The 55,034-nt window shown below is 61.9% G+C and carries 52 protein-coding genes and 1 other RNA gene (1 of these 53 cut by a window edge); 34 read left to right on the forward strand and 19 right to left on the reverse strand.

Going from position 1 to position 55,034, the window contains the following annotated elements:
- The 4 genes in view from FS767_RS01335 to FS767_RS01350 are tightly spaced (at most 13 nt apart) and all read right to left on the reverse strand, a layout consistent with a single transcriptional unit that may run on beyond the window.
- A protein-coding gene (locus FS767_RS01335) for a DUF484 family protein (RefSeq protein ID WP_058638862.1) crosses the window boundary here: on the reverse strand, window positions 1-273 show its start. It extends 438 nt beyond the left edge of the window; only the first 273 of its 711 coding nucleotides appear in the window; its start codon is at window positions 271-273; the stop codon falls past the left edge of the window.
- A 13-nt stretch (window positions 274-286) separates the two neighbouring features.
- Window positions 287-1,117: a diaminopimelate epimerase gene (gene dapF, locus FS767_RS01340; protein WP_078479335.1), complete on the reverse strand. Its 831-nt coding sequence runs from the start codon at window positions 1,115-1,117 to the stop codon at window positions 287-289.
- Window positions 1,118-1,121: 4 nt separating this feature from the next.
- Window positions 1,122-2,369, reverse strand: a complete 1,248-nt coding sequence (gene lysA / locus FS767_RS01345; RefSeq protein WP_144963938.1) for a diaminopimelate decarboxylase — start codon at window positions 2,367-2,369, stop codon at window positions 1,122-1,124.
- 9 nt (window positions 2,370-2,378) lie between these two features.
- The gene (locus FS767_RS01350) at window positions 2,379-2,594 is read right to left on the reverse strand and encodes a lipoprotein (RefSeq protein WP_058638864.1); all 216 of its coding nucleotides are present in this window, start codon (window positions 2,592-2,594) and stop codon (window positions 2,379-2,381) included.
- Window positions 2,595-2,838: 244 nt separating this feature from the next.
- Between FS767_RS01350 and cyaY the strand changes: the two genes are divergently transcribed.
- The 3 genes from cyaY (at window position 2,839) to rnk (ending at window position 4,119) form a co-directional block, all read left to right on the forward strand.
- The gene (gene cyaY / locus FS767_RS01355) at window positions 2,839-3,171 is read left to right on the forward strand and encodes an iron donor protein CyaY (RefSeq protein ID WP_023532439.1); all 333 of its coding nucleotides are present in this window, start codon (window positions 2,839-2,841) and stop codon (window positions 3,169-3,171) included.
- A 1-nt stretch (window position 3,172) separates the two neighbouring features.
- A complete protein-coding gene (locus FS767_RS01360; RefSeq protein WP_058602813.1) occupies window positions 3,173-3,394 on the forward strand; it encodes a DUF1289 domain-containing protein in 222 nt (73 codons plus the stop codon).
- Between the two features lie 314 nt (window positions 3,395-3,708).
- Window positions 3,709-4,119, forward strand: a complete 411-nt coding sequence (gene rnk / locus FS767_RS01365; RefSeq protein ID WP_058638197.1) for a nucleoside diphosphate kinase regulator — start codon at window positions 3,709-3,711, stop codon at window positions 4,117-4,119.
- Window positions 4,120-4,151: 32 nt separating this feature from the next.
- Here rnk and FS767_RS01370 read toward each other — a convergent pair whose 3' ends face one another.
- Window positions 4,152-7,007 carry a class I adenylate cyclase gene (locus FS767_RS01370; protein WP_144963939.1) on the reverse strand — a complete coding sequence of 952 codons (2,856 nt, stop codon included), beginning with the start codon at window positions 7,005-7,007 and terminating at the stop codon, window positions 4,152-4,154.
- 152 nt (window positions 7,008-7,159) lie between these two features.
- On the opposite strand from FS767_RS01370, the gene FS767_RS01375 reads away from it, so the two are divergent.
- A complete protein-coding gene (locus FS767_RS01375; RefSeq protein WP_058602816.1) occupies window positions 7,160-7,612 on the forward strand; it encodes a YaiI/YqxD family protein in 453 nt (150 codons plus the stop codon).
- Between the two features lie 54 nt (window positions 7,613-7,666).
- Here FS767_RS01375 and elbB read toward each other — a convergent pair whose 3' ends face one another.
- Both elbB and FS767_RS01385 read right to left on the reverse strand, forming a co-directional pair.
- The gene (gene elbB / locus FS767_RS01380) at window positions 7,667-8,326 is read right to left on the reverse strand and encodes an isoprenoid biosynthesis glyoxalase ElbB (RefSeq protein WP_144963940.1); all 660 of its coding nucleotides are present in this window, start codon (window positions 8,324-8,326) and stop codon (window positions 7,667-7,669) included.
- A 101-nt stretch (window positions 8,327-8,427) separates the two neighbouring features.
- The gene (locus FS767_RS01385; RefSeq protein ID WP_144963941.1) at window positions 8,428-9,012 is read right to left on the reverse strand and encodes a DedA family protein; all 585 of its coding nucleotides are present in this window, start codon (window positions 9,010-9,012) and stop codon (window positions 8,428-8,430) included.
- Between the two features lie 213 nt (window positions 9,013-9,225).
- Here FS767_RS01385 and ppk1 point away from each other — a divergent pair, with 213 nt between their 5' ends.
- Window positions 9,226-11,469, forward strand: a complete 2,244-nt coding sequence (ppk1, locus tag FS767_RS01390) for a polyphosphate kinase 1 (protein ID WP_144963942.1) — start codon at window positions 9,226-9,228, stop codon at window positions 11,467-11,469.
- On the opposite strand, the gene ppx is transcribed toward ppk1, so the two are convergent.
- Window positions 11,456-12,958: an exopolyphosphatase gene (ppx, locus tag FS767_RS01395; protein ID WP_144963970.1), complete on the reverse strand. Its 1,503-nt coding sequence runs from the start codon at window positions 12,956-12,958 to the stop codon at window positions 11,456-11,458. The two genes, ppk1 and ppx, sit on opposite strands and share 14 nt — an antisense overlap.
- A gap of 256 nt (window positions 12,959-13,214) precedes the next feature.
- Between ppx and trxA the strand changes: the two genes are divergently transcribed.
- The 5 genes from trxA (at window position 13,215) to FS767_RS01420 (ending at window position 18,549) form a co-directional block, all read left to right on the forward strand.
- Window positions 13,215-13,541, forward strand: coding sequence for a thioredoxin TrxA (trxA, locus tag FS767_RS01400; RefSeq protein WP_058602819.1), 327 nt, complete (start codon window positions 13,215-13,217; stop codon window positions 13,539-13,541).
- A 225-nt stretch (window positions 13,542-13,766) separates the two neighbouring features.
- Entirely contained in the window at window positions 13,767-15,026 is a 1,260-nt protein-coding gene (rho, locus tag FS767_RS01405; RefSeq protein ID WP_023532437.1) for a transcription termination factor Rho, read from the forward strand.
- A 172-nt stretch (window positions 15,027-15,198) separates the two neighbouring features.
- Window positions 15,199-16,665, forward strand: a complete 1,467-nt coding sequence (gene ubiD / locus FS767_RS01410) for a 4-hydroxy-3-polyprenylbenzoate decarboxylase (protein ID WP_023532812.1) — start codon at window positions 15,199-15,201, stop codon at window positions 16,663-16,665.
- A complete protein-coding gene (locus FS767_RS01415) occupies window positions 16,665-17,633 on the forward strand; it encodes a CDP-6-deoxy-delta-3,4-glucoseen reductase (protein WP_144963943.1) in 969 nt (322 codons plus the stop codon). Before ubiD ends, FS767_RS01415 begins: the two co-directional genes overlap by 1 nt.
- A gap of 265 nt (window positions 17,634-17,898) precedes the next feature.
- Window positions 17,899-18,549 (forward strand): gamma-glutamylcyclotransferase, encoded by a 651-nt coding sequence (locus FS767_RS01420; RefSeq protein WP_058602821.1) that lies wholly within the window; start codon window positions 17,899-17,901, stop codon window positions 18,547-18,549.
- Here the strand turns inward: FS767_RS01420 and FS767_RS01425 are convergent, their stop codons facing one another.
- Window positions 18,550-19,533 (reverse strand): NADPH:quinone oxidoreductase family protein, encoded by a 984-nt coding sequence (locus tag FS767_RS01425; RefSeq protein WP_144963944.1) that lies wholly within the window; start codon window positions 19,531-19,533, stop codon window positions 18,550-18,552.
- Window positions 19,534-19,691: 158 nt separating this feature from the next.
- Here FS767_RS01425 and FS767_RS01430 point away from each other — a divergent pair, with 158 nt between their 5' ends.
- Window positions 19,692-20,096, forward strand: a complete 405-nt coding sequence (locus FS767_RS01430) for a flagellar basal body-associated protein FliL (protein WP_058638192.1) — start codon at window positions 19,692-19,694, stop codon at window positions 20,094-20,096.
- Window positions 20,097-20,167: 71 nt separating this feature from the next.
- Here FS767_RS01430 and FS767_RS01435 read toward each other — a convergent pair whose 3' ends face one another.
- Window positions 20,168-20,617 (reverse strand): EVE domain-containing protein, encoded by a 450-nt coding sequence (locus FS767_RS01435; RefSeq protein ID WP_144963945.1) that lies wholly within the window; start codon window positions 20,615-20,617, stop codon window positions 20,168-20,170.
- Window positions 20,618-20,795: 178 nt separating this feature from the next.
- Here FS767_RS01435 and FS767_RS22775 point away from each other — a divergent pair, with 178 nt between their 5' ends.
- The gene (locus tag FS767_RS22775; protein WP_023532702.1) at window positions 20,796-20,948 is read left to right on the forward strand and encodes a hypothetical protein; all 153 of its coding nucleotides are present in this window, start codon (window positions 20,796-20,798) and stop codon (window positions 20,946-20,948) included.
- 16 nt (window positions 20,949-20,964) lie between these two features.
- On the opposite strand, the gene FS767_RS01440 is transcribed toward FS767_RS22775, so the two are convergent.
- From FS767_RS01440 to FS767_RS01455, 4 genes are all read right to left on the reverse strand, one after another.
- Window positions 20,965-21,573 carry a 5-formyltetrahydrofolate cyclo-ligase gene (locus tag FS767_RS01440; RefSeq protein WP_058602825.1) on the reverse strand — a complete coding sequence of 203 codons (609 nt, stop codon included), beginning with the start codon at window positions 21,571-21,573 and terminating at the stop codon, window positions 20,965-20,967.
- Window positions 21,574-21,652: 79 nt separating this feature from the next.
- Window positions 21,653-21,832, reverse strand: a non-coding RNA gene (gene ssrS / locus FS767_RS01445) — 6S RNA.
- 17 nt (window positions 21,833-21,849) lie between these two features.
- A complete protein-coding gene (locus FS767_RS01450; protein ID WP_023532287.1) occupies window positions 21,850-22,170 on the reverse strand; it encodes a cell division protein ZapA in 321 nt (106 codons plus the stop codon).
- Window positions 22,167-22,349 carry a TIGR02449 family protein gene (locus FS767_RS01455; protein WP_033693939.1) on the reverse strand — a complete coding sequence of 61 codons (183 nt, stop codon included), beginning with the start codon at window positions 22,347-22,349 and terminating at the stop codon, window positions 22,167-22,169. Before FS767_RS01455 ends, FS767_RS01450 begins: the two co-directional genes overlap by 4 nt.
- Before the next feature lie 181 nt (window positions 22,350-22,530).
- Between FS767_RS01455 and FS767_RS01460 the strand changes: the two genes are divergently transcribed.
- The 9 genes from FS767_RS01460 (at window position 22,531) to gcvH (ending at window position 31,835) form a co-directional block, all read left to right on the forward strand.
- Window positions 22,531-23,085 carry a YecA family protein gene (locus FS767_RS01460; protein WP_027913422.1) on the forward strand — a complete coding sequence of 185 codons (555 nt, stop codon included), beginning with the start codon at window positions 22,531-22,533 and terminating at the stop codon, window positions 23,083-23,085.
- Between the two features lie 19 nt (window positions 23,086-23,104).
- Complete coding sequence (gene pepP, locus FS767_RS01465; protein ID WP_058602826.1) at window positions 23,105-24,439, forward strand: Xaa-Pro aminopeptidase; 1,335 nt, start codon at window positions 23,105-23,107, stop codon at window positions 24,437-24,439.
- Window positions 24,436-25,635, forward strand: a complete 1,200-nt coding sequence (gene ubiH / locus FS767_RS01470) for a 2-octaprenyl-6-methoxyphenyl hydroxylase (protein WP_144963946.1) — start codon at window positions 24,436-24,438, stop codon at window positions 25,633-25,635. Before pepP ends, ubiH begins: the two co-directional genes overlap by 4 nt.
- Window positions 25,632-26,114 (forward strand): DUF4442 domain-containing protein, encoded by a 483-nt coding sequence (locus FS767_RS01475; protein ID WP_027913425.1) that lies wholly within the window; start codon window positions 25,632-25,634, stop codon window positions 26,112-26,114. The genes ubiH and FS767_RS01475 overlap by 4 nt, the downstream gene beginning before the upstream one ends.
- Before the next feature lie 3 nt (window positions 26,115-26,117).
- Window positions 26,118-27,341: a 2-octaprenyl-3-methyl-6-methoxy-1,4-benzoquinol hydroxylase gene (locus tag FS767_RS01480; protein WP_144963947.1), complete on the forward strand. Its 1,224-nt coding sequence runs from the start codon at window positions 26,118-26,120 to the stop codon at window positions 27,339-27,341.
- Window positions 27,342-27,483: 142 nt separating this feature from the next.
- Window positions 27,484-28,485 (forward strand): extracellular solute-binding protein, encoded by a 1,002-nt coding sequence (locus tag FS767_RS01485; RefSeq protein WP_144963948.1) that lies wholly within the window; start codon window positions 27,484-27,486, stop codon window positions 28,483-28,485.
- A 74-nt stretch (window positions 28,486-28,559) separates the two neighbouring features.
- Entirely contained in the window at window positions 28,560-30,182 is a 1,623-nt protein-coding gene (locus FS767_RS01490) for an iron ABC transporter permease (protein ID WP_144963949.1), read from the forward strand.
- 135 nt (window positions 30,183-30,317) lie between these two features.
- Entirely contained in the window at window positions 30,318-31,400 is a 1,083-nt protein-coding gene (gene gcvT / locus FS767_RS01495; protein WP_144963950.1) for a glycine cleavage system aminomethyltransferase GcvT, read from the forward strand.
- Window positions 31,401-31,451: 51 nt separating this feature from the next.
- Entirely contained in the window at window positions 31,452-31,835 is a 384-nt protein-coding gene (gene gcvH / locus FS767_RS01500; protein WP_144963951.1) for a glycine cleavage system protein GcvH, read from the forward strand.
- 94 nt (window positions 31,836-31,929) lie between these two features.
- On the opposite strand, the gene FS767_RS01505 is transcribed toward gcvH, so the two are convergent.
- The 3 genes from FS767_RS01505 to FS767_RS01515 all read right to left on the reverse strand — a co-directional run bounded on the left by FS767_RS01505 (window position 31,930) and on the right by FS767_RS01515 (window position 34,446).
- Window positions 31,930-32,244 carry a DUF2388 domain-containing protein gene (locus tag FS767_RS01505; RefSeq protein WP_144963952.1) on the reverse strand — a complete coding sequence of 105 codons (315 nt, stop codon included), beginning with the start codon at window positions 32,242-32,244 and terminating at the stop codon, window positions 31,930-31,932.
- A gap of 84 nt (window positions 32,245-32,328) precedes the next feature.
- Window positions 32,329-34,002, reverse strand: coding sequence for a GspE/PulE family protein (locus FS767_RS01510; protein ID WP_144963953.1), 1,674 nt, complete (start codon window positions 34,000-34,002; stop codon window positions 32,329-32,331).
- Window positions 34,003-34,134: 132 nt separating this feature from the next.
- A complete protein-coding gene (locus tag FS767_RS01515; protein ID WP_078479329.1) occupies window positions 34,135-34,446 on the reverse strand; it encodes a hypothetical protein in 312 nt (103 codons plus the stop codon).
- A 125-nt stretch (window positions 34,447-34,571) separates the two neighbouring features.
- Here FS767_RS01515 and FS767_RS01520 point away from each other — a divergent pair, with 125 nt between their 5' ends.
- Window positions 34,572-35,042, forward strand: coding sequence for an Lrp/AsnC family transcriptional regulator (locus tag FS767_RS01520; protein WP_144963954.1), 471 nt, complete (start codon window positions 34,572-34,574; stop codon window positions 35,040-35,042).
- Between the two features lie 5 nt (window positions 35,043-35,047).
- Here the strand turns inward: FS767_RS01520 and FS767_RS01525 are convergent, their stop codons facing one another.
- A complete protein-coding gene (locus tag FS767_RS01525; RefSeq protein ID WP_144963955.1) occupies window positions 35,048-36,415 on the reverse strand; it encodes an inorganic triphosphatase in 1,368 nt (455 codons plus the stop codon).
- A 114-nt stretch (window positions 36,416-36,529) separates the two neighbouring features.
- Between FS767_RS01525 and argE the strand changes: the two genes are divergently transcribed.
- Window positions 36,530-37,672: an acetylornithine deacetylase gene (gene argE / locus FS767_RS01530; RefSeq protein ID WP_144963956.1), complete on the forward strand. Its 1,143-nt coding sequence runs from the start codon at window positions 36,530-36,532 to the stop codon at window positions 37,670-37,672.
- A 123-nt stretch (window positions 37,673-37,795) separates the two neighbouring features.
- Window positions 37,796-39,097 (forward strand): amino-acid N-acetyltransferase, encoded by a 1,302-nt coding sequence (gene argA, locus FS767_RS01535; protein WP_144963957.1) that lies wholly within the window; start codon window positions 37,796-37,798, stop codon window positions 39,095-39,097.
- A 59-nt stretch (window positions 39,098-39,156) separates the two neighbouring features.
- Here the strand turns inward: argA and FS767_RS01540 are convergent, their stop codons facing one another.
- Window positions 39,157-40,533: a glutamine synthetase family protein gene (locus FS767_RS01540; protein WP_023532636.1), complete on the reverse strand. Its 1,377-nt coding sequence runs from the start codon at window positions 40,531-40,533 to the stop codon at window positions 39,157-39,159.
- 573 nt (window positions 40,534-41,106) lie between these two features.
- Between FS767_RS01540 and FS767_RS01550 the strand changes: the two genes are divergently transcribed.
- The 10 genes from FS767_RS01550 (at window position 41,107) to FS767_RS01595 (ending at window position 54,836) form a co-directional block, all read left to right on the forward strand.
- Window positions 41,107-42,465 carry a glutamine synthetase family protein gene (locus FS767_RS01550; RefSeq protein WP_058602841.1) on the forward strand — a complete coding sequence of 453 codons (1,359 nt, stop codon included), beginning with the start codon at window positions 41,107-41,109 and terminating at the stop codon, window positions 42,463-42,465.
- Between the two features lie 48 nt (window positions 42,466-42,513).
- Window positions 42,514-43,875 carry an aspartate aminotransferase family protein gene (locus FS767_RS01555; RefSeq protein ID WP_144963958.1) on the forward strand — a complete coding sequence of 454 codons (1,362 nt, stop codon included), beginning with the start codon at window positions 42,514-42,516 and terminating at the stop codon, window positions 43,873-43,875.
- A 160-nt stretch (window positions 43,876-44,035) separates the two neighbouring features.
- The gene (locus FS767_RS01560; RefSeq protein ID WP_144963959.1) at window positions 44,036-45,133 is read left to right on the forward strand and encodes a polyamine ABC transporter substrate-binding protein; all 1,098 of its coding nucleotides are present in this window, start codon (window positions 44,036-44,038) and stop codon (window positions 45,131-45,133) included.
- A gap of 158 nt (window positions 45,134-45,291) precedes the next feature.
- On the forward strand, window positions 45,292-46,386 hold the full coding sequence (locus FS767_RS01565; protein WP_144963960.1) for a polyamine ABC transporter substrate-binding protein: 1,095 nt from the start codon (window positions 45,292-45,294) through the stop codon (window positions 46,384-46,386).
- A gap of 68 nt (window positions 46,387-46,454) precedes the next feature.
- Window positions 46,455-47,597: a polyamine ABC transporter ATP-binding protein gene (potA, locus tag FS767_RS01570; RefSeq protein WP_058602845.1), complete on the forward strand. Its 1,143-nt coding sequence runs from the start codon at window positions 46,455-46,457 to the stop codon at window positions 47,595-47,597.
- Window positions 47,594-48,514 (forward strand): ABC transporter permease subunit, encoded by a 921-nt coding sequence (locus FS767_RS01575; RefSeq protein ID WP_058638175.1) that lies wholly within the window; start codon window positions 47,594-47,596, stop codon window positions 48,512-48,514. Before potA ends, FS767_RS01575 begins: the two co-directional genes overlap by 4 nt.
- Window positions 48,511-49,401 carry an ABC transporter permease subunit gene (locus tag FS767_RS01580; RefSeq protein WP_023532426.1) on the forward strand — a complete coding sequence of 297 codons (891 nt, stop codon included), beginning with the start codon at window positions 48,511-48,513 and terminating at the stop codon, window positions 49,399-49,401. The genes FS767_RS01575 and FS767_RS01580 overlap by 4 nt, the downstream gene beginning before the upstream one ends.
- A 232-nt stretch (window positions 49,402-49,633) precedes the next feature.
- Window positions 49,634-50,722 (forward strand): efflux RND transporter periplasmic adaptor subunit, encoded by a 1,089-nt coding sequence (locus FS767_RS01585; RefSeq protein WP_144963961.1) that lies wholly within the window; start codon window positions 49,634-49,636, stop codon window positions 50,720-50,722.
- Window positions 50,719-51,786 (forward strand): efflux RND transporter periplasmic adaptor subunit, encoded by a 1,068-nt coding sequence (locus FS767_RS01590; protein ID WP_058638173.1) that lies wholly within the window; start codon window positions 50,719-50,721, stop codon window positions 51,784-51,786. The genes FS767_RS01585 and FS767_RS01590 overlap by 4 nt, the downstream gene beginning before the upstream one ends.
- Entirely contained in the window at window positions 51,783-54,836 is a 3,054-nt protein-coding gene (locus FS767_RS01595; RefSeq protein WP_100852462.1) for an efflux RND transporter permease subunit, read from the forward strand. Before FS767_RS01590 ends, FS767_RS01595 begins: the two co-directional genes overlap by 4 nt.
- Window positions 54,837-55,034: the final 198 nt, after the last annotated feature.

Here is a 55,034-nt window from a genome sequence, read left to right on the forward strand (position 1 = left end):
GCGTCTGGTCTTGTCGAACAACCGATCGTTGTCACGGGCCACGTCCATCAACTGCGAAAGGCGGTGGCGCATCTCGATGTTGCGGTCGCGCAGCAACTTGAGCTGGCGCTCGACCAGGGAAACACTGTCACCGCGCTGGTGTGGAATGTGCTGCTCGACCAGCAGCTCATCATGCTCGGTGAAGAAGGTCGGATGAGCACGCAGGTAGGCGACCACCGCTTCGGCATCGAGCTCAGCGGCCTGCTGGGGTATATCCTTGGGGTGATCGGTCATGACGGTTACTCGCTTAAAATCGAACCTGTCCTTCGTAGACGCGTACGGCTGGGCCGGTCATCACCACCGGCTTACCTGGCCCGGCCCACTCGATATGCAAGCGCCCGCCCGGCAGGTCAAGGGAGACGGGCGAGTCCATCCAGCCCTGGCTGATGGCAGCCACGGCAGCTGCACAGGCCCCGGTACCACACGCCTGGGTTTCCCCAGCACCGCGCTCCCACACGCGCAAGTTGGCGCGGTGGCGGTCAATGACCTGCAGGAAGCCGGCATTGACGCGCTGGGGGAAGCGCGGGTGGTTTTCGATCTTCGGCCCCAGCTGATGCACAGGGGCACTGACCACATCGTCCACGCGCAGTACGGCGTGAGGGTTGCCCATGGACACCGCGGCAATCGAATGCACCTGACCGTCCACCTCCAGCGGGTAGCTCACCGACTGCGCGTCGGCGACGAACGGGATGTCGGCAGGGACGAAGCGTGGCGGGCCCATGTCGACACTGACCTGGCCGTCGTTCTGCACGTCCAGCACGATGATGCCGCCCTTGGTTTCCACACGTATGCGCTTCTTGGCGGTCAGGCGCTTGTCGAGCACGAACCGCGCAAAGCAGCGTGCACCATTGCCACACTGTTCAACTTCGGAACCGTCGGCATTGAAGATACGGTAGCGGAAATCGACTTCCGGGTTGTTTGGCGCCTCGACGATCAGCAACTGGTCGAAGCCGATGCCCGTGTGGCGATCGCCCCACTGCTTGGCGTGCTTGGGCTGGATGTGGGCATGCTGGCTTACCAGGTCCAGGACCATGAAGTCGTTGCCCAGCCCATGCATCTTGGTAAAACGCAGCAGCATGGGCTTACTCCGGCAGCAGGCTTTCGCCAGCGTACAATTCGGCGATGGTTTCGCGGCGGCGTACTTCGAAAGCCTGGTCGCCGTCGACCAGTATTTCCGCGCAACGGCCACGGGTGTTGTAGTTGGAGCTCATCACGAAACCATAGGCGCCCGCTGACTGAACGGCCAGCAGGTCACCTTCGGCAAGGTTCAGGACTCGGTCCTTGCCCAGGAAATCGCCGGTTTCGCAGATCGGCCCGACCAGGTCATACGGACGACCTTCGCCCTCACGCGGCTTGACTGCACAGATGCCCATCCAGGCCTGGTACAGGGCTGGGCGGATCAAGTCGTTCATGGCCGCATCGATGATGGCGAAGTCCTTGTGTTCGGTGTGCTTGAGGTACTCCACACGGGTCAGCAGCACGCCAGCGTTGGCCACGATATAGCGCCCCGGCTCGAACACCAGTGCCAGGTCCCGATTGCCCAGGCGCGCGCGAATGGCCTGGATGTAATCGGCTACCAGCGGTGGTTCTTCGTCGCGGTAGCGCACGCCGACCCCGCCGCCCAGGTCCAGGTGGCGCAGGTGGATGCCGCACTCTGCCAGGCGGTCGACAAGTACCAGCAAGCGGTCCAGCGCATCGAGGAAGGGCTCTACGGTGGTCAGCTGCGAACCGATATGGCAATCGACCCCGACTACGTCCAGGTTGGGCAGCTGAGCGGCCCGCACGTAGATGGCCTCTGCATCGGCGATGGCGATGCCGAACTTGTTTTCCTTGAGCCCGGTGGAAATGTACGGGTGGGTACCTGCATCCACGTCCGGGTTGACCCGCAGCGAGACGGGCGCGACCTTGCCCATTTCGGCGGCCACCTGCTGCAAGCGCTCCAGCTCGTCGGTGGACTCGACGTTGAAGCAATGCACGCCCACTTCAAGCGCACGACGCATGTCTTCGCGGGTTTTGCCCACGCCGGAAAACACCACGCGGTCGGCGCGCCCGCCAGCAGCCAACACGCGCTCGAGTTCGCCGCCTGAAACGATGTCGAAGCCTGCACCCATGCGCGCCAGTACATTGAGCACGCCCAGGTTGGAGTTGGCTTTCACCGCGAAGCAGACCAGGTGTTCACACCCTTGCAAGGCATCGGTGTAGCTGCGGTACTGGGCCTCGATGTGGGCACGCGAATACACGTAGGTGGGGGTACCGTGCCGCTCGGCGATCGCCGACAGGGACACCCCTTCCGCGAACAGTTCACCGTCGCGGTAATTGAAGACGTTCATCCGATTCCCTTATTGCTCAGGCGACTGCTCAGGCTCGGACTGCAGCGTGTCTTGCTGCTCCTCGGTCTGTGCTGACTTGGCTTTGGTCTGGTGCTGGTGCGCCGAGTGGGCGTCTTTGCGGTCCTTGCCGTCATCGGGCAGGTACAGCGGGCCTTTCTGGCCGCATGCAGAAACGAGGCAGGCAACAGCGACCAGCGCCGCGAGGGAGGAAATCAGGCGCTTCATGGATGAAATCCTTAGAAAAATGCAGTATTGAGCCCGAGTATACCGAGCGACCGGCGGCTTGCCTATGCAAGTACCGGCCCGCCGGGCAGGCTATCCTTGGTGCCGACCTGCACCTGTTTGCCGTCAGGGCTGCATTGCGAGCGAAGTGGCTTGCAAGGACCCTGGCTAAACCTTTGCATTCATCGGCCAGCGCCCGTATCGTGCCCGGCTTGCCTGTCACGCCGCCAATTTCGAGGTTCCTGCAATGAGTTTGAGTGAAGCGCGTTTCCATGATCTGGTCGACGCTACCCAGCAGGCGCTGGAAGACCTGTTCGACGAAAGCGGGCTGGACCTGGACATGGAGAACTCCGCTGGGGTGCTTACCGTCAAGTTCGAAGGTGGAGCCCAGCTGATCTTCAGCCGCCAGGAGCCTTTGCGCCAGCTGTGGCTGGCCGATCGGTCAGGCGGCTTCCACTTCGACTATGACGAAGAGAGCGGCAAGTGGGTGTGCGAGAAGAGCGAAGAGCTGCTAGGTGAAATGCTTGAGCGCATCGTGTGGGAGCGAGCCGGCGAAAAGCTGGATTTCGACGACATCTGACATGAGCAATGCACCCGTTCGGCCCCCCAAGCCGCTTTACAGCAACGTCAGCCCAGCGGTGCCATCGCCGTGCATCAGCATCTGCCGCCTTGACGAGCAGCGCGTGTGCACCGGCTGTCATCGGCATGTGGAACATATCCGCGAATGGCGCTCTGCCGATGACGAGCGCCGTCGGCAGATCTGCCGTGAGGCTACTGCGCTTCGCGACCGTAAGGCACACTGATAGCAAGGGCTTGAGTATTTGCCCCGCTGTGGTAGTGTCGGGGCTTGCGTCGATGACGCCAAAGCATTCGAAAACCCCGCCTTTGGGCGTAATGCTGGTCACTTAGGGCTGCTGCGCAGCCCATCGCGGCACGAGGCCGCTCCTACAAAAGTCCCGTGAACCTGTCACGCGCCCACTGTAGGAGCGGCCTTGTGCCGCGATGGGCTGCACAGCAGCCCCAACAATCTCAAGTGAACAGCACTACGCGCTCAGGGCGGGGTTTCGCTTTATCTGTGCATCGAAAAACTGCCTGTTCAAAGGAGTCTGACTGGATCATGAGCACCAAGCCTTCCCTTATCCTCACCCGTTTGGATGTACAACGTCTGGAGCGTCTGCTCGATAGCCTCGACGAAAGTACCCCTGGCGTGCTCGCGCTCAGCGGCGAGCTCGACCGTGCCGAGCAGGTGGTAGGTCATGATGAGGTACCGGCAGGTGTGGTGACCATGAATTCGCGCGTGCATTGCCGCGAGCAAGCCAGTGGCAAGGACTACCACCTGACCTTGGTCTACCCCAAGGATGCCGGGCCAGACGGCAAGGTCTCGGTCCTGGCGCCCATCGGCTGTGCCTTGCTCGGGTTGTCGGTGGGTGAGCAGATCGACTGGCCGGCGCCAGGGGGCAAGACCCTCAAGCTGGAGTTGCTGGAAGTCGAGTACCAGCCGGAAGCGGCGGGCGACTTCGACCTTTAATGCTTGCAACGCACCGCTGGCGCAGCCAGTGCCTAGGCCTGGCTCGCCAGCACCTGCCGTAGCCCCTCATTCAAGGCCTGCTCAAGTGTCCGCTTGTAGTTCAGGTAGACCTGCGTCGTGGCCTGGCGGCCATCGGGCAACCCGGAAACATCCAGGTCGGTGATGTAGCACCGATACTGGCCCGCATTTCGTCGTTGGGCGATGATTTCCCGGGCCACCACGCCATACAGGCTCGGCCCATGGTCGAGCTCGGAGAACTCCTGCTCTTCGCAGAACAAGGTCACGTGCGTGGCACCGTCGGCGTCGGCGTGAAGCATGGCCTGGACGTCGTAGTAGGGCTGCGCGTTCCCCGCATCCGGTGCCGCCCGTTGCTCCAGGCCCCGTGCCCTGCCTGATCCAGACCCGAGCAGCTGCGCGTACACGATGTCCAGGCGTGCTGGTTGCCTTGCACCATAAGGCAACTGCGCCTCGCGTCGTCGCAAGACCGATGCCAGAAAGCGTTGCAGCGGCAGCAGAAGATGAGGTTCGTCCTGCAACGGCACGCGCTCGCGCCACAAGGCGTTGCATTCATCCAGCACGTAGAGCTCGGCCCAGTTGTCGAATAGTCGATAGAAGACCTGAATGCAGTCGCGGCGGGCTTGCTCGAGCACAAGGCCCACATCGGTGTCCGCCAGGGCATTGGCATCCAGATACACAGGGCTGTAGGTGCTGCGCGCCTGGCCCAGGAACGCGAGTAGCGCATCATGATCGTCCAGGCTTGTGAGGACGACCTTGCCCCCAAGCCACTCCAGCACATGAACCTGGTGCGCCACTTGCACCAGGTAACGGCCAGGGGCCTCCTGTGCGTGCAACTGCCGCGCGGTCTGGAAGAGCTCGGCGACACGCTGACTGATGGCCTGCGCCCGGTGCTGGGCAAAGCAGTGCGCCCGCACGTTGGGCCAGCCGCTTGCCTGTTTCGGCAGGTTGATGAAGTCGCGCAGGCATCGCATCAGCGCGTGCTCGCCGTCGTAGCGATGTACCAGCACCTCGTTCCAGGAGTTGACCGTGACCTGGTCCACCGTCAATACCAGGTTTTCCCGCAGGCCACCGTAGCTGAGCGAGTCGGTACGTTCGGTGGTCAGCAGGATATCCAGTTCACGGTGGTGGGGCAGGGGGTCGATGCCCACGTTGATCAGCAGCAGCACATCGTCGGCAGCGCTTGGCTGCAATAGCTTCACCTCGCTGACGGCCAGCAGCGGCAACACGATGAGCTGCTGCAGGCTTGCGAGCAGGCCCTGCAATTCAGGCTCTTTCAGATCGCTGATGCCCGGATGAAGCGCCAGTCGTGTGTGGCTGTCTATCACGCCATTGCAATGGGCCCAGACCAACAGTTCCACAAGGTGCCAGCAGCGCTTGATCGGGTTGGCGAGTTCCATCTCATGGCCATGCAGGTTACCGCTGTAGAGTGCCCAGGGGTGGCTGCCTGGCGCTCTGCGGCTGGGTGATTGGGCCAACGTCACGGTTTGTTCGGCCAGGTCGCAAGCACGGTCGCCCTGGAGGATTTCCACCTTGTCTGCACGGCGTTCGAATGCCGCTTGCAGGCGCCGCCCCAACAAGCTGAGCTCGCGCAGGTCAGCGCGACTGGTCGCGTCGTGAGCGCGTGCGAACTGCACCAGAAACCGGTAGCTGCGGCTAAGCTCGGCCACCCGTTCGCGGCGCTCCAGGGTAACCTGGTGCACCCCCCAGCCAGGGCGACCATCGAGCATGGCCAGCTGCGCGCCTCCCCATCCCCATGCGTCGGTCAGGCTGCGCAGCAGGCGGCGTTGCCAGCCCTCGGCGCGCCCCTGTTCGCTGAGCTTGCCGTTCACTTTCAGGTACAGGCTGCGCCGCACCAGTTCCAACCGAGCCAGCTCACCGCGCTGTATCAGGTAGCGCTCAATCCGTCGGTAGACCATGACGTAAGGATCGAGACGGTCAAGGTCGAGCTGATTGGCGAACACCGCTTGCTTGTAGTCAAGGCTCAGGCACCGCACGGTGGGGTATTCGCTGGCATAGGCTTCGGCCAGCAGCAACTTGAGCAAGGACTTGTGAGGGGCATCGATACCTTTGAACAGCTGCCAAAGCCCGGCGCCAATGAATTCGTGGCCTGGGATCTGCGCCAGGTGGCCCAGATCGAGCGCTTCCCCAGGGCGTACGAAACGCTTTGCCAGCAGGGCCTTGGCGTAGGCCGGGTAAGCGCACTCCTGATCGGGCGGCACCAACCACCACAGCGGCGTCCGTCCTGCCAACCAGAGGGCCGTGCGGTAGAACTCGTCCAGCAGAAGATAATGCTGCGTGGTGCCGCAGTCGTCGGTGCCGAGTTGGCCTGTGCGCTGGCCTTGAGCGAACGCCTGGGTGTCAATCAGGAAGAAATGCGTATCGGCGCCCTGGCTCGCGGCCCAGGTCTCGAGCAACTGGCATTTACGCTGCAGTGACTCCAACGCTTCGTGCTCCAGGTCGCTGGTATGGCATACCCACACATCGATGTCGCTGTCCTCAGCCTGGGCAAGCGTGCCCAGGCTGCCGATTAGAAACAGCCCGTCGATGGAACGTGCAGAGGTCTTGTCGCGGGCTTTGTAGTTGAAGGCGCGTGCCAGGCGCTGGGCTTCGAATACCTGGTCGCCGCTTGGCTCGAAGTCGCAGATCCCTGCCGGCGTCATCGACGAAACATAGCCGGGCAATAATGGATGGTTCACATGGAACAGCACTGGCAGCACGGTCAGCACTTGCTGCTGGCGGGGGGGCAAACCGGCCATTGCCCGCTGCAGGCGGCCTGCGTTGATCTGTAGGTAGCGCCCGCGCAAGGTGGCCAGCAGCTTACGGTCGATCCCGTTGTCCAGGTCCAGTTGGATCTCGTCGGGACAATTCATTTTGCGCTCATCAGTCCGCTGAAGCTGGGGCGAGTGTAGCCTGAACGATACGGCCCACGCAGGCCCATTGAGTACTGAGGCCATTTGCGCGAGTTCCTGCAACCTGTGGGGTAGTGCATCATGGCTGGCTCAATGACAACGTGAGGTAAATCATGCGTGTTTGGATCGATGCCGACGCGTGTCCGAAGGCCGCCAGGGACCTGATCGTCAAGTTCGCCCTCAAGCGCAAGTTCGAAGTGGTCATGGTCGCGGGGCAGGCGGTGGCCAAGCCAGCATTCGGCATCGTGCAACTGATCGTGGTACCCAGTGGCATGGATGCGGCCGACGATTATCTCGTCGAGCATGCCGTGCCGGGTGAGTTGGTCGTCTGCAGCGACGTGCCGCTGGCCGACCGGCTTGTGAAGAAAGGCGTAGCGGCGCTGGACCCGCGCGGGCGCGAGTTCGACGAGCGCAACATGGGCGAGCGCCTGGCTACGCGCAACCTGTTCACCGAACTGCGTGAACAGGGCCAGTCAGGCGGCGGGCAGGGGCCCTATGGGGATCGCGACAAACAGGCGTTTGCCAATGCGCTGGACCGGATTATCACTCGGCTATCGGTGCGTTGATATCCAGTAGAGCGTCAACCGCCCGGTCAGGCGTTCCAGCCGGGCAAGCGGAGCTTACTCGTGGGTCAGCTCCAGCACGCGATCAACCAGCTTGTAGATCCCGCCGGCGGCTTCGCTGATGGTCTTCGCCGACATGTAGGCGGGAGTGGTCACCAGTTTGCGCTGCGGGTCCTCGACGATGTCGTGCACGTCGCATTCTTCGTGGGTGCCGCCCATCTTGACGACGGCCTCAGCGGTATCGGCGTCGTTACCGATGGTGCAGACCACGCCAGGGCCATAGATCTTGGCAGCCAGTGCAGGCGAGATACAGATCAGGCCAACTGGCTTGCAGGCAGCGGCGAACGCCTCGGCCAACGCCAGGACATTCGGATTGACAGTGCAGTCTGCGCCTTTTACGGCAAAGTCCGAGAGGTTCTTGGCTGCGCCAAAGCCGCCCGGAACGATCAAAGCGTCGAAGTCCTCGACGCGCGCCTCACGGATGTCTTTCACATCGCCACGCGCAATACGGGCAGATTCCACCAGCACGTTGCGCGACTCGGGCATCTCGTTGCCGGTCAGGTGGTCGATGACATGCATCTGCGCGATGTTCGGTGCAAAGCACTGCACCTGCGCGCCGCGTTGGTCCAGGCGCAGCAGGGTGATCACGCTTTCGTGAATTTCTGCACCGTCATAAACGCCACAGCCAGAAAGAATCACCGCCACTTTTTTTGTCATGCTCATTACTCCAGGTCGAAGCGCTTGATACCCGTCAGGCTGGCTGCGCGGCGCAGTGCGGGATGGTCCATGTCTGTTGGAGTGTGCCGCGGTGCAGGTGTTCAGTCCTGGGACTCGCGCGCAGCCCGGCGCTCTGCCCGCAGCGTGCGAAAGCGCCGGTGCAGCCACAGGCCTACGCCAAGCACCAGCAAGGCACCGAGTACCCACAGTTCGTAGCGCTTGATATTGCCCAGCAGGCCTTCGAGGATTGCGCCGAAATGATAGGCCGCAGCACCCAGGGCGATGGCCCAGATCGCGGCCCCAATACCGTTGAGCAGCAGGTAGCGCCGCGGCGGGTAGCCCGAGAGGCCGATTGCGACCGGCATTACCGTGCGAAGCCCGTAAACAAAGCGGAAGCTGAGCACCCAGATATCGGGATGGCGACGGATGTGGCCCAGGGCGCGGTCGCCCATTGCCTGCCAGCGGGGCTTGCGCGCCAGAATCTTGCGCCCATGGCGACGACCCATGAAATACCACAGCTGATCACCGGCATAGCTGCCCAAGAATGCCACCAGGCATACCAGCTTGATGTCCATGTAATCGCGGAACGCAAGAAAGCCTGCAAGGACCAGAATGGTCTCGCCTTCGAAGAAGGTGCCTAGAAAAAGGGCAAAGTAGCCGAAATCCTGCAGGAATTGTTGGAGCATTTTCTGAGGTGCTGGCGAAATGAACGCGCAGCCTACCCCTTCGCGTGCGTTCGGGAAAGTGTCCAAATGTGTCTCGACGTGAACAGTGCCCGCCACCACAATGTCTGCAACCGTGTGCCATGGCTTGCCCTGGCGTGTAACACAGGCGTCATAATGGGCGCTTATCTTGCCGCTCAATTGATGATAGGGCGTTAACGTCCTCAGGACCGCCAGATGAATAACGAAGTGCTTCCCCCTGTCTTGATCAAGGATGCCAAGGAGCTTCCAGAGGAGCTGGTGCAGACCCCGCCTGATCTGCCACCCGGGTCCCAGGTCGCTGTAGAGCCTGCAGCGGAGCCAGCGACGCCCCCGCCGGCCCCGGCGCCGCCCATCGCCGTGCCCGGCCTGGACGATACCAGCCTGTACATTCATCGCGAACTGTCCCAACTGCAGTTCAACATCCGGGTACTGGAGCAGGCGCTGGATGAAAGCTACCCGTTGCTCGAACGCCTGAAGTTCTTGCTGATTTTCTCGAGCAACCTGGACGAGTTCTTCGAGATTCGTGTGGCTGGGCTTAAGAAACAGATCAATTTCGCCCGCGAGCAGGCCGGCGCCGACGGCTTGCAGCCGCACCAGGCCCTCACGCGTATCAGCGAACTGGTGCATATCGAGGTCGATCGCCAATACGCGATTCTCAACGATGTACTGCTGCCGGAGCTGGAAAAACACCAGATTCGATTCATTCGTCGTCGTCACTGGACACCCAAGCTCAAGACATGGGTGCGTCGCTACTTCCGCGACGAGATCGCGCCCATCATCACCCCGATCGGCCTGGACCCTACCCACCCATTCCCGTTGCTGGTGAACAAGAGCCTGAACTTCATCGTCGAGCTCGAAGGCGTCGATGCGTTCGGCCGCGATTCAGGCCTGGCCATCATTCCGGCACCGCGGCTGCTGCCACGGGTCATTCGCGTGCCTGAGGAAGTGGGTGGCACTGGTGCCAACTATGTCTTCCTTTCGTCGATGATCCACGCCCACGCAGACGACCTGTTCCAGGGCATGAAGGTCAAGGGGTGCTACCAGTTCCGCCTGACCCGCAACGCCGACCTGGCGTTGGATTCCGAGGAAGTCGACGACCTGGCCCGGGCGCTTCGTGGCGAGCTGTTCTCGCGCCGCTATGGCGATGCCGTGCGCCTGGAAGTCGCCGATACGTGCCCCAAGCACCTGTCGGACTACCTGCTCAAGCAGTTCAGCCTGAGCGAAAGCGAGCTGTACCAGGTCAACGGGCCGGTCAACCTGACGCGGTTGTTCAGCATTACCGGGCTGGACAGCCACCCCGAGCTTCAATACGTGCCGTTCACCCCGGCCATCCCGAAGTTGCTGCAGAACGCCGACAATATTTTCAGCGTGATCAGCAAGCAGGACATCCTGCTCATGCACCCCTTCGAGTCGTTCACGCCGGTCATCGACTTGTTGCGCCAGGCGGCCAAGGACCCGCACGTCCTGGCCGTACGCCAGACGCTGTACCGCTCCGGCGCCAACTCGGAAATCGTCGATGCGCTGGTCGATGCAGCGCGCAACGGCAAGGAAGTCACCGCAGTGATCGAACTGCGCGCACGCTTCGACGAGGAGTCCAACCTGCAGATGGCAAGCCGCCTGCAAGCGGCAGGCGCGGTGGTGATCTATGGCGTGGTCGGTTTCAAGACGCACGCCAAGATGATGTTGATACTGCGCCGCGAGCAGGGCGAGATCGTACGCTATGCGCACCTGGGGACCGGCAACTACCACGCTGGCAACGCCCGTTTGTACACCGACTACAGCCTGCTCACCTCCGACGATGCGCTCACCGAGGACGTCGGCAAGCTGTTCAGCCAGTTGATCGGCATGGGCAAGACCCTGCGCATGAAGAAACTGATGCATGCGCCGTTCACCTTGAAAAAGGGCATGCTGGACATGATCGCCCGCGAAACCCAGTTCGCCTTGGACGGCAAGCCGGCGCACATCATCGCCAAATTCAACTCGCTGACCGATGCGAAGGTCATCAAGGCCTTGTACAAGGCCAGTCAATCGGGGGTGAAGATCGACCTGATCGTGCGTGGCATGTGCTGCCTGCGTCCAGGGATTCCAGGGGTTTCACATAACATCCAGGTACGCTCGATCATCGGCCGCTTCCTGGAACACACCCGCGTGTTCTATTTCCTCAATGGTGGTGAAGAGCAGATCTACCTCTCCAGTGCCGACTGGATGGAGCGCAACCTCGACAAGCGGGTCGAGACCTGCTTCCCGGTCGAGGGCAAGAAGCTGCTGTTGCGGGTGAAGAAGGAACTGGAGGCGTACCTGACCGACAACACCCACGCCTGGACCCTCCAGCCAGACGGGCGCTATGTGCGCAGCAGTCCAACGGGTAACCAGAACCCGCGCAGTGCCCAGGCGACCTTGCTGGAGCGCCTGAGCAACCCGGTCCTCAACGTACGCTGAGGACGAAGCCGACCCGGGCCAACCATTCCGCCTCGTTGGCGAAGTCGGCCTGGGTCAGCTGGTTCTGTTCGAGCCAACCTTCCGGGAATACCACTTCCAGGCGGTTGTCGGCCGCCTTGAGCTCGACTTTGGGCATCTGCTGCGTGCCCCGGATATGGTGGAACAGGATGGCGAAGCGCAGCAGCACGCACAGGCGCAGCAGCTTGACCCCTTCATCCCCCAGTTCGGCATAACGGTCCTTGGGAATGTTGCGGCGGTGGCCGCGCACCAGCAAGGCCATCATCTGCTGATCCTCGCGCGAGAAGCCTGCCAGGTCGGAGTGCTCGATCAGGTACGCGCCGTGCTTGTGGTAATGATAGTGGGCGATGTCCAGGCCGATCTCGTGGACCTTGGCTGCCCAACCCAGCAGGTCGCGCCAGTTGCCGTCCTGCAGGTCCCATGCCTCGGCCACTTGGTCGAAGGCATGCAGTGCCTTGCGCTCGACCCTGGCGGCCTGGCCCTGGTCGACGTGGTAGCGCTCCATCAGCGAGTTGAGGGTACGCTCGCGTACGTCCTCATGATGATGCCGTCCAAGCAGGTCGAACAGCACACCTTCACGCAGCGCACCGTCGCAGTGGTCCATGCGCTGCAGCTCCAGCGCATCGAAGATCGCTTCGAGGATGGCCAGGCCCGCCGGGAAAATGGTGCGCCGATCCGGCTTGACCCCATCGAAGTCGATCTTGTCGACTTCGCCCAGCTTGAACAGCTTGCGCTTGACCCAGGCCAACCCTTCGGCATTCACCTCGCCATTGCCCAGGCCTGCGGACCTAATGGCGGCGCCAATGGCGCGAATGGTGCCAGACGAACCGATGGCTTCATCCCAGGTCAGGCGGTGCAGGGCATGCTCGATGCTCATCAGCTCAAGCCGGGCGGCCGTATACGCCTGTGCATAGCGCGCCGGGGTGATCTTGCCGTCACGGAAATAGCGCTGGGTGAAGCTGACGCAGCCCATCTGCAAGCTCTCGCGCAACAGGGGCTCGAAGCGCTGGCCAATGATGAATTCGGTGCTGCCGCCACCAATGTCCGCCACCAGGCGCTTGCCCGCGGTGTCGGCCAGCGTGTGGGATACGCCCAGGTAGATCAGGCGGGCCTCTTCGCGGCCTGAAATGACTTCCACCGGGTGGCCAAGAATGGCTTCGGCACGCTGGATGAAGATGTTGCGGTTGCGCGCTTCACGCAAGGCGTTTGTGCCGACGATGCGCACCGAGCCTGCGGGCATGCCGTTGATCAGCTGAGCGAAGCGCTTGAGGCATTCAAGACCGCGCTCCATGGCTTCTTCACTGAGCTTGCGCTCCTCATCGATGCCGGCGGCCAGCTGTACCTTCTCGCCCTGCCGCTCGAGAATGCGGATTTCGGTGTGGTGGGCCTTGGCCACGACCATGTGGAAGCTGTTGGAGCCAAGGTCGATGGCGGCTATCAGGGACAGGTTCTTCGCGGTGGTATGCGGCATGATCTGGAAGTTCTCGGTCATTAACCTGGCAATCGTGCCACGATAGCAGGCTGGTCGCCAACGCGTGGCACCTGGCCTGCGCGGTGAGCTTGATATACGGCAATATGCCATTCGATTTAATGAAGGCGATGTGACAGTTTCGATTCGAGTGCTCTTGCACAACTATAGTTACACTCAATCGTCTGCGGCTTCCTGTCGACCGCGGGGGCGGCTATGATGGGCAACGTTTTCCGTGCTTACGACCTTGGAGATTTCCATGAGCGACAAAATCAAACACGTCACCGACGCCACCTTCGATGCCGAAGTGCTTCAGGCTCAAGGCCCGGTGTTGGTCGACTACTGGGCTGAATGGTGCGGCCCGTGCAAGATGATCGCTCCGGTTCTGGACGACATCGCCACTACGTACGAAGGCAAGCTGGTCGTCGCCAAGCTGAACATCGATGAAAACCAGGAAACCCCAGCCAAGCACGGCGTGCGTGGTATCCCGACGCTGATGCTGTTCAAGAACGGCAACGTCGAGGCCACCAAGGTCGGCGCCTTGTCCAAATCGCAGCTGGCAGCGTTCCTCGACGCCCACCTGTGATGAAAAAGCCCCGCAAATGCGGGGCTTTTCTTTTCCAGAGCACTAGACGCACAAAAAAGCAAGTGTTACATTCGGCCTCGCACTGCTTCTTCAGTGCCCTCTACATGCCGTCGCCGAAGCATCCCCAATTCGAATCAGTACGCGATCCTTTCGCCATCTAGCGGCGCGGCTTCATTAAGCCAGAAGCTTAATTCTCCCTTCTTACATGATTACGTCATTCCCCTTATGAACCTGACTGAACTCAAGCAAAAGCCGATTACCGATCTTTTGGAAATGGCCGAACAAATGGGCATCGAGAACATGGCCCGTTCGCGCAAACAGGACGTGATTTTCTCCCTGCTGAAAAAGCATGCGAAAAGCGGCGAAGAGATCTCGGGTGACGGCGTGCTGGAGATTCTCCAGGATGGCTTCGGTTTCCTGCGTTCTGCTGATGCGTCCTACCTGGCCGGCCCTGACGATATCTACGTTTCGCCTAGCCAGATCCGCCGCTTCAACCTGCGTACCGGCGATACCATCGTTGGCAAGATCCGCCCGCCGAAGGAAGGGGAGCGTTACTTCGCCCTGTTGAAGGTCGATACCATCAACTTCGACCGGCCGGAAAACGCCAAGAACAAGATCCTGTTCGAAAACCTGACGCCGCTGTTCCCCAACAAGCGCCTGAAGATGGAAGCTGGCAACGGCTCCACCGAAGACCTGACCGGCCGTGTTATCGACCTGTGCGCCCCGATCGGCAAGGGCCAGCGTGGCCTGATCGTCGCCCCGCCCAAGGCGGGCAAGACCATCATGCTGCAGAACATCGCAGCCAACATCACCCGTAACAACCCTGAGTGCCACCTGATCGTTCTGCTGATCGACGAGCGCCCGGAAGAAGTGACCGAGATGCAGCGTACCGTACGCGGCGAAGTGGTTGCCTCTACCTTCGACGAGCCGCCAACCCGTCACGTGCAAGTGGCCGAAATGGTCATCGAGAAGGCCAAGCGCCTGGTCGAGCACAAGAAGGACGTGGTCATCCTGCTCGACTCCATCACCCGCCTGGCACGTGCCTACAACACGGTCATTCCAAGCTCGGGCAAAGTGCTGACCGGTGGTGTCGACGCCCACGCCCTGGAAAAGCCCAAGCGCTTCTTCGGTGCCGCCCGTAACATCGAGGAAGGTGGCTCGCTGACCATCATCGCCACCGCGCTGGTCGAAACCGGTTCGAAGATGGACGAGGTGATCTACGAGGAATTCAAGGGCACCGGCAACATGGAGCTGCCCCTGGACCGTCGTATCGCTGAAAAGCGTGTGTTCCCCGCCATCAACATCAACCGTTCGGGTACTCGCCGCGAAGAGCTGCTGACCGCCGACGACGAACTGCAACGCATGTGGATCCTGCGCAAGCTGTTGCACCCGATGGACGAGATCGCTGCCATCGAGTTCCTGGTCGACAAGCTCAAGCAGACCAAGACCAACGACGAGTTCTTCCTGTCGATGAAGCGCAAGTAAGCGTTTCAGGTCTGAATCGAACGGGGCCGCTTCGCAGCCCATCGCAGTCGGTCCGGCGCCCCGGACCGGCTGCGATGGGACGCGAAGCGGCCCTGATCAGTTTTGACCATTGCACGCTGAACGGCGCTACACTCTGAACCCCCGACCGATACGGCCAACACGAGGCTCATGCATGCAGTATCGCGACTTGCGCGACTTCATTCGTGGCCTGGAACAGCGCGGCGAGCTCAAGCGCATCCAGGTCCCGATCTCCCCAGTGCTGGAAATGACCGAGGTCTGCGATCGCACCCTGCGTGCCAAAGGCCCTGCGCTGTTGTTCGAAAAGCCGACCGGCTTCGACATTCCCGTGCTGGGCAACCTGTTCGGTACGCCTGAACGAGTGGCCATGGGCATGGGTGCCGAGTCGGTCGATGAGCTGCGCGAGATCGGCAAGCTGCTGGCTTTTCTCAAAGAGCCTGAGCCTCCCAAAGGGCTCAAGGACGCCTGGTCCAAGCTGCCGATCTTCAAGAAAGTGGTGTCGATGGCGCCCAAGGTGGTCAAGGACGCCGTTTGCCAGGAAGTGGTACTGGAAGGAGAGGACGTAGACCTTGGTGCATTGCCGATCCAGCATTGCTGGCCGGGCGATGTGGCACCGCTGATCACCTGGGGCCTGACCGTAACGCGCGGTCCGAACAAGGACCGCCAGAACCTGGGTATCTACCGGCAGCAGGTGATTGGTCGCAACAAAGTGATCATGCGATGGCTCAGCCACCGTGGTGGCGCCCTGGACTACCGTGAGTGGTGTGAAAAAAACCCTGGCCAGCCGTTCCCAGTGGCCGTGGCGTTGGGGGCAGACCCTGCCACTATCCTGGGTGCAGTGACCCCGGTTCCCGATACGCTTTCCGAATACGCCTTCGCGGGCCTGTTGCGGGGTAATCGCACCGAGCTGGTCAAGTGTCGCGGCAGCAATCTGCAGGTGCCGGCCACGGCCGAGATCATCCTCGAAGGGGTCATTCACCCGGGCGAGATGGCGCCTGAAGGCCCGTATGGGGACCATACCGGGTACTACAACGAAGTGGACAGTTTCCCGGTGTTCACCGTCGAGCGCATCACCCATCGGCAAAAGCCGATCTACCACAGCACCTACACCGGCCGGCCGCCGGATGAGCCGGCCATTCTCGGGGTGGCGCTGAACGAAGTGTTCGTGCCGATCCTGCAGAAACAGTTCCCGGAAATCGTCGACTTCTACCTGCCGCCGGAGGGGTGTTCCTACCGCATGGCGGTGGTGACCATGAAGAAGCAGTACCCAGGGCATGCCAAGCGCGTGATGCTGGGTGTGTGGTCGTTCCTGCGACAGTTCATGTACACCAAGTTCGTTATCGTGACCGACGACGACATCAACGCCCGCGACTGGAACGACGTGATCTGGGCCATCACCACACGCATGGACCCCAAGCGTGATACGGTGATGATCGACAACACGCCGATCGACTACCTGGATTTTGCCTCTCCAGTGTCGGGCCTGGGATCGAAAATGGGCCTGGATGCCACGCACAAGTGGCCGGGCGAGACTACACGCGAGTGGGGGCGGGTCATCGTCAAGGACGAAGCCGTCACCCGGCGTATCGATGAGCTGTGGGATCAGTTGGGAATAGATTGATGCAGGTAACGTTGCAGCCGTCCGGAGCAGTGCTGACGCTAGAGCCCGGGGAACGGATCCTGGAAGGTGCGCGTCGGCTGGGTTATGACTGCCCCAACAGCTGCCGTAATGGTAACTGCCATGTCTGCGCTGCATTGCTGGTCGAAGGCAGCGTGCGCCAGAACGGAGAAGTCCGGGACCATGGCGAATTGTTCACCTGCATCGCCGAGCCGCTCGAGGATTGCATCCTGCTGTGGGACGGCGTGCTCGCCCTGGGCGAGCTGCCGGTGCGCAAGCTGACCTGCACGGTCAGTGAATGCCGTGAAGTGGGTGGCGACGTCTGGCGCGTGCGCCTGTTGGCCCCTGCGGGCAAGCCGCCGCGCTACCATGCCGGGCAGTATTTGATGATCGAACGCGAAGCGGGTAAGCCGGCCGCTTTTTCGCTGGCTTCCGCTCCCCATGCAGGGCGCGAGCTTGAATTGCATGTACTGGCGCGCGAGCCCAGTGCCGTGCAGTTGATCGAGCAATTGCAGCGCGATCGCCTGGCTCGCATCGAAATGCCCTTTGGCGATACCCACCTGGCCGAACTGCCGGACGGGCCATTGGTGCTGATCGCCGCCGGTACCGGCATGGGCCAGATGCACAGCCTTGTGGAGCACTGCCGCGCTCAGGGCTTCAAGCACCCTGTTCACTTGTACTGGGGCGTACGACGCCCGGAAGACTTCTACCAGATCGAGCATTGGGATCAGTGGCTGAGTTTGCCTAACCTGTACCTGCACCAGGTGGTTAGCGACCTGTGCGGCTGGGAAGGCCGTTGCGGGATGCTGCACGAAGCGGTTTGCGAGGACATCCCCGACCTCAACAGCGTTCATGTGTACGCCAGTGGCTCGCCAAACATGATCTACGCAACGCTCGATGCACTGGTGGACGCTGGCATGGATGCGCACCGCATGCGTGCGGACGTGTTCGCCTACGCGCCTCGCGGCTGAGGAATTCCATCGCGGTGCGTGGCGCCCCTGTGGCTGCCCGCGCCACCCCGTAAGCAGGTAACGCGCTGCACGGCCGGTCGTCGGCGCCTGACGTGAAAAGCACTGCATGCACTTGTTCAGCCCCTTGCCCTGACTTAGCTTATACACCGCCTGCGCGACTGCCGTGGATGACTTGCCTGAGGGTTCTGGTCAACGACGCAGTGACCAACGCATTAGGCTCGGTCACGTTACATGCTTTGTTAACAGGGAATCATAGCGGCAGCTTATGTCGGCGCTCGAACGGTCATCCTGGCAAGTCACATACCCCCCTTCGCTCGATTTTGGTCAGCAACTGACCCACGAGCAATTGCATCACTCCATGCAAGCCGCCATGTCCCGTCACCAGGGCGGGCCGGTATGGCTGTTTGCCTATGGCTCTTTGATCTGGCGGCCCGAGTGCAGCGCGGTGGAGCGTCGACGTGCGCGGGTGCACGGTTACCACCGGGGCTTGTACCTGTGGTCGCACGAGCACCGTGGCACGCCCGAAACCCCAGGTTTGGTGTTTGGCCTGGATCGAGGCGGCTCGTGCAGCGGCTTTGCCTACAGGCTGGATGACGCGACACTCGATGCGTCGCTGCGAGCCCTGTGGCAACGCGAAATGCCTTACCCGGCCTACCGCCCCCACTGGCTCAACTGTCGACTCGACGATGGCAGCAGGGTGCAGGCCCTGGGTTTCGTGTTGGAGCGGCACTTGCCTTGCTACGCGGGCAATCTGCCGGATAACGTGCTCAGCCACATACTGGCCAGCGCCAAAGGGCGTTATGGCACCACGCGCGATTACGTCGAGCAAACCCTTCACGCCCTGCGCAGCCACCATATGCCTGATCGCAACCTGGAAGCGCGCTTCAGGCGCTGTCACGATCTACGCGAACGGTGATCACGCACGCGGCGGCACCACCACCAGCTTGCCGACCGCCTGGCGCTGGCCCAGCGTTTCGATGGCCGCACCCGCGTCGGCCAGGGCGTATGTCTGTGAAACGAGAGGCTTCAATTTGCCCTGCGCGTGCCAGGCAAACAGCTGCTTGAAGTTGGCCGCGTTATCCTCGGGTTGGCGCTGGGCAAACGCGCCCCAGAAGACGCCCAGTACCGCCGCCCCCTTGAGCAGCACAAGGTTGGCTGCCAATTGGGGAATGGTGCCGCTGGCAAAACCCACTACCAACAACCTACCGTTCCACGCCAGGCCCCTCACGGCGTGCTCGAACAGTTCGCCGCCTACCGGATCGTAAATCACATCCACACCTTTGCCATCGGTCAGGCGCTTGATGGCCTCGCGCAGATTGTCCTGGCTGTAGTCGATCAGGTCATCGGCCCCGGCGGCACGGGCCACCGCGAGCTTTTGCGCACTGCTGGCAGCCGCGATGACCCGCGCCCCCATGGCCTTGCCGATCTCGACCGCCGCCAGGCCCACCCCGCCGGACGCGCCCAATACCAGCAAGGTCTCGCCGGTTTGCAATCGAGCGCGCTGGCGCAAGGCGTGCATCGAGGTGCCGTAGGTCATGCCGAATGCGGCAGCGGTGATGAAGTCCATGCTGGCTGGCACGGGCATTACGTTGGAGGCCGGCGCTGCCACTTGCTCGGCGAAGGCCCCCCAGCCGGTCAGTGCCATGACCCTGTCACCCACCTTGAAGCCGCCCACCTTGGCGCCGACGGCTGCGACCGTGCCCGCGGCCTCTCCACCTGGTGAGAAGGGCAAGGGCGGCTGAAACTGGTATTTGCCTTCTATGATCAGGGTATCGGGAAAGTTGACCCCCGCCGCCTGCACGTCCAACAGCACTTCGTTGGGCTTGGGCGTTGGGCTGGGCACGTCTTCCAGGACCAGGTCGCGGGCCGGGCCCAGGTGCTTGCATAGCAGCGCTTTCATCGTGGCCTATTCCTTTGCGGGTAATGGCCGATAAGTGTAGGAGGGCCGCCAGTCGGGTCAACGAGCATGGCTTGTCCTGATGGGCCGGCATAAGCCCAGGCTTGGGTTTGAACGATGTGCTGGTTAAGCTGGCGCCACCTGAATAGAGGAGCGATTTCGTGAAAGCGTGGATATTGATGGTGTTGGCACTGGTGTTACCCGCCGCAGCCGTGGCCGAGGAGGGCAAGGAGGGTGCGCCCAAGGTGGCCTATATCACGCTGACGCCGCCGTTCGTGGGCAACTATGCGCTCGATGGTGGTCCGCGCCTGCGGGTGTTCAAGGCGGACGTCGCATTGCGAGTGACCGGGGATGAGGCCGCCAAGGCGGTACAGCATCATGAACCACTGATCCGCAACCAGCTCGTCGCACTGTTTACTCAACAGACCGTGGACAGCATGAGCAATGTGGAGGCCAAGGAGCATTTGCGCCAAGAGGCGCTCAAGCAGGTTCAGCAGGTGATGGAGACCGAAGAGGGCAAGCCGATCGTCGAGGACCTGCTGTTCAACAACCTGATCGTCCAGTGAGCGGCTGACCCGGTTTTCGGTCAGCCACTGAAGGCTAGGGTTCAAGGGAATGCCGGAGCGGGGCGGGTGCCTCAAACCATCGCCAGGATGGCTGTCCACTGCTCGGCCGTGACCGGCATGACTGACAGGCGACTGCCTTTTTGTACCAGCGCCAGCTCGGCCAAGGCTGGCTGTTGTTTCAACCAGCCCAACTCAAGCACGCGCGGCAGGGTCCGCACGTGGGCCACGTCTACCGCACTCCACGGGTTCTTGTCGGGCGTGGCCTTGGCATCGTGGTAAGGGCTCTGCGGGTCCAGCGCAGTGGGGTCCGGATAGGCTGCGCGGATGACTTTGGCAATACCGGCGATGCCGGGTTGAGGGCAGCTGGAATGGTAGAAGAAGAACGTGTCTCCCTCGCTCATCGCACGCATAAAGTTGCGCGCCTGGTAATTGCGTACACCGTCCCAACGAGCTTCGCCAAGGTGAGCCAGGCCTTTAATCGACAGTTCGTCGGGCTCGGACTTCATCAGCCAATAGGCCATGTTGTTTGCTCCAGAAATGCTTTGAAATAACTCGTTCCATCAAACCGACGGCCGGTTGACGTCAACGTTTGCGTGGTGGCTCAGGTTGTCGGAGAATGCGCCCCGTTTGAGGTGCGATGCTCAGGTACTACCCAGAAGTCGCCGAGCACTGAACAGTTTGCCTGGGGGGCAATCGTCGATGAATCAACGTAAAAAGCCGGACCTGCTGTGGGTCCTGGTGTTCATCTTTGGCTTGGGTGTGGTTACCACCGGTTATGCGCAGGGGATCTGGGAGCGCAAGCTGGATAACGCCTACCAGATGCCATACGAAGCTGGTCAGGCGCAACGCTGACCCTTCCCGGCACCGCTTAGCGCGGTGCCACGTACCAGTGACGATCCGAGACCGTTCCCTGCAAAGGCACGTCCCAACTGGCCTGTGCTAGCCGCTCGACCTTCTGGCACTCATGCGCCAAGCCTAGCAGTCGTGGTTTTTTCCAGGTCTGCCGACGGGCCAGGTAAGCCAGGCTGCGATCATAGAAGCCACCGCCCATGCCCAGTCGCCCTCCCGCGTCGTCGAAGCCCACCAGGGGCAGCAGGATCAGGTCCAGTGCCCACACCGGGCGTTGACGCCTGCGGTCGGTGGCCGGCTCAGGGATTCTGAAACGATTGGGCGTGAGCTTCTCGCCCTTCTCGAATCGCTGAAACACCATGCGGGTGCGTGGCCATGCATGCAGCACCGGCAAGTACGTGCGCTTGCCGCGACGCTGCGCCTCGCGCAGCAACAATGCAGGGTCGATTTCGCCGTCGTTGGGCAGGTACAAGGCGATATGCCTGGCCTTGCGAAAGAGTGGATGCTGTGCCAGCAGACGGTACAGGCCTGCAGCGGCCTGACGCTGCTGGGCGGGCGTGAGCGCCCGGCGCGCGTTGCGCAGGTGCCTGCGAAGTTGAGGGCGGGTGAGCGTCGCGGTGTCGGTCATGGCACGGGCGATCCGAGAAGTGCTGGCCATTGCTGTCGGCCAAAACGACTTGCCCGCCGAGTGGCGGGCAAAGGAATTCGGGCTCCCCGATAAGACCGCTATCGGTGTAGCCCTTGAACCCGAAAGTTCAAGGTGGAGATTGCAGGGGACATTAAGGCTTTCCGTCGAGCGGACATGCACACCTGCCCCAGCGTGCAACCCCCGTGGTTGTGCGTATCGGCTCAGGGACATAACCGACTGGCGCATCCACCAGGGAGTGGCGCCAGTATAACAACCTCAGTTTTTTTTGGTACCCGTCTCGTCGGACAGCGCCTGGTCGACCCGGTCCAGCAAATCGCGCACTTGCTCGCGCGTGGCCCCGCCGGCCGGAGCCGCGCTGCGGTCTTCCTGGCGATGGAGCATCTCGTGGGTAATGTTCAACGCCGCCATGACCGCGATGCGGTCGGCACCGATCACCTTGCCGCTGCTGCGAATCTCGCGCATCTTGCTGTCCAGGTAGTGAGCTGCACTGACCAGGTTGTTGCGCTCTTCGGGCGGGCAGATGATCGAGTATTCCTTGTCGAGGATCTGCACGGTGACGCTATTGCTTGAACTCATGAGTCTTGCTCCAGGGCCTTGAGACGCAAGATCATCGACTCGACCTTGCGCCTGGCGATCTCGTTCTTTTCGATGAGGTGGGCGCGCTCTTCGCGCCAGGACTTTTCCTGAGCTACTAGGAGTGCATTTTGCCGTTTAAGTTGCTCGACACGCTCGATCAGCAGCTCGAATCGGCTCATCAGGGCCTGCAGGTCGTTCTCTTGCGTGGGTTGCACTCGATTCGCTCCGTCATTGACTCATCTTGCGATGATGCCTCTCCCTGGGCCGTGACTGCCAGTGCCGATGGTCTTGGCGCGCCTGCCGGTGCTAGGATACAAGGCCTTCATTCTAGTCATTGCGCCCTCCGGCGCCTAGCAGCCCATGCCCAATACTCAATCGCCCTACGTTGCTTTCGCCATGCTGCTTTCCAGCAATGGCCACCCCGTCACACCCGCCGAACTGCACGGCCTGCTCATCGGCCGCAGCTGTGCGGGCGCCGGCTTCGATGCCGACGGCTGGCTGGCCGATGCGGCCCAGTTGCTGGAAACCGAACCGCAAGACGCTGTGCGCAATGCCCTGATCGGCCTGCAGGAAATGGTCAAGGGCGAGCTTACCAGCGACGACATGGCGATCGTGCTGCTGCTGCCGTCCGACGATGCTGCGCTGACCGATCGCGCCACCGCCCTGGGGCAGTGGTGCCAAGGCTTCATCACAGGCTTCGGCCTGAACGCCGGTGGCAAAGACCTGTCCATCGAGGCCAAGGAAGTGCTCCAGGACCTGGTGGCCATCTCCCAGGTGCAGGAAGCGCTGGAAGAATCCGAGGACGGCGAAAGCGACTACATGGAAGTGATGGAATACCTGCGCGTCGCGCCGTTGCTGCTGTTTTCCGAACTGGCCAAGCCCGCAGCGCCTGCGCCCAAGCCTTCTCTGCACTGAACGACGGGGTAGTCTGCCCATGAGCCGCATTCCCAAGGCCGAATATGCCCGCCGGCGCAAGGCGCTGATGGCGCAGATGGTTCCCAACAGCATTGCCATCCTGCCTGCCGCCGCCGTTGCCATCCGCAACCGTGATGTCGAGCACGTGTATCGCCAGGACAGCGACTTCCAATACCTCAGTGGTTTTCCCGAGCCCGAGGCGGTCATTGCGTTGATACCCGGCCGTGAGCATGGCGAATACGTGATGTTCTGCCGCGAGCGCAATCCTGAACGCGAGTTGTGGGACGGCTTGCGGGCCGGTCAGGAAGGTGCGGTGCGCGACTTCGGTGCTGACGATGCGTTTCCCATCGCCGACATCGACGAGATCCTGCCGGGCCTGATTGAAGGCCGCGAACGCGTCTACAGCGCCATGGGCAGCAATCCCGAGTTCGATCGCCGGCTGATGGACTGGATCAACGTGATCCGCTCCAAGGCCCGCCTCGGTGCGCAGCCCCCGAACGAATTCGTTGCCCTGGATCACCTGCTGCACGACATGCGGCTGTATAAATCTGCGGCGGAAGTGAAAGTGATGCGCACGGCCGCCGAGATTTCTGCCAAAGCCCATGTACGGGCGATGCAGGCTTGCCGCCCGGGCCTTCATGAGTACAGCCTGGAAGCCGAACTCGATTACGCCTTCCGCCAGGGCGGGGCAAAAATGCCGGCGTACGGGTCGATCGTCGCCGCAGGGCGCAATGGTTGCATCCTGCACTACCAGCAGAACGACGCGCCGCTCAAGGAGGGCGACCTGGTCCTGATCGACGCGGGCTGCGAAATCGATTGCTATGCCAGTGACATCACCCGCACCTTCCCCGTCAGCGGGCGGTTTTCACCGGAGCAGAAGGCGATCTATGAGCTGGTTCTCAGCGCCCAGGCAGCGGCGTTTGCCGAAATCGCCCCGGGCAAGCACTGGAACCATGCCCATGAAGCCACCGTGCGGGTGATCACCGAAGGGCTGGTTGAGCTGGGTCTGCTCAAGGGCGACGTGCAGGCGTTGATCGAGAGCGAGGCGTACCGGGCGTTCTACATGCACCGTGCCGGCCATTGGCTGGGCATGGATGTGCATGACGTGGGCGATTACAAGGTGGGCGGTGAGTGGCGGGTGCTCGAGCCAGGCATGGCCTTGACCGTCGAGCCCGGCATCTACATAGCAGCCGACAATGAAAGCGTGGCCAAGAAATGGCGCGGCATCGGCATTCGGATCGAGGATGATGTGGTGGTCACCAGGCAAGGCTGTGAAATCCTGACATCGGGCGTTCCCCGCACCGTCGCCGAGATCGAGGCGTTGATGCACGACGCGCGTCAGGCCAGCCTATGACCCAGGTGAATCTCGCGATCATCGGCGGCGGGCTGGTTGGGGCCAGCTTGGCGCTGACCCTGCAGGCAGGGGCCAAGGCGCGTGGTTGGAAAATCCTTCTCATTGAGCCCTTCGCCCCCGGTGACAGCTTCCAGCCTAGCTACGATGCGCGTTCTTCGGCGCTGTCGTTCGGGACCCGCCAGATCTACGATCGACTGGGCTTGTGGCCTGCCATCGAGCGGCGTGCCGAATCGATCGCCCAGATTCACGTGTCGGACCGGGGGCGCTTCGGTGCCACCCGCCTGGACGCGAGGGAAGAAGGCGTTCCGGCCTTGGGCTACGTGGTCGAGAATGCCTGGCTTGGGCAATGCCTGTGGCAGGGCCTGGACAGCGATGTGGTCAGTTGGCGCTGCCCGGCCGAAGTGACGTCGATGCAGGCTATCGAGGGCGGTTACCGCCTGCGCCTCAATGACGACACGCACATTGACTGCGACCTGGCGGTGCTGGCCGATGGTGGCCGCTCGGGCCTGCGTGAGCAACTGGGTATTCATGTCTGCCACACCCCTTACGAACAAAGCGCGTTGATCGCCAACATCACCCCCGGCGAGCCTCATCGTGGACAGGCCTTCGAACGCTTCACCGAAGCGGGTCCCATGGCTTTGCTGCCGTTACCGGAAAACCGCTGCGCGCTGGTCTGGACACGGCAGGGCATGGATGCGCAGCGCCTGGTTGACATGGATGAGCGCAGTTTCCTGCGTGAATTGCAGGGCATCTTCGGTTACCGCCTGGGCACCCTTCGGCAGGTAGGCGTACGGCATCTGTACCCGCTGTCGCTAATCGAGGCGCAGGAGCAGATCCGTCCCCACCTGGTCGTGCTAGGTAACGCTGCGCACAGCCTGCACCCCATCGCGGGGCAGGGATTCAACCTGTCACTGCGGGATGTGCAGTCCCTTGCCGAGGCGCTGCTTGCAGGGCCGCAACGGCCAGGTGACCTTGCGACCTTGCAGGCTTATGGCAAGCGCCAGCGCCTGGATCAAACGCTGACCATCGGGTTTTCCGATCGGGTGACGCGGCTGTTCGGCAGCGGCCAGCCTTTGCTCGCCGCAGGCCGTAACCTGGGTTTGCTGGGCCTTGACCTGCTGCCACCGGCCAAAAGCTGGTTCGCCCGTCAGGCCATGGGCCTGGGTACGCGTTCCGATGTACGGGGCAAGGCATGAGCAACCCACGCAAACTGGCCCGGCGTGCGCGCGTCCTGCGCTGGATGCTGAACCTGTATCCGCCTTACCTGGGCGCAGGTATCCGTGTGCAGCACATCAGCCCTGACATGCGCAGCATCCGGGTGGCGATGAAGCTTACCCGCTGGAACCGCAACTACGTGGGCACCCAGTTCGGTGGCAGCCTCTACGCCATGGTCGACCCGTTCTACATGCTCTTGCTCATCGAACGGCTGGGGCGCGACTACATCGTCTGGGACAAGGCCGCCAGCATCGATTTCATCACCCCTGGCAAGGGCCCTGTGTATGCCGAGTTCCATGTCGATGACGCGCTGCTGGACGATATCCGCCAGCAGACCGCCACCGGCAAGAAATGCCTGCCCCGTTTGCAGGTCGATATCCGCGACGGCGCTGGTGAACTGGTGGCGCGGGTCGATAAAACCCTATACGTGCGGCTCAAGCCGCAAGCGAGGCTGGCGTAAGGCATGGAAACACGCGCAGATGTTCTGATCGTAGGTGCTGGTATGGTCGGCAGCGCGCTGGCGCTCGCCTTGCGCCATAGCGGTCTGCAGGTGCTGCTGCTCGATGGCGGCCCCCTGGCAGTCAGGCCGTTCGACGCCAAGGCGCCGTTCGAGCCCAGGGTCAGTGCGTTGTCCGCGGCTAGCCAGCGTATTCTCGACCGCCTGGGCGCTTGGGAGGGCATTGCACGGCGGCGCGCGACGCCGTATTCCGATATGCAGGTTTGGGATGGCAGTGGCACTGGGCAGATTCACTTTTCCGCCACCAGCGTGCATGCGCAGGTGCTGGGCCATATCGTCGAGAACAAAGTGGTGCAGGATGCCTTGCTCGAACGCCTGCATGACAGCGACATCGGCCTGTTGCCCAATGCGCGCATGGAACAGTTGCGCCATTCCGGCGATGACTGGCTGATGACGCTGCACGACGGCCGGCAGCTGCGCGCACCGCTGGTCGTGGCTGCCGACGGTGCTCATTCTGCGGTTCGCCGCCTGGCTGGGTGTGAGACGCGCGAGTGGGATTACTTGCACCACGCCATCGTCACCAGCGTGCGTTGCGCCCAAAATCACCAGGCCACCGCCTGGCAACGCTTCACCGACGATGGCCCGCTCGCCTTCCTGCCATTGACCCGAGACGGCAAACAGGACTGGTGCTCGATCGTGTGGTCAACCACGCCGGCCGAGGCCGAGCGGCTGATGGCGCTGGATGAGCCAGCCTTCCTCAGGGCGCTGGAGCGTGCATTCGAAGGCCGCCTCGGAACGGTACTGCAAGCTGACCCGCGGCTGTGCGTACCCCTGCGCCAGCGACATGCCAAGCGATACGTGGAAGCCGGCCTTGCGTTGATCGGTGACGCGGCCCACACCATTCATCCGCTGGCAGGGCAGGGGGTGAACCTGGGGTTCCTTGACGCGGCGGTACTGGCCGAAGTCCTGATGGACGCCTGCAAGCGGGGAGAAAGGCTGGCCGATGTCAAGGTGCTGAGCCGCTATGAGCGTCGACGCATGCCGCACAACCTGGCGCTGATGGCAGCCATGGAAGGGTTCGAGCGGCTGTTCCAGGCCGACAAGTTGCCGCTGCGCTGGCTGCGCAACAGTGGCTTGAAGCTGGTTGAGCAGCTGCCGGAGGCAAAAGCCGTGTTCGTGCGCCAGGCATTAGGCTTGAGTGGCGACTTGCCGGACCTGGCCAAGGCGTGAAGGCTGCCCTTGGCCCGCTGTCTGGTATGGATGCGGGGCGGACCCAGGCACATTGCAACATCCAGTAACGGCAATGGGGGTGAGCCTTCAAATGGGATTCACTACCATCTGCGCCTCTCTAATTGATCGAGGAGCGCCTTCCATGTTGCCACGCAGGTCCCTACTGGCCGCCCTGGCCCTGAGCGTTGTCGGTGGTACCGTGCAGGCAGCTGACGAGGTCGTGGTCTACTCCTCGCGTATCGACGAGCTGATCAAGCCAGTGTTCGACGCCTACACGGCCGAGACCGGGGTCAAGGTCAAGTTCATCACCGACAAGGAAGCCCCCCTGATGCAGCGCATCAAGGCCGAGGGCGAGCACGGTGTGGCGGATCTTCTGCTCACCGTCGATGCAGGAAACCTGTGGCAGGCTGAGCAGATGGGCATCCTGCAGCCGATCCGATCCGAGATCATCGAGCGCAACATCCCGCCTCAATACCGTGCCTCGTCCCACGACTGGACCGGCCTGAGCCTGAGGGCGCGCACCATCATCTACTCCACCGAACGGGTCAAGCCGGCCGAGCTCAGCACCTATGAAGCCCTGGCCGACAAGCAGTGGGAAGGTCGGCTGTGCCTGCGCACGGCGAAGAAGGTGTACAACCAGTCCCTCACCGCCACCCTGATCGAAAGCCATGGTGAGGCGAAGACCGAGCAGATCGTCAAGGGCTGGGTCAATAACCTCTCCACCGACGTGTTCTCGGATGACAACGCCGTGATCCAGGCCGTGGAGGCGGGTCAGTGCGACGTGGGTGTGGTGAACACCTACTATTACGGCCGGCTGCACAAGCAGAACCCCAACCTGCCGGTGAAGATCTTCTGGCCCAACCAGCAAGACCGCGGCGTGCACGTGAACCTCTCCGGCATCGGCCTGACCAAGCACGCGCCTCATCCTGAGGCCGCAACAAAGCTGGTCGAATGGATGACCGGTGAACAGGCGCAGAAGTTGTTCGCCGACCTCAATCAGGAATTTCCGGCCAACCCTCAGGTCAAGCCCTCTGACGAAGTCGCCGCGTGGGGCGACTTCAAGGCCGACAGCATTGCGGTGGAAGTGGCCGGCAAGCGGCAGGCCGAAGCCATCCGCCTGATGGACCGTGCTGGCTGGAACTAAGCGGCGCTCCCTGCCCGAGAGGCCTGCCAAGGCCTCTTCGTGGGTCCAGCAGCGACCCGTCATCGAGACATAACGTGCCCTACACTCACCGTCGTCGCTGGTACCTCCCCGTCACCCTGATCGCAGGCCTCGTGCTGCTGCCCCTGAGCGTGCTGCTGTTGTCGTGGGAGTCGATCGACCTGCAGATCTGGTCACACCTGCTCGACACGCAGATGGGGCGCTTGCTGGGCAACACCGTTACCTTGGTGGTGGGGGTTGGTCTGGGTGTCACCTTGCTGGGTGTCAGCCTGGCCTGGCTCACCAGCCTGTGCGAGTTTCCGGGCCGCCGCTGGCTGGATTGGGCGCTGATGTTGCCGTTCGCCATTCCGGCGTACGTCCTGGCCTTCGTCTTCGTAGGTTTGCTCGACTTCGCCGGCCCGGTGCAGAGTGCCTTGCGCGAGGCTTTCGGGCCCATGCGCCTGCCACGGGTGCGCTCTACCGGCGGCGTGATCATCGTGCTGGTGCTGGTTTTCTATCCGTATGTCTACCTGCTGGCACGCACAGCGTTCCTTGCCCAGGGCAAAGGGTTGATGGAGGCCGCCCGGGTGTTGGGGCTCTCGCCCTGGCAGGCATTCTGGCGGGTGGCCCTGCCAATGGCCCGGCCTGCCATCGGGGCGGGTATCGCCTTGGCCCTGATGGAAACCCTCGCCGACTTCGGCGCCGTGGCGGTCTTCAACTTCGACACGTTCACGACCGCCATCTACAAGACCTGGTATGGCTTCTTTAGCCTGTCCAGCGCTGCGCAATTGGCCAGTTTGCTGTTGCTGGCCGTCATGCTGGTGCTGTACGGCGAGCGCCGTGCGCGGGGCGCCAACCACAGCGCCAGTGAACGCCCCAGAGGCCAGGCGCTGTACCGACTGCAGGGTGGCAAGGCCCTGCTGGCCAGCGGCTGGTGCCTGTTGATCTTCGCCTGCGCATTCGTCATCCCTTTACTGCAACTGCTGGTGTGGTTCTGGCAGCGCGGGCGCCACGATCTGGATGAGCGCTACATCGGCCTGGTGCTCCATACCCTGTACCTGGGCGGCGTTGCAGCGCTGGTGACGGTCTGCGTGGCGCTGCTACTGGCCTTTGCCCGGCGCCAGGCGCCCATGCCGGGTATTCGCGTCGGTGTAGGGCTCGCCAACCTGGGCTACGCCTTGCCCGGCTCGGTACTGGCGGTGTCGATCATGCTGGCCTTCAGTTACCTGGACAGCCAGGTCGTCGCGCCGCTGTCCAGCTGGCTGGGAGGCGCGGGCAGGCCGTTGCTGCTGGGCAGCCTTGCAGCATTGCTGCTGGCCTATGTGATTCGTTTCATCGCCGCGGCCTACGGCCCGCTGGAGAGCAGCCTGGAACGGATTCGTCCCTCGTTGGCGCAGGCATCGCGCAGCCTGGGTGTGGGCGGGGTGCGGCTGTTCATCAAAGTGTACTTGCCGCTGCTGCTGCCAGGCGCACTGAGCGCGGCGTTGCTGGTGTTCGTCGATGTGCTCAAGGAGATGCCGGCTACCCTGCTGATGCGTCCTTTTGGCTGGGATACGCTGGCGGTACGGGTGTTCGAGATGACCAGCGAGGGTGAATGGGCGCGGGCGTCGCTGCCGGCATTGACGCTGGTGGCGGTCGGGCTGCTGCCGGTCATTGGCCTGATACGCCGCTCGGCGCGCAGGCCAGGCCATTCCTGCTAAGGGTGTCAGCTTGCGCCCTTGCCGCTACAATGCGCGGCACTCGCGCAGCAGGCAATCAAAACAACGCTGTTCACACAGCTGAAGGCCATGAGCCTTCCACTGCTGCCGCTTCGCCACGCCCGGAAGGAGAAACCCATGGGACAGCGCACGCTTTTGTACGACCTGCATCTGGCGCTTGGCGCCAAGACGGTCGATTTCGGTGGCTGGGACATGCCGCTGCACTATGGCTCGCAGGTCGATGAGCACCACCAGGTGCGCAGTGACTGTGGGGTCTTCGACGTTTCCCATATGACCGTCATTGATATCCAGGGCGAAACGGCCACGGCTTGGTTGCAGCGGCTGCTGGCCAATGATGTCGCCCGGCTCGATCAGGTTGGCAAGGCACTCTACAGCCCGATGCTGCATGAGCAGGGCGGGGTGATCGATGACTTGATCGCCTACCGCACGGCGACCGGTTACCGCCTGGTCACCAACGCTGCCACCCGAGCCCGGGTGCTGGAGTGGCTGGACCAGCAGCGTGATGGGCTTGCCGTCGACGTTCAGGTTCGTCCGGACCTTGCCATTCTTGCCGTTCAGGGCCCGAACGCGCGCGAGAAGGTAGCTGCTTTGGTCAGTGCCTCGCGGGCTGCTCTGATACGCACGCTACGCCCCTTCGAAGGGGTGATGGACGGGGACTGGTTCATCGCGCGCACCGGCTATACCGGCGAAGATGGCCTGGAGTTGATCTTTCCGGGTGACCAGGCCGTGGCCTTTTTCAACGACCTGGTTGGCGCCGGTATCGCGCCCAGCGGCCTGGGGGCTCGCGACACGTTGCGGCTCGAAGCCGGCATGCACCTTTACGGGCAGGACATCGACGAGCAGCACACGCCGTTATCGTGCAACCTGGGCTGGAGCATCGCCTGGGAGCCGGCAAGCCGAAACTTCATCGGCCGCGCGGCGCTGTTGGCAGAAATCGAGCGGGGCGTACAGGAAAAGCTCGTGGGTTTGGTACTGGAGGAGCGTGGTGTGCTGCGCGCCCACCAGGTGGTCCGTGTGGCGGGGATTGGCGAAGGAGAGATCACCAGTGGTAGTTTCTCACCTACGCTGAGCAAGTCCATTGCCCTGGCACGCGTGCCCATGGCCACGGGCGACCGGGCCGAAGTGGAAATTCGTGGCAAGTGGTACCCGGTGCGCGTGGTCAGGCCGACTTTCGTGCGCCACGGCAAGATCCTGATCTGATCCATCATCAAACGGCGGGCGTACCGCTGAGCCAATCGAGGAATTCAAGACATGAGCACTATCCCCGCCGAACTTCGTTTTGCCCAAAGCCATGAGTGGGCCCGCCTGGAAGCCGACGGTACCGTCACGGTAGGCATCAGTGACCATGCGCAGGAAGCGCTAGGTGACGTGGTATTCGTCGAGCTGGCCGAAGTGGGCAAGGTGTTTGCCGCAGGCGACGCGGCCGGTGTCGTGGAGTCGGTCAAGGCCGCGTCCGACATCTACGCCCCGGTCGGTGGCGAAGTGATCGCCGTCAACGAGGCGTTGGCCGACAGCCCTGAACAACTGAACGAGCAGCCCTACGACGCATGGATCTTCAAGCTCAAGCCGAGCAGCCAGGCTGATCTGGATAAACTGCTGGATGCGGCTGGCTACAAGGCCGTCATTGGCGAGTAAGCCGTCCTTGCGTCACCGGCAGAAAGCACTCGCAGCCAGGGGTTGAAGACCTCCCGGCGCGAGTTAGCCGGCGTTGAGGCCGGCGCTGTACCGATCAGTCGGCTACTACATGCTTGGCCAGAATGGCATTGGCCAGCTCCATGTCAGACGCGTGGAGCCCTGGATGTTCCGCACGCACTTGCTTGATTGCCGACTCCAGGAATGGCCCACGGATGGCGCCTTCACTGGCTACGAAGCTGCCAGCATCATCCTGCGCTGCCATCACCAACTTGTGGTCACGCGAGGTCAGGTAGGTCGAGCCGGTGGTTGCACCGGAAGAGATCACATTACGCCAGAAGGAATCGGCCATGGCCGAGCCCACAGGCAGCGCAAGCAGGGCTGCGGCAGCGATGGCAGTGTTGAGACGCATGATGAGACACCTCGAAGGTGAGGGTTGAAGATGTGCGGTTGGATGCTCGCGAACCTGCCAAGTTCCTGGGCCTGCCGCTTCTGATCAGCTGCATGCACGCAGTACTTCGTCAGCCAGGGTTTGCCCACACGCAACCTTGGCCTCGCCGCAGCGGCGCAGGTCCACAAGGCCATCTGCCTGGGCCTGGCGGCGCAATTGCGCAAGGTCCGTATGAGGGCCGATCAGGGCACGCAGGTTGTCGCTGGGTTCGAGTAATTCGAACAAGCCGGTACGCCCATGAAAACCCGTGCCGCGGCACGTTCTGCAGCTGGCTGCGTCGCGCCCCTGGCACTGGCTGCACAGCGTGCGCACAAGCCGCTGGGCCATCACCGCAATCAATGTCGCTTTGATCAAGTAATCAGCCACACCCAGCTCTTGCAGGCGGATGATTGCGGCACAGGCGTCGTTGGTGTGCAGGGTAGACAGCACCAGGTGCCCGGTAAGGGCGGCCTGCACGGCCACCCGTGCGGTGTCGGGGTCCCGTATTTCGCCGATCATGATGATGTCCGGATCCTGGCGCAGCATGGCGCGCACGCCGTTGGCAAAGCCCAGGTCCAGGGCCGGCTGCACCTGAAACTGGTTGAACCCGGGTTCGAGCCGTTCGATGGGGTCCTCGATGGTGCACAGGTTGACCTGCGGGGTGGCCAGTAGCTTGAGGCTGGCGTACAGCGTGCTGGTCTTGCCTGACCCCGTAGGCCCTGTGACCAGGATGATGCCCTGGCGCCGTTGCAGCAGGCCTTGCCATTGACCCAATTGCTGCCCCTGAAGACCGAGCCGATCAAAGCTCTCGTGCAGCTGCTGCGGGTCGAACAGGCGCAATACCAGCTTTTCACCAAAGGCAGTGGGCAGGGTCGACAAACGCAGCTCCACCTCGCTCCCGTTTGGCAGGCGGCTTTGCAGTCGGCCATCCTGAGGCCTGCGTTTTTCCGCGACGTCCATGCGCCCAAGGTGCTTCAGGCGGCTGATCAAGGCCACTGCGACTGCGGCGGGGAAAACATAGACGGTGTGCAACAGGCCATCGATGCGATAGCGCAAGTGGCCCTGGTCGCGGCGTGGCTCCAGATGGATGTCGCTGGCGCGCTGGTCGATCGCGTAGTGCAGCAGCCAGTCGACGATATGCACAATGTGCGCGTCATCCGCGTTGGCCTGCGAGTGCCGCTTGCCCAGCTCCAGCCACTGCTCGAGTTCGCCGAAGCGGTTCGATTGCTGGTGGTGCGCGCCCTTGACCGACTGCGCCAGGCGCTGAAAGGGTTCGCCGGCCTGACGCATCTGCACAGGGCTTGCGAGCACTCGCCGCACGGTTCGTCCAAGGCTCAGGGCCAGATCGGTCTGCCAACGGCACTGATAGGGCTGTGCGCTGGCCACGGTGACGCTCGCCGCGTCAGCTGCCACGATGAGAATGCCGTGGCTCTGCGCAAAGGCTGGGGACACCAGCTCAGCCACCTGCTGCAGGTCGATTTGCAGCGGATCGATACGCAGATAGGGCAGGCCCGTCTTGGCAGCCAGCCATTGGCAAAGCCGATCCAGGTCCAGTACTTGCCCCGGATGGAGGCGGTCGGCAAGGTTGCAGGCGGCCACTTGCTCCAGCGGATGGTCGCCAGGGTGATCGACGGCATGCTCAAGTACACGCACGCTATCGCTGGCGTGCAGGCGCTGGTCGATGAGCAAGGCTTCGAGCACCCGGTGCAGATCGAGTGCCAGGGTATCGGGGTTGTGCATAAAGGCGTCCGTGCCTGATCAAGAAGACCCGATCAAGGCTAGTTCAGCCTCCGCCAAAGCCGAATCGAAAGGATGTCAGGGTTTTGCCTGAGGGCTATTCATGCTCATCTCAAAGCGCTGGCCGGTGCGCCGCTAGGCGTGCACTACCGACAGCTCCACACGGTGTTGCGGGGCCAAGTGCACGTCAGCCACACACACCATGTTGCGCAATTTCTGAGCGATCACTTCGGCGCGGTGCCAGCTCAAGCCGCCAATGCCGATATCGATGGCCAACCAGTCATCCTGTTGAGTGACCTGGACGCTATGCGGTGTGAGCATTTGCAAGGCGAACTGATTGAGCACCCGGCACAAGCTGTCGGGCTCGGCTTCGGCCTGCAAGCGATACAGCACAGTGGTGTGAGCATTGCTGTTGGCCCATACATCGGCACGCGGCAGTGAGTTCATGCGTCATCCTCTTTGAATGCAGAAAGTTTTGCATGCCCGGGCCGGTATTATTTCGCTAAGATTCGACTAAATCAGTCTGTTCTTGCATAGCTATGATCGATACAGGTCGATCTGGAGAATTGTTCATGCACAGCGCATTGGATGTCTACGACCGTCGTATCCTCGAGTTGCTACAAGAAGACGCTTCGCTGTCCAGCGCTCAGATCGCCGAACGCATTGGCTTGTCACAATCGCCATGTTGGCGACGGATTCAACGGCTCAAAGAGGAGGGGGTGATTCGCGGGCAGGTCACCTTGCTGGACCGCAAGAAAATCGGGCTGAACACCCAGATATTCGCCGAAGTGAAATTGAATGCCCATGGCCGCTCGAATTTCACCGAGTTCACAGAGGCGATCCGCGGGTTTTCAGAGGTGCTCGAGTGCTACGTGCTGATGGGCTCGGTGGACTTCCTGCTGCGTATCGTCACCCCGGATATCGAGGCGTACGAACGGTTCTTCTTCGAAAAGCTCTCGAACGTGCCCGGTATTCAGGAGGTGAACTCGATCGTGGCCCTTTCGGAGATCAAGTCCACCACCAGCCTGCCGCTGTCGGGCTGAGGGCATCACGCTTTGAGCAGATGCTTCCAGCCACGGCTCTGATCGACGGCACGCGCCTGCTCGATGCGGGCTTCGAGCACCTCATCGCTGATCGGGTGCTCAGCCAGCTCGTGCAGTTTCTTCATGTCGCCGTACAGGCGGTCCATTTGAGGTGCATCCAGCACATGGCGGGCATGGTGCAACCAGGCCATCACCTGCTCGATGCGCGGCAGTTGCTCTGCCAGGTCTTCGGGGCGCTGGGTGTATAGCGACAATTTAAGGGCGCGGCCTTCCTCGGCAATCAGGTGTGCCAGCCAGCTTGCCAGAAGCGCCTTGCCCTGGCGCTCGCCACGGCCCTTGCGTTCGACGGTCCAGGTGCGCGACAGCAGCCAACGCGAGGTTTCCAGGGAGAACTGGCCCCAGCGAGGATCATCCAGCTCTTCTGCAAACTGCTCGGGCGCAGCGCGGCGGATGTCTTCATCATCGTTGCCGGCTTGCACCAGTGGACGCCAGTCTTCGAGCAGGGCATCCAGGCGCGCGCGCAGGTCACGGGTGGCAGCGCGGGGGGCGGCCTGGCCCAGGCTGGCAGTGATGGCGCGCAGCTCGATGAGGTTCTGCACCCAGTCCTGCAGCGACCGCCAGTGGCCGCTGTGGCGGTATTGCTCGGCCAGGCGCTGGCTGTTGCCCAGCAGTTGCCACGCCAACGCAGCGTAGGCATCGTCCAAGGCCATGTCCGCTTCGAGGTCGGCGACGCTCAGATCCAGCTCGAAACGCTCGGGCTCCAGCAGGCGGTAGCCGCGCTCAGCCTTGCTGATATCGCAGGGCATCAGCGCAACGCTTGCGGCCAGCTCGGCAGCCAGCTCCAGCAGCGCTGCAGGCTCACCTTCACGCAGCTCCAGTTCCAACTCGCAAATCGCTTCCTTGCGCTTGCCGGCAATCACGAAGCCCTGGTCCAGCGCAGCCTCGATCACCACCTTGGCCTTGCCACGACCCCAGGCGATTTCGGCGTATTCGCGGGTGAAGTCGGTGGTGAACAACGGCTTGATGGTCTTCTTGTCCAGGTCGGCCAGTTGCGCGGGCCAGCAGCTGTCATCCAGCTTCTTGAGGTCCAGCTTGACCTTGTCCAGTTGCCATTCGTGCTCGTTGCGCTCGGACAGGCCAGCCACGCTGGTGCCGCGACACTTGAGGGTCTGGATGACGGTATCGCCGTCACGGCGCAGGCGCAGGGCAACGCGTGCCTCGGCCAGCGCGCGCTCAGGCGTGTCGAAATACTGGTTCAGCAGTTCGCGGGTCTGCCAGCCAGACTTGTTGCGCTTTTTCAGCAGCGGGTGCTCGCGCAAGGCGGCGAGGGTCTCGGGGCTGGCGCGCAGCTTGAGTTCGGTTTCTTTGGGCATTACAGGCTCGAAAGGGGGCGTGGTCGATGCAGAGTCTACAGCAGTAGGCCGTCAACGGTTTATTCCAGACGGCGGATGGTCCTATGATGGGCAATGCTTCCGAGGAGTACACGCATGCCGTTGCCGACGCTGAAAGACCAATTTGCCGCCTTGATCGCCGCGCCTTCGGTCAGTTGCACCCAGGCCTCGCTCGACCAGTCCAATCGTCAGGTCATCGACCTGCTGGCTAGCTGGCTGGGTGACCTGGGCTTTTCCTGCGACATTCAGCAGGTGACTCCCGGCAAGTTCAACCTGCTGGCCAGCCGCGGCAGCGGCCCTGGCGGCCTGGTGCTGGCCGGCCACAGCGACACCGTGCCCTATGACGAGCAGCTCTGGAGCAGCGACCCCTTGAAGCTGACCGAAGTCGAGGGTCGCTGGGTGGGGCTCGGCAGTTGCGACATGAAGGGTTTTTTCGCACTGGTGATCGAGGCCGTCATTCCCTTGCTGCAGCACGACTTCAAGCAGCCGTTGCTGATTCTGGCCACCTGCGACGAGGAAAGCTCCATGTCTGGCGCCCGTGCCCTGGCCGATGCTGGCCAGCCGCTGGGTCGCGCGGCGATCATCGGCGAGCCGACCGGGCTGCGGCCGATCCGCATGCACAAAGGCATCCTCATGGATCGGATCGACATCCTCGGGCGCAGTGGTCATTCCTCGGACCCAAGCCTGGGCCGCAGCGCCATGGATGCCATGCATGCGGTAATGGGCGAACTGATGGGCCTGCGCCAGCAATGGCAGAAGGTCTACAACAATCCACAATTCACGGTGCCTGCGCCGACCATGAACTTCGGTTGCATTCACGGTGGCGACAACCCCAACCGGATCTGCGGCCAGTGCGCACTTGAGTTCGACCTGCGCCCATTGCCGGGCATGGACGTGGACCAGCTGCGCGCCGCCATCCGTGAAAAACTGGGTCCGGTGGCCGAGCGCCATGACGTGCGTATCGACTATGCGCCGCTGTTCCCCGAAGTGCCGCCGTTCGAACAGGCGGCCGACAGTGAACTCGTCCAGGTGGCAGAGCGGCTCACCGGCCACCGTGCCGAAGCGGTGGCATTCGGCACCGAAGCACCTTATCTTCAGCAGCTTGGTTGCCAGACCATCGTGCTCGGCCCTGGTGACATCGCCTGCGCACACCAGCCTGGCGAATACCTGGATATGTCACGTATCGAGCCGACCGTGCGTCTATTGCGTGACCTGATCGGGCACTATTGCCTGCATTAAACGTCCACCCCACTCATTCGTTTCTGCCTAGAGGAGACCGCGCGTGACCGCAAGCCTGTTCCGACGATGATCCTGAACGCCCCTGTAACGCCGTTCTCCGTCCACTTATCCACAGGCCCTGTCATGCACGATTACGTCAACTGGCTACGCCACGCTTCTCCTTACATCAACGCCCACCGCGACTGCACCTTTGTGGTGATGCTCCCCGGCGATGGGGTTGAACACCCCAACTTCGGCAATATCGTCCACGATCTGGTGCTGCTGCACAGCCTTGGGGTGCGTCTGGTCCTGGTGCACGGCTCTCGCCCTCAGATCGAGACCCGCCTGGCTGAACGTGGCTTGGCAGCGCACTACCACCACGGCTTGCGTATCACCGATGCCGCTACCCTGGATTGCGTGATCGACGCGGTAGGTGCGCTGCGCCTGGCTATCGAGGCGCGGTTGTCGATGGACATTGCCGCCTCGCCCATGCAGGGCTCGCGCCTGCGGGTGGCCTCCGGCAACCTGGTGACCGCGCGGCCGATCGGCGTGCTCGAAGGTGTGGATTATCATCACACCGGCGAAGTGCGTCGGGTAGACCGCAAGGGCATCAGCCGCCTGCTCGACGAGCGCTCCATCGTGTTGCTCTCGCCGCTGGGCTATTCGCCAACCGGCGAGATCTTCAACCTTGCCTGCGAAGACGTGGCCACCCGTGCGGCCATCGAACTGGGTGCTGAGAAGTTGGTGCTGTTCGGCGCAGAACCTGGCCTGTTGGATGAACATGGCCGCCTGGTGCGCGAACTGCGCCCCCAACAGGTTGCACCGCACTTGCAGCGCCTGGGCAGCGACTACCAGGCTGAGTTGCTCGATGCCGCTGCCCAGGCGTGCAAGGGCGGCGTGGCACGCAGCCACATCGTCAGCTATGCCGAGGACGGCGCGCTGCTGACCGAACTGTTCACCCGGGGCGGGGGCGGTACGCTGGTGTCCCAGGAGCAGTTCGAGATCGTACGAGAAGCCACCATCGAAGACGTCGGCGGCCTGCTCGACCTGATCAGCCCGCTGGAAGAACAAGGCATCCTGGTGCGCCGTTCACGTGAAGTGCTGGAGCGGGAAATCGAGCAGTTCAGCGTGGTGGAGCGCGAAGGCATGATCATCGCGTGCGCAGCGTTGTATCCGATTGCAGAGTCCGATGCGGGTGAGCTGGCATGCCTGGCGGTGAATCCGGAATACCGCCACGGCGGGCGTGGGGACGAGCTGCTGGCGCGTATCGAAAGCCGGGCACGGGAGATGGGGCTGAGCACCCTGTTCGTGCTCACCACACGCACGGCGCACTGGTTCCGCGAACGCGGCTTCTCGCCCAGTGGCGTCGAACGGCTGCCGGCGGCACGGGCTTCGCTGTACAACTTCCAGCGCAATTCGAAGATCTTCGAAAAGCCGCTGGGCTGAGGCGCTCTGCGCCTGCGTGCCTGAAATGAAAACGCCGCCTTGATGGGCGGCGTTTTGGTTTACACGGTGTGCAGGTACCAGTTGTACTCGAGGTCGGAGATCGAATGTTCGAACTCCTCCAGCTCGCTTTCCTTGCACGCGACGAAGATGTCGATGTACTTCGGATCGATGTACTTGTTCAGGATTTCGCTGTCATCCAACTCGCGCAGCGCATCACGCAGGTTGTTCGGCAGGCTCTGTTCCAGCTGCTCGTACGAGTTGCCTTCGATAGGCTCCCCAGGCTCGACCTTGTTGGTCAGGCCATGGTGAACACCTGCCAGCACGGCCGCCATCATCAGGTACGGGTTGGCATCGGCGCCAGCCACGCGGTGCTCAAGGCGCACAGCATCGGGCGAGCCGGTCGGTACGCGCAGCGCCACGGTGCGGTTGTCCAGGCCCCAGCTTGGCGCATTGGGCACGTAGAACTGCGCGCCAAAGCGGCGATAGGAGTTGACGTTCGGGCACAGGAACGCCATGGACGCAGGCAGGGTCTCGAGCACACCGCCGACAGCGTGACGTAGCGCGGCGTTCTGCTCGGGATCCTCGCTGGTGAAGATGTTGTTGCCATCTTTGTCCAGCACGGAAATGTGTACATGCAGACCATTGCCTGCCTGCCCTGGGTAGGGCTTGGCCATGAAGGTAGTGTCCATTTCATGGTCGTAGGCGATGTTCTTGATCAGGCGCTTGAGCAGCACGGCGTAGTCGCACGCCTTGAGCGGGTCCGGCACATGGTGCAGGTTGACTTCGAACTGAGCCGGGGCGCTTTCCTTGACGATGGCATCGGCAGGAATACCCTGTTCCTTGGCCCCTTCGAGGATGTCCTGCAGGCAGTCGGCATACTCATCCAGGTCATCGATCAGGTAGACCTGGGTCGATTGCGGACGCTTGCCGGAAATGGGCGAGCGCGGCGGCTGCGGACGGCCGTTCACGTTCTCCTGGTCGATCAGGTAGAACTCCAGCTCGAATGCGGCGCAGATGGTCAGGCCCATGTCGTCGAACTTGCTTACCACCTGGCGCAGCACTTCACGCGGGTCGGCGAAGAAAGGTTCGCCTTCGAGCTCGTGCATGGTCATCAGCAGCTGGGCAGTGGGGCGCTTTTGCCACGGCTCGTTGGAGAGGGTGTCAGGGATCGGATAGCAGATGCGGTCTGCATCGCCGATGTCCAGGCCCAGCCCGGTGCTTTCGACGGTGGAGCCATTGATATCCAGTGCAAACAGAGAGGCCGGCAGGTTGATGCCTTTCTCGTAAACCTTGTGGAGGCTGGTGCGCTCTATGCGCTTGCCGCGCACCACACCATTCATATCTGCAATCAGAAGGTCAACGTAGAGAACCTCAGGATGTTCCTTAAGGAACGCGTTCGCTTCGTTAAGCTGAACGGCACGCGGGGGTACCGACATGATGCAACACCTTTGTTGTTAAAAATATCAATCAAGGGGGGCTTGCAGGACCAGTCAATCGAAAAGCCATACTGATGTCAAGCCAACCCCATGATGCCCTGAAATGGCACATCTACGGCAGATTTGCTGCATATCGGGGCACGGCATTATCCGCTATTTTTCTGGAAAAGCGCTATCGCGAGCACTGCGTCGTTTATTTTTTACGCAGGTGTTGTGTAAAAAAATGAACGGCGCTAAGCTCCGATTCAACCCAAAACAGAATAATACGAGGGTCTCATGGTCCGCCTGCCGCGACCTGGAAGCGCTGCCAATGCAGTGCAGTCAGGCTGTTCAGTCATGTTTGCCAGGCCTGCCAACCGCGTGGGGGCAGTGCTCGCAATAATTGACGTCTGGCACGCCCGGCCCCGCCTTCATGGCACCCCATCTCTACGCTTCGCTTCTTTCTGCCGTTACAAATCGCCTCGGACACACGTGGTTTCAGTGTATCCACCGTCCGCCTGCGCGGGGGTTTTGCTTTAGCCATCCACTGCATCCAGAATCAAGGCGCGGACCACTTTACCTCCTGAGGTATTTATGAGTAACAACCTCGACCAGCTCACCGATTGGTTGAAAGAGCACAAGATCACCGAAGTCGAATGCCTGATCAGCGACTTGACCGGCATCACGCGCGGCAAGATTTCGCCTACCAACAAGTTCATCGCCGAAAAAGGCATGCGCCTGCCCGAGAGCGTGTTGCTGCAGACAGTGACCGGCGACTATGTCGACGACGACATCTATTACGAGCTGCTGGACCCTGCAGACATCGACATGATCTGCCGGCCTGACGAGAATGCCGTGTTCCTGGTGCCATGGGCCATCGAGCCGACCGCGCAGGTCATCCACGATACCTACGACAAGAAGGGCAACCCCGTAGAGCTGTCGCCGCGCAATGTGCTCAAGAAGGTGCTCAAGCTCTACGCTGACAAGGGCTGGCAGCCCATCGTCGCGCCCGAGATGGAGTTCTACCTGACCAAGCGCAGCGAAGACCCTGACTTCCCGCTGCAACCGCCGGTGGGCCGTTCGGGGCGGCCCGAAACCGGGCGCCAGTCCTTCTCCATCGAAGCTGCGAACGAATTCGACCCGCTGTTCGAGGATGTCTATGACTGGTGCGAATTGCAGCAGTTGGACCTCGATACGCTGATCCACGAAGACGGCACGGCGCAGATGGAAATCAACTTCCGTCACGGCGATGCCCTGCACCTGGCCGACCAGATCCTGGTGTTCAAGCGCACCATGCGCGAAGCGGCGCTCAAGCACAACGTGGCAGCCACCTTCATGGCCAAGCCCATGACCGGCGAGCCTGGCAGCGCGATGCACCTGCACCAGAGCGTGGTCGACGTGACCACCGGCAAGAATATCTTCAGCAATGAAGACGGCAGCATGAGCACGCTGTTTCTGAACCACATCGGCGGCCTGCAGAAATTCATTCCCGAAGCGCTGCCGCTGTTCGCGCCGAACGTGAACTCGTTCCGCCGCTTCCTTCCGGATACCTCGGCACCGGTGAACGTGGAGTGGGGCGAGGAAAATCGTACGGTAGGCCTGCGCGTGCCTGACGCCGGCCCGCAAAGCCGGCGCGTCGAAAACCGCCTGCCGGGTGCGGATGCCAACCCGTACCTGGCCATCGCCGCGAGCCTGCTGTGTGGCTACATCGGCATGGTCGAAGGTATCGAGGCCAGCGCCCCGGTCCAAGGGCGGGGTTACGAGCGCCGCAACCTGCGCCTGCCGCTGACCATCGAGGATGCCCTGGAGCGCATGGAAAACAGCCGTGCCCTGGAGCAGTACCTGGGCAAGAAATTCATCGCCGGCTACGTGGCCACCAAGCGTGCCGAGCACGAGAACTTCAAGCGCGTCATCAGTTCCTGGGAGCGTGAATTCCTGCTGTTCGCAGTTTGATCAACCTCGGCCCCGCAGGCGCGCGGCCGTCCGTCAACGGAGAAGCACATGAGCCTGAACAACCCGCAAACCCGTGAATGGCAAGCCCTCAGTGGCGAGCATCACCTCGCGCCTTTCAGCGACTACAAGCAGCTCAAGGACAAGGGGCCGCGCATTATCACCAAGGCGCAGGGCGTGCATTTGTGGGACAGCGAGGGGCACAAGATTCTCGACGGCATGGCTGGCCTGTGGTGCGTGGCCGTGGGGTATGGGCGTGAGGAGCTGGTTCAGGCGGCAGAGCGGCAGATGCGTGAGCTGCCCTACTACAACCTGTTCTTCCAGACTGCCCATCCTCCGGCGCTGGAGTTGGCCAAGGCGATCACCCAAGTGGCGCCCGAGGGCATGAGCCATGTGTTCTTCACCAGTTCAGGCTCCGAAGGCAACGACACGGTGCTGCGCATGGTTCGCCATTACTGGGCACTCAAGGGCAAACCGAGCAAGCAGACCCTGATCGGCCGGGTCAACGGTTATCACGGCTCCACCGTGGCCGGCGCCAGCCTGGGCGGCATGAGTGGCATGCACGAGCAAGGCGGCCTGCCTATCCCCGGCGTGGTGCACATCCCCCAGCCGTACTGGTATGGCGAGGGCGGTGACATGACACCGGAGGCGTTCGGGGTCTGGGCTGCGGAGCAACTGGAAAAGAAAATTCTCGAAGTCGGCGAGGACAACGTCGCAGCGTTCATCGCCGAGCCCATCCAGGGCGCAGGTGGCGTGATCATCCCGCCAGACACCTACTGGCCGAAGATCAAGGAAATTCTGGCCCGTTACGACATCCTCTTTGTGGCCGACGAAGTCATTTGCGGCTTCGGGCGAACAGGGCAGTGGTTCGGCTCGGATTTCTACGACCTCAAGCCCGACCTGATGACCATCGCCAAAGGCCTTACCTCCGGTTACATCCCCATGGGCGGTGTGATCGTGCGTGACAAGGTAGCCAAGGTGCTCAGTGAAGGCGGGGATTTCAATCACGGCTTCACCTATTCGGGGCATCCTGTGGCTGCCGCAGTGGCCCTGGAAAACCTGCGCATCCTGCGCGACGAACAAATCGTCGAGAAAGCGCGCACCGAAGCGGCACCGTATTTGCAAAAGCGTCTGCGTGAGTTGCAGGACCACCCGCTGGTAGGCGAGGTGCGCGGTGTTGGCCTGCTCGGCGCGATCGAGCTGGTCAAGGACAAGGCGACCCGCAGCCGTTTCGAGGGCAAGGGCGCTGGCATGATCTGCCGTAATTTCTGCTTCGACAATGGTCTGATCATGCGGGCTGTTGGCGACACGATGATCATCGCGCCACCTCTGGTAATCAGCCCGGCCGAGATCGACGAACTGGTGGAAAAGGCACGCAAATGCCTGGACCTGACGCTCGAAGCGATTCGCTGACAGCTAGCGATGTGACATTAAGTCGTTACAAGGGTCAGGTTTCCTTGAAACCGGGCCTTGTAACTTGCCAGACTAGCGGCTGCTTCAGTCGCCCACACGCGTGTACTGCGGGACCCGGCTTCTGAACGGATAGCTAATCGAACACTCTGGAGCATGACGCATGAAGAATATGGGCAAGACGTTGTTGGCTGCCGCGCTGATGGGCGCAGTGGTCGGGGCTGTACAGGCTGAAGACAAGGTACTGAACGTCTACAACTGGTCGGACTACATCGCTCCGGACACCATCGCCAAGTTCGAGAAAGAGTCGGGCATCAAGGTCAAGTACGACGTGTTCGACAGCAACGAAACCCTGGAGGCCAAGTTGCTGGCCGGCAAGTCCGGCTATGACATTGTGGTGCCTTCCAACAACTTCCTGGCCAAGCAGATCAAGGCTGGCGTCTATCAGGAACTCGATCGCACCCAGCTGCCTAACTGGAAGAACCTCGACGAGGACCTGCTCAAGGCCGTGGGCGATGCCAGCGACCCGGGCAACAAGTACGCCTTCCCCTACATGTGGGGCTCGATCGGCATCGGCTACAACCCAGAGAAGGTCAAGGCCGCGCTGGGCGTGGACAAGATCGACTCCTGGGACGTGGTCTTCAAGCCAGAGAATATTGCCAAGCTCAAGAGCTGTGGCGTGAGCTTCCTCGATGCCCCAACCGAAATGCTGCCAGCTGCCCTGCATTACCTGGGCCTGCCGACCAACAGCACCAAGAAGGAAGACCTCAAGGCTGCCGAAGACCTGTTCCTCAAGATCCGTCCTTCGATCACCTACTTCCATTCCTCCAAGTACATTGGTGATCTGGCCAACGGCAACATCTGCCTGGCAGTCGGCTACTCGGGTGACCTGGAGCAGTCCAAGACCCGCGCCCACGAAGCGGGAGACAAGGTCAAGCTGGACTACGTGATTCCGAAAGAAGGCGCCGGCACCTTCTATGACATGGTTGCCATGCCCAAGGATGCCGAGCACAAGGAAGCGGCCTACAAGTTCATGGACTTCCTGATGCAGCCGCAAGTCATGGCCGAAATCACCAATGCCGTGCGCTTCCCCAACGGCAACAAGGCCGCGACCGCCTTCGTGGACAAGGACATCACCAGCGACCCAAGCATCTATCCGTCCGCTGAAGTGAAAAAGCAGCTGTACGCCATTGCCGCCCCTGACGCAGCAGTGCAACGGGTGATTACCCGCAGCTGGACCAAGATCAAATCGGGCAAATAAGCCTGATGTAGCATTTTCGGGCCGGGTATTCCCGGTCCGAAACCAGTGAAAGGCAATTGAGCATTGCGGCATCGAAGCTGCGAAGGTAAGTTGCGCGCCGGTTTTGCGTGTGCGGCAGCATTGTCGCTACCCAGACACTGATTGTGAGGACCACCCACTTGTCCAATTCTGTATTACGCAAGGCCATGATGGCTGCAGCGAGCCTGACGCTGGCATGCAGCGTCCAAGCGGCGCCTACGGTGCATTTCTACAACTGGTCCGACTATATCGGCCCTGACACCCTCTCAGGCTTCGAGAAAGCCACGGGCATCAAGCCGGTGCAGGATGTCTTCGATTCCAACGAGACCCTGGAAGGTAAGCTGCTGGCCGGCAGGACCGGCTATGACGTGGTCGTGCCTTCCAACCATTTCCTGGGCAAGCAGATCAAGGCGGGCGCTTTCCAGAAGCTCGACAAGGCACTGCTACCCAATTACGCGAACCTTGATCCTGCGCTGATGAAGCGTCTGGAGAAGAACGATCCGGGCAACCTGTATGCCGTGCCTTACCTGTGGGGCACCAATGGCATCGGGTACAACGTCGACAAGGTCAAGGAGGCGCTTGGCGTCGATACCATCGATTCCTGGGCGGTGCTGTTCGAACCCGAGAACATGAAGAAGCTGTCCAAGTGCGGTGTGGCCTTCCTCGACTCGGCGGACGAAATGCTTCCGGCCGTCCTCAACTACATGGGCCTGGATCCCAACAGCACCAACCCCAAGGATTACGCCAAGGCCGAGCAGAAGCTGCTGGCGGTGCGCCCCTACGTGACCTACTTCCATTCGTCCAAGTACATCACCGACCTTGCCAACGGCAACATCTGTGTCGCGGCGGGTTTCTCGGGTGATGTGTTCCAGGCCAAGGCCCGCGCCGAAGAGGCGAAGAAGGGCGTGAACCTGGCTTATGCCATTCCCAAAGAAGGCGGCAACCTCTGGTTCGACGTGCTGGCGATCCCCAAGGACGCCAAGAACGTGGAGCAGGCGCATGCCTTGATCAACTATTTGCTGAAACCTGAGGTTATCGCCCAGGTCAGTGATTACGTCGGTTATGCCAACCCTAACTCGAAGGCTGGCGACCTGATGGACCAGGCCGTGAGGACTGACGCTGCGGTCTATCCACCGCAGGATGTGCTGGACAAGATGTTCGTGAACTCAGAGCTGCCGGCCAAGGTGCAGCGCCTGATGACCCGTAGCTGGACCAAGGTCAAGTCGGGCAAGTAATCCACCTCACCCGCGCGACCTGCCTGGCAGGCCGCGCGGGCACAAAAATCTTGTTGGGAGTTTCACTCATGGCAGTTGCCTCCGGCGCCTATAAGAAAGCCCTCGAGGGTGGCCAGCAACCCAAGCAGGTGCTGGTCAAGATCGACCGGGTCACGAAAAAATTCGACGAAACGGTAGCGGTGGACGATGTGTCCCTGGAAATCCGCAAGGGCGAAATCTTCGCCTTGCTCGGCGGTTCCGGCTCCGGTAAGTCGACCTTGCTGCGCATGCTGGCAGGCTTCGAACGCCCCACTGAAGGGCGCATCTTCCTGGACGGTGTGGACATCACCGACATGCCGCCCTACGAGCGGCCGATCAACATGATGTTCCAGTCCTACGCCCTGTTCCCGCACATGACCGTGGCGCAGAACATCGCCTTCGGCCTGCAGCAGGACCGCTTGCCCAAGGCCGAGGTCGACGCCCGCGTGGCCGAGATGCTCAAGCTGGTGCACATGACCCAGTACGCCAAGCGCAAACCGCATCAGCTCTCCGGTGGCCAGCGCCAGCGCGTGGCCTTGGCCCGCTCCCTGGCCAAGCGCCCCAAGCTGTTGCTGCTGGACGAGCCGATGGGCGCCCTGGACAAGAAGCTGCGTTCGCAGATGCAATTGGAGCTGGTGGAAATCATCGAGCGCGTCGGTGTGACCTGCGTGATGGTGACCCACGACCAGGAAGAGGCCATGACCATGGCCCAGCGCATCGCCATCATGCACTTGGGATGGATCGCTCAGATCGGCTCTCCGGTGGATATCTACGAAACCCCGACCAGCCGCCTGGTCTGCGAATTCATCGGCAACGTCAACCTGTTCGATGCCGAGGTGATCGACGATGCCGAAGGTCATGCCCTGATCGCCTCGCCTGAACTTGAGCGCAAGATCTACGTCGGGCATGGTGTTTCCACCTCCGTGGAAGACAAGCACATCACCTATGCGCTGCGCCCGGAAAAGATGCTGGTCACCACTGTCCAGCCTGACTTCGAGTACAACTGGTCGCGCGGCAAGATCCATGACATCGCCTACCTGGGCGGTCATTCGGTGTTCTACGTGAAGCTACCCAGTGGCAAGGTGGTGCAGTCGTTCGTTGCCAACGCCGAGCGCCAAGGCGCGCGCCCTACGTGGGACGATGAAGTCTACGTATGGTGGGAAGACGACAGCGGCGTGGTACTGCGGTCATGAAGCTGCGCAAGCTCAAGCGAGCGTTCCGGCGCATCACCCCTGAGGGGCGGCACCTGGTGATCGGTGTTCCTTTCGTGTGGCTGTTCCTGTTCTTCATGCTGCCGTTTTTCATCGTCCTGAAGATCAGCTTCGCCGAAGCTGACGTGGCGATCCCGCCTTATACCGAGATCTACAGCTACGTCGAGGACAAGATCCAGTTGGTGCTCAACCTGGCCAACTACGGTTTGCTGACCGAGGACGACCTGTACATCTCGGCCTACCTGGGTTCGCTTAAGATGGCGTTCATCAGCACGCTGCTCTGCCTGCTGATCGGCTACCCGATGGCCTACGCCATCGCCAATGCCAAGAAGGAAACCCAGACCGTCCTGTTGCTGCTGATCATGATGCCAACATGGACGGCAATCCTGATCCGCGTGTATGCCTGGATGGGCATTCTCAGCAATAACGGGTTACTTAACGGCTTTCTGATGTGGACCGGGCTGATCGACCAGCCGCTGCAGATCCTGAATACCAACTTGGCGGTGTACATCGGCGTGGTCTATTCCTACCTGCCGTTCATGATCCTGCCCTTGTTCGCCAACCTGGTGAAGCATGACCCAAGCCTGCTCGAAGCGGCATCCGACCTGGGGTCGAGTACCTTCAACAGCTTCTGGAAAATCACCGTGCCGCTGTCGAAAAACGGCATCATCGCCGGGTGTATGCTGGTGTTCATCCCCGTGGTGGGCGAATTCGTGATCCCCGAGCTGCTCGGCGGTCCGGAAACCCTGATGATCGGCAAGGTGTTGTGGCAGGAGTTCTTCAACAACCGTGACTGGCCGGTGGCTTCCGCATTGGCGGTGGTGATGCTGGCGATCCTGATCGTGCCGATTCTGCTGTTCAACCGCAGCCAGGCCAAGGAAATGGAGGGCAGGGCATGAAGCGCTTCGGTTTTTCCAAGCTGATGCTGGTGTTCGGCTTGCTGTTCATTTACTTGCCGATGGTGATTCTGGTCATCTACTCGTTCAACGCCTCCAAGCTGGTGACGGTGTGGGGCGGGTGGTCGGTGAAATGGTACGTCGGCCTGCTGGACAACACCCAGCTGATCGGCTCGGTGATGCGCTCGCTGGAAATTGCCTGCTACACGGCGGTGGCAGCGGTTGCGTTGGGCACCATGGCCGCTTTCGTGCTGACCCGGGTCACCCGCTTCCGCGGGCGCACCTTGTTCGGCGGCCTGGTCACTGCGCCGCTGGTGATGCCTGAAGTCATCACCGGTCTGTCGCTGTTGCTGCTGTTCGTGGCCATGGCGCAATTGATCGGTTGGCCGCAGGAGCGTGGCGTCGTCACCATCTGGATCGCCCACACCACCTTCTGTGCGGCCTATGTGGCGGTTGTCGTGTCGGCGCGGTTGCGTGAGCTGGACCTGTCGATCGAGGAAGCGGCCATGGACCTGGGAGCCAAGCCGTGGAAGGTGTTCTTCCTGATCACCATCCCCATGATTGCGCCATCGCTGGCTGCCGGCGGCATGATGTCGTTCGCGCTGTCGCTCGATGACCTGGTGCTGGCAAGCTTCGTGTCCGGGCCAGGCTCGACCACGTTGCCCATGGAAGTGTTCTCGGCGGTGCGCCTGGGCGTGAAGCCCGAGATCAACGCCGTGGCCAGCCTGATTCTGCTGTCCGTTTCGTTGGTTACGTTCTTTGTCTGGTACTTCAGCCGCCGTGCCGAAGAGCGCCGCCGCAAGGCTATACAGCAAGCCATCGAAGAGGGTGCGGCGGCCAACGCCTCGCAGCCACAGGTACGGCGCCCGGCGCCGGTGGCGCCGATCTGATTGAGGCGTAGCTGCTCGCTTGCAGGCGATCAGCTACGCCCGACCCAGCGCCCGTGATCTTGAGAGACTGCGGTACTGACACAATTGCTGGAGCTCGCTATACCTGACCTAACAAAGCCGCCCAGGGGTCTGAAGTGGGCAGGGCCTCTAGTACTCCAATAAGAATTATGGAACCCCGGCTTACCTGGCGAATCGCATGCATGAATCTTTTGCGCGCAAGAAAGGAGCCTCCATGACGTTGTCGCGTGTGCTGCTGGTCACCGGCTTGGGGGTGCTGGGCTTGCTCACGGGCTGCAGCAAGAGTGAGCCCGAAGGAACCCTGCCTCGCGTGGGCGTGCAGACTGTCCAATCTGCTGATTTCGCTGCCAGGGTGACCCTGACCGGTGATATCCAGGCGCGTGTGCAAACCGACCTTTCTTTCCGCGTAGGCGGCAAGATCATCTCGCGCGCGGTAGATGTGGGCGATCACGTCAAGGCCAAGCAGGTGCTGGCGCGGCTTGACCCCAAGGACCTGCAGAACAACGTCGCCTCGGCCAAGGCCGAGGTGTTCGCCGCCCAGGCGCGAGTCACCCAGGCCCAAGCCGCCTTCGTCCGCCAGCAGAAACTGCTGCCCAAGGGCTATACCAGCCAAAGCGAATACGATGCTGCCCAGGCCTCGCTGCGTAGCAACCAGAGCGCCCTGAAGGCCGCACAGGCTCAGCTGGCGAACGCCAACGAGCAGTTGAGCTATACCGCGCTGGTATCAGAGGCCGACGGTGTGATCACCGAGCGCCAGGCCGAGGTAGGCCAAGTGGTGCAAGCGACCATGCCGATCTTCAGCCTGGCCCGGGATGGCGAGCGTGATGCGGTCTTCAACGTCTATGAGTCCCTGTTGGCAGGCACCCCGAGCGATGCCAGCGTGGTGGTCAGCCTGCTGGACGATCCCAAGGTACAAGCCCGTGGGGCGGTGAGGGAAATCACCCCCACCGTCTCGGCCCAGAGCGGTACGGTACAGGTCAAGGTCGGTCTGCAGGACGTTCCGCCTGCCATGCAGTTGGGCGCGCCCGTCACCGTGACCACGCAGGGGCGGGGCAAGCCGAGTGTCGAGCTGCCTTGGTCGGCACTGACCAAAGGCCTGAAGAAGCCCGCCGTGTGGATCGTGGGTGAGGGCGACAAGGTGCAGTTGCGGGAAGTCGAAGTGAGCCGCTACCTGACCGGCACCGTGGTCATCGGCAAGGGCCTCGACGGTGGCGAAGTCGTCGTGGTAACCGGCGGGCAGCTGCTGCACCCCGGCATGAAAGTTGAAAAAGTCCCCGCCAAAGCGCCGGAGAGCCCGCTATGAAGCCTTGGCTGACACTGATGTGTGCCGGTGTGTTGCTTGTCGGGTGCGGCAAGCAAGAGCAGCCGCCAGAGCCGGTTCGCCCCGTGCTGTCGGTAGTGGTGCAACCTCAGTTGCAGGCCCGCCTGGGCCGCTTTGCAGGCGTCATCGAAGCGCGCTACGAAAGTACCTTGGGCTTTCGCGTAGGCGGTCGCATCGCACGCCGTTGGCTGGACGTCGGTGCCCAGGTCAAAGCGGGCGATACGCTGGCCACGCTGGATCCGACCGACCAGCAAAACCAGCTGCGTGCAGCTGAAGGCGACCTGGCCAGGGTGCAGGCGCAGTGGATCAACGCGCAGTCCGACGCCCGCCGGCAACAACAGTTGTACGACCGCGGCGTGGGTGCTCAGGCCCAGCTGGACATTGCCCAGACCAACCTGAAAACGGCCGGCGCCACGCTGGAGCAGGCCAGGTCTTCGGTCAGTCAGGCCCGTGATCAGCTCGGCTACACCACACTTCGTAGCGATCATGCGGCGGTGATCACCGCTTGGCAGGCCGAGGCGGGGCAAACCGTCACCGCTGGGCAGGCGGTGGTCAAGCTGGCCAGGCCAGACGTGAAGGAAGCCGTGATCGACCTGCCCATTGGCATTGCCGAGCAGTTGGCCCCGGACCTGACCTTCACCGTTGCCTCGCAGCTCAACCCCGCCGTCAACACCACCGCCACCTTGCGCGAGCTCGAGCCCAAGGCCGATGCCACTACCCGCACCCGGCGCGCGCGGCTGACCTTGGCCAGCACCCCTGAAACGTTCCACCTGGGAACTGCCGTCAGCGTCACCCTCAGCTCGCAGGTTTCTCCGCGCAGCGAACTGCCGGCCAGCGCTCTGCTCGAGCGCGATGGCAAGACCCAGGTGTGGGTCGTCGAACCTCAACAGAAAACTGTCGCTTTGCGCGACGTGACCCTGATCGACCGAAACGAAGACCGCATCGTCGTCTCATCAGGCGTACAGCCTGGGGAGCGGGTGGTGATCGCCGGCGTCAATAGCCTCAAGCCTGGCCAGCAGGTCACCTTCGACGAGGATGCGCAATGAAAGGAAGCTTCAACCTGTCCGAATGGGCACTCAAGCATCAGTCGTTCGTGTGGTACCTGATGTTCGTCGGCTTGCTCATGGGCATCTTTTCGTACTTCAACCTCGGTCGCGAAGAAGATCCGTCCTTCACCATCAAGACCATGGTGATCCAGACTCGCTGGCCTGGCGCTACCCAGGAGGAGACGCTGCTGCAGGTCACCGACCGGATCGAGAAGAAGCTAGAGGAGCTCGATTCGCTCGACTACACCAAGAGCTATACCCGGCCGGGTGAATCAACGGTGTTCGTCTACCTGCGCGACACTACCAAGGCAGACGACATACCGCAGATCTGGTACCAGGTACGCAAGAAAATCCAGGACATTCGCGGCGATTTCCCCGAGGGCTTGCAGGGCCCTGGCTTCAACGATGAATTCGGCGACGTATTCGGTTCCATCTACGCTTTCACCGCCGACGGGCTGAGCCTGCGTCAGTTGCGTGATTATGTGGAGCGGGCGCGGGCTGAAGTCCGTGAAGTGCCCAATATCGGCAAGATCGAAATGGTCGGTATCCAGGACGAAGTGCTCTACCTGAACTTCTCCACCCGCAAGCTCGCCGCCTTGGGTATCGACCAGCGTCAGGTGATGCAGGCTTTGCAGACGCAGAACAGCGTGACGCCAGCGGGCGTGATCGAGGCCGGGCCGGAGCGTATCTCCGTACGGACCAGCGGGCAGTTCGCCTCGGAAAAGGACCTTGAGAACGTCAACCTGCGCATCAACAACCGCTTCTACCGCCTGGCAGACGTTGCTCAGGTCGAGCGCGGCTATGCCGATCCGCCTGCGCCGATGTTCCGCTACAACGGCAAGACGGCCCTGGGCCTTGCCATCGGTATGCAGAAGGGCGGCAACATCCAGGAGTTTGGCAAGGCGCTGAAGCAGACCATGCAGCGCATTACCAACGAGCTTCCGGTAGGCGTCGATGTGCACACGGTGTCCAACCAGGCCACAGTGGTGGAGAAGGCCGTCGGTGGCTTCACCAGCGCGCTGTTCGAGGCGGTGATCATCGTACTGGCCGTCAGCTTCGTCAGCCTTGGCGTACGTGCAGGCCTGGTGGTGGCGTGCTCGATCCCGCTGGTGCTGGCCATGGTGTTCGTGTTCATGGAGTACAGCGGCATCACCATGCAACGCATCTCGCTGGGTGCGTTGATCATTGCACTGGGGCTGCTGGTCGATGACGCCATGATCACGGTGGAGGTGATGGTCACACGCCTTGAGATGGGCGAGAGCAAGCAGGACGCCGCAACGTTCGCCTATACCTCCACGGCCTTTCCCATGCTCACCGGTACGCTGGTGACCGTGGCCGGTTTCGTGCCGATCGGCCTGAACGCCAGTTCTGCCGGCGAATACACCTTTACGCTGTTCGCAGTCATTGCCGTAGCGCTGTTGGTGTCGTGGGTGGTCGCCGTGTTCTTCGCCCCCGTGCTGGGTGTGCACATTCTCAACGCCCGGAAGGTGAAATCCCATGATGACAAGCCGGGCAGGGTGGCCCGGGCGTTCGAGCAGGGTTTGTTGTGGAGCATGCGTCACCGCTGGCTGACCATCATCGGCACCGTGGTGCTGTTCGCCCTGGCCGTGTTCTGCATGCGCTTCGTGCAGAACCAGTTCTTCCCTGCATCGGACCGTCCGGAAATCCTGGTCGATCTGAACCTGCCACAGAATGCGTCGATCCAGGAAACCCGCAAGGTGGTCGACCAGCTGGAGGCAACGCTCAAGGACGATGAGAGCATCGACCACTGGAGCACCTACATCGGCCAGGGTGCGGTGCGCTTCTACCTGCCACTGGACCAGCAGTTGCAGAACCCCTACTACGCGCAGCTGGTCATCGTGAGCAAAGGCCTGGAAGAGCGCGGTGAACTCATCGCCCGCCTGCAGAAGCGCCTGCGCGAGGATTTTGTGGGTATCGGCTCGAACGTCCAGTCGCTGGAAATGGGGCCTCCGGTGGGGCGGCCGATCCAGTACCGGGTCAGCGGCAAGGACATCGACCAGGTGCGCAAGCATGCCATCGAGCTGGCGACGCTGCTGGACAAGAACCCCAACATCGGCGAAATGATCTACGACTGGAACGAGCCGGGCAAAGTGCTGCGCATCGATATCGCCCAGGACAAGGCCCGTCAGTTGGGGTTGTCGTCGGAAGACGTGGCCAATGTGATGAACAGCATCGTCACCGGCGTACCCGTCACCCAAGTCAACGACGATATCTACCTGATCGATGTGGTGGCCCGCGCCGTGGACAGCGAGCGGGGCTCCCCCGATACGCTGCAAAACCTGCAGATCCTAACGCCCAATGGCACCTCGATCCCGCTGCTGGCGTTTGCCACCGTGCGCTACGAACAGGAGCAGCCCCTGGTCTGGCGCCGCGACCGCAAGCCGACGATCACGCTCAAGGCCTCGGTCAACGGCGATATCCAACCCACGGACCTGGTGGCCCAGCTCAAGCCGGATATCGACAAATTCGCTAGCCAGTTGCCCACCGGCTATGAGATTGCAACCGGCGGTACGGTGGAGGAGAGCGGCAAGGCCCAGGGGCCCATCGCCAAGGTGATCCCGCTGATGCTGTTCCTCATGGCCACGTTCCTGATGATCCAATTGCACAGTGTGAAGAAGCTGTTCCTGGTGATCAGCGTGGCGCCATTGGGGCTCATCGGCGTGGTGTTGGCGCTGGTGCCGACCGGCACGCCAATGGGCTTCGTGGCGATTCTGGGTATTTTGGCGCTGGCCGGCATCATCATTCGTAACTCGGTGATTCTGGTGACCCAAATCGATGAGTTCGAAGCCCAGGGATACTCGCCTTGGGACGCCGTGGTCGAGGCGACCAACCATCGTCGCCGGCCGATTCTGCTGACTGCTGCAGCCGCCAGCCTGGGCATGATCCCGATTGCCCGCGAGGTGTTCTGGGGCCCGATGGCCTACGCCATGATCGGCGGCATCATCGTGGCGACCTTGCTCACGCTGCTGTTCTTGCCGGCGCTGTATGTAGCGTCCTACAAGATTCGGGAGCCTCGTCAGGAAGGTTGAGGCGCGATACGCGTCGCTTGCCAGCTGGGCCGCAAAGCGGCCCCGATATTGCGCGCTACGAAGCTGAAACCCTGGGGCTGCTGCGCAGCCCATCGCGGCGCAAGGCCGCTTGTATGGTTAAACTTGAAGGGGTGGTGGGACGCTAAAGCCGATTCTGACTGTCAGCAGCAGTACAGACTGTGGGAGACATCGCCCCAC

Origin of the sequence: Pseudomonas sp. DE0010, assembly GCF_007680745.1 — a bacterium.
Taxonomy (GTDB): domain Bacteria; phylum Pseudomonadota; class Gammaproteobacteria; order Pseudomonadales; family Pseudomonadaceae; genus Aquipseudomonas; species Aquipseudomonas parafulva_B.

Excerpts from the sequence above, each read along its gene's own strand:
- FS767_RS01375 (WP_058602816.1), top strand. The coding sequence starts at position 7,160 with ATGCGTGTTTGGATCGATGCCGACGCGTGTCCGAAGGCCGCCAGGGAC.
- cyaY (WP_023532439.1), top strand. The coding sequence starts at position 2,839 with ATGAGTTTGAGTGAAGCGCGTTTCCATGATCTGGTCGACGCTACCCAG.
- FS767_RS01550 (WP_058602841.1), top strand. The coding sequence starts at position 41,107 with ATGAGTAACAACCTCGACCAGCTCACCGATTGGTTGAAAGAGCACAAG.
- FS767_RS01415 (WP_144963943.1), top strand. The coding sequence starts at position 16,665 with ATGCAGGTAACGTTGCAGCCGTCCGGAGCAGTGCTGACGCTAGAGCCC.
- ppx (WP_144963970.1), bottom strand. The coding sequence starts at position 12,958 with ATGCCGCATACCACCGCGAAGAACCTGTCCCTGATAGCCGCCATCGAC.
- FS767_RS01370 (WP_144963939.1), bottom strand. The coding sequence starts at position 7,007 with ATGAATTGTCCCGACGAGATCCAACTGGACCTGGACAACGGGATCGAC.
- FS767_RS01505 (WP_144963952.1), bottom strand. The coding sequence starts at position 32,244 with ATGCGTCTCAACACTGCCATCGCTGCCGCAGCCCTGCTTGCGCTGCCT.
- FS767_RS01455 (WP_033693939.1), bottom strand. The coding sequence starts at position 22,349 with ATGAGCCGATTCGAGCTGCTGATCGAGCGTGTCGAGCAACTTAAACGG.
- FS767_RS01595 (WP_100852462.1), top strand. The coding sequence starts at position 51,783 with ATGAAAGGAAGCTTCAACCTGTCCGAATGGGCACTCAAGCATCAGTCG.
- FS767_RS01475 (WP_027913425.1), top strand. The coding sequence starts at position 25,632 with ATGAGCAACCCACGCAAACTGGCCCGGCGTGCGCGCGTCCTGCGCTGG.
- FS767_RS01585 (WP_144963961.1), top strand. The coding sequence starts at position 49,634 with ATGACGTTGTCGCGTGTGCTGCTGGTCACCGGCTTGGGGGTGCTGGGC.
- FS767_RS22775 (WP_023532702.1), top strand. The coding sequence starts at position 20,796 with ATGAATCAACGTAAAAAGCCGGACCTGCTGTGGGTCCTGGTGTTCATC.
- FS767_RS01460 (WP_027913422.1), top strand. The coding sequence starts at position 22,531 with ATGCCCAATACTCAATCGCCCTACGTTGCTTTCGCCATGCTGCTTTCC.
- ubiD (WP_023532812.1), top strand. The coding sequence starts at position 15,199 with ATGCAGTATCGCGACTTGCGCGACTTCATTCGTGGCCTGGAACAGCGC.
- FS767_RS01420 (WP_058602821.1), top strand. The coding sequence starts at position 17,899 with ATGTCGGCGCTCGAACGGTCATCCTGGCAAGTCACATACCCCCCTTCG.
- FS767_RS01425 (WP_144963944.1), bottom strand. The coding sequence starts at position 19,533 with ATGAAAGCGCTGCTATGCAAGCACCTGGGCCCGGCCCGCGACCTGGTC.
- pepP (WP_058602826.1), top strand. The coding sequence starts at position 23,105 with ATGAGCCGCATTCCCAAGGCCGAATATGCCCGCCGGCGCAAGGCGCTG.
- elbB (WP_144963940.1), bottom strand. The coding sequence starts at position 8,326 with ATGACAAAAAAAGTGGCGGTGATTCTTTCTGGCTGTGGCGTTTATGAC.
- FS767_RS01385 (WP_144963941.1), bottom strand. The coding sequence starts at position 9,012 with ATGCTCCAACAATTCCTGCAGGATTTCGGCTACTTTGCCCTTTTTCTA.
- potA (WP_058602845.1), top strand. The coding sequence starts at position 46,455 with ATGGCAGTTGCCTCCGGCGCCTATAAGAAAGCCCTCGAGGGTGGCCAG.
- FS767_RS01515 (WP_078479329.1), bottom strand. The coding sequence starts at position 34,446 with ATGAACTCACTGCCGCGTGCCGATGTATGGGCCAACAGCAATGCTCAC.
- dapF (WP_078479335.1), bottom strand. The coding sequence starts at position 1,117 with ATGCTGCTGCGTTTTACCAAGATGCATGGGCTGGGCAACGACTTCATG.
- FS767_RS01525 (WP_144963955.1), bottom strand. The coding sequence starts at position 36,415 with ATGCCCAAAGAAACCGAACTCAAGCTGCGCGCCAGCCCCGAGACCCTC.
- FS767_RS01485 (WP_144963948.1), top strand. The coding sequence starts at position 27,484 with ATGTTGCCACGCAGGTCCCTACTGGCCGCCCTGGCCCTGAGCGTTGTC.
- FS767_RS01360 (WP_058602813.1), top strand. The coding sequence starts at position 3,173 with ATGAGCAATGCACCCGTTCGGCCCCCCAAGCCGCTTTACAGCAACGTC.
- gcvH (WP_144963951.1), top strand. The coding sequence starts at position 31,452 with ATGAGCACTATCCCCGCCGAACTTCGTTTTGCCCAAAGCCATGAGTGG.
- FS767_RS01580 (WP_023532426.1), top strand. The coding sequence starts at position 48,511 with ATGAAGCGCTTCGGTTTTTCCAAGCTGATGCTGGTGTTCGGCTTGCTG.
- argE (WP_144963956.1), top strand. The coding sequence starts at position 36,530 with ATGCCGTTGCCGACGCTGAAAGACCAATTTGCCGCCTTGATCGCCGCG.
- FS767_RS01510 (WP_144963953.1), bottom strand. The coding sequence starts at position 34,002 with ATGCACAACCCCGATACCCTGGCACTCGATCTGCACCGGGTGCTCGAA.
- FS767_RS01520 (WP_144963954.1), top strand. The coding sequence starts at position 34,572 with ATGCACAGCGCATTGGATGTCTACGACCGTCGTATCCTCGAGTTGCTA.
- trxA (WP_058602819.1), top strand. The coding sequence starts at position 13,215 with ATGAGCGACAAAATCAAACACGTCACCGACGCCACCTTCGATGCCGAA.
- FS767_RS01590 (WP_058638173.1), top strand. The coding sequence starts at position 50,719 with ATGAAGCCTTGGCTGACACTGATGTGTGCCGGTGTGTTGCTTGTCGGG.
- FS767_RS01575 (WP_058638175.1), top strand. The coding sequence starts at position 47,594 with ATGAAGCTGCGCAAGCTCAAGCGAGCGTTCCGGCGCATCACCCCTGAG.
- ubiH (WP_144963946.1), top strand. The coding sequence starts at position 24,436 with ATGACCCAGGTGAATCTCGCGATCATCGGCGGCGGGCTGGTTGGGGCC.
- FS767_RS01350 (WP_058638864.1), bottom strand. The coding sequence starts at position 2,594 with ATGAAGCGCCTGATTTCCTCCCTCGCGGCGCTGGTCGCTGTTGCCTGC.
- FS767_RS01450 (WP_023532287.1), bottom strand. The coding sequence starts at position 22,170 with ATGAGTTCAAGCAATAGCGTCACCGTGCAGATCCTCGACAAGGAATAC.
- gcvT (WP_144963950.1), top strand. The coding sequence starts at position 30,318 with ATGGGACAGCGCACGCTTTTGTACGACCTGCATCTGGCGCTTGGCGCC.
- FS767_RS01540 (WP_023532636.1), bottom strand. The coding sequence starts at position 40,533 with ATGTCGGTACCCCCGCGTGCCGTTCAGCTTAACGAAGCGAACGCGTTC.
- rnk (WP_058638197.1), top strand. The coding sequence starts at position 3,709 with ATGAGCACCAAGCCTTCCCTTATCCTCACCCGTTTGGATGTACAACGT.
- argA (WP_144963957.1), top strand. The coding sequence starts at position 37,796 with ATGCACGATTACGTCAACTGGCTACGCCACGCTTCTCCTTACATCAAC.
- lysA (WP_144963938.1), bottom strand. The coding sequence starts at position 2,369 with ATGAACGTCTTCAATTACCGCGACGGTGAACTGTTCGCGGAAGGGGTG.
- rho (WP_023532437.1), top strand. The coding sequence starts at position 13,767 with ATGAACCTGACTGAACTCAAGCAAAAGCCGATTACCGATCTTTTGGAA.
- FS767_RS01560 (WP_144963959.1), top strand. The coding sequence starts at position 44,036 with ATGAAGAATATGGGCAAGACGTTGTTGGCTGCCGCGCTGATGGGCGCA.
- FS767_RS01555 (WP_144963958.1), top strand. The coding sequence starts at position 42,514 with ATGAGCCTGAACAACCCGCAAACCCGTGAATGGCAAGCCCTCAGTGGC.
- FS767_RS01435 (WP_144963945.1), bottom strand. The coding sequence starts at position 20,617 with ATGGCCTATTGGCTGATGAAGTCCGAGCCCGACGAACTGTCGATTAAA.
- FS767_RS01480 (WP_144963947.1), top strand. The coding sequence starts at position 26,118 with ATGGAAACACGCGCAGATGTTCTGATCGTAGGTGCTGGTATGGTCGGC.
- FS767_RS01440 (WP_058602825.1), bottom strand. The coding sequence starts at position 21,573 with ATGACCGACACCGCGACGCTCACCCGCCCTCAACTTCGCAGGCACCTG.
- ppk1 (WP_144963942.1), top strand. The coding sequence starts at position 9,226 with ATGAATAACGAAGTGCTTCCCCCTGTCTTGATCAAGGATGCCAAGGAG.